This window comes from Methylosinus sp. shoA, from assembly GCF_059718125.1.
In genome coordinates, this window is the sequence record NZ_AP046091.1 from 281,068 (window position 1) to 337,979 (window position 56,912).

Sequence of the window (56,912 nt, forward strand, 5' to 3'; positions counted from 1 at the left end):
CGCTCGATCTTGGAGCAGTCGATCGCATAGCGCAGATCATGGCCCGGCCGATCCGCCACATAGCTGATGAGCTCGCGATAGGGGCCCGCGGCGCGAGGGCGTATCTCGTCGAGGATCTCGCAGATCGTCGTGACCACGTCGATGTTGCGCATCTCCGAGCGTCCGCCGATATTGTAGGTCTCGCCGACGGCGCCCCGCGTCGCGACGAGCAGCAGGGCCGCCGCATGATCGTCGACGAACAACCAGTCGCGGACATTCTCCCCGCGCCCGTAGACCGGCAGGGGCCGGCCCTCGAGCGCATTGAGGATCATCAGGGGGATCAGCTTCTCGGGGAAGTGATAGGGCCCGTAATTGTTCGAGCAATTGGTGACGATGGTCGGCAGGCCGTAGGTCTCGCGCCAGGCGCGCGCGAGATGGTCGGAGCCGGCCTTGGACGCCGAATAAGGCGAGTTGGGCGAATAGGGCGTGTCCTCGCGGAACAGTCCCGTCGCGCCGAGCGCGCCGAACACTTCGTCGGTCGAGATGTGCAGGAAGCGGAACGCCGCTGCGCGCTCTGCGTCGAGCCCGCGCCAATATTCGAGCGCGGCGTCCAGCATGGTGAACGTGCCGACGACATTGGTCTGGATGAAGGCCGCGGGACCGTCGATCGAGCGATCGACATGGCTCTCGGCGGCCAAATGCATCACGATGTCGGGCCGAAACTCCCGCAGTGTCGCGGCGACCGCCTCGCGATCGCAGATGTCGGCCTTGCGGAAGACGTAGCGCGGGTCTTTGGCGACCGGCGCGAGCGAGTCGAGATTACCCGCATAAGTGAGCTTGTCGAAGACGAGAAGATGATGAGGAGTCGCTTCGATGATACGCCGGGAAACGGCCGATCCTATGAACCCCGCGCCGCCGGTGACCAGTACTCGCATCTCAATCCTTCCACATCCCAAGCCTCGAATTAGGACTCCTGCGTCCGGCGCAGTCTAAATGACACGGCGACCCTCAAGAACGGGAGCGCAGATTTCAAGAGGAGGCCTCGGCTGCGAAAGCGCATGTCTGTCGCTTGTCATTCTGCTCAGTCGAAGCTAGGCCAGCCGTTTGGCGGTGTCAACAGCCGGGAGCGCGCGGCGACGATCGTCCCGACTCCCACGGCGTCGATAGACGGTCGCGCCTTCGATGTCCAGTATGCGCCGACAGTCGCGGATCGCGTCGCTCCTGCGAGGAGATCGCAGGAGCGACCATGCGGCCGGACCAAACCCCTCCTCCGCCATCGGCTCGCCGAGTTCGGCGTGCGGCCGCTTCATATCGACGACGATGCAGCCTTCGTCGGCTCCCGACCGAACGCGCCCGTTGCGACACGAACGGGTCCCGGGGCCATCGGGCGCTATGAATGTCGGATTGCCGTGGCGCATCGCCCCCGTTTCGATCGCCGCGGCGGCCGCCGACGCATGCGCGCCCCGAGCGTCGTCCAATGCGTCGGGCGCCGCCGCCGCCTCGTCGAAGGCGCTGATTCGCACCGACAAACCACGCCCGCCGCCACGGGAAAATCCATTCCGCATTCACGACGCCGAAACCGCTCGCTGGGAATTGCCGGCAAAGCGTTGTCTGTGCTATCGAATGCTGCATGGACTCTTCGCGTGCACGAAATCCGGACCGCGGCGCCTCGGACTTGCTGGGATCGAGCGAGGCCCGATCTGGAGCTTCTCACCTTTCACGAACATGTCGATCGCTGCAGTTTCGCAGAGGGTGGAGTCTCTCCCAAAGCGTCGAACTGTTCTGATGTCCCGCTCTGGAGTTCCGAGCGTCACAGGCAAGAAACGAGGGGATCGAGCAGTGTTCCGAATTTTTTCGCGAATTCTCCAGTCGCGCCGTGATGAAAGAACTCATTTCGACCAAAAATACTATCTGAATACATACCCTGATGTCAAGAAGGCCGGCATTGATCCTTATTTCCATTTCGTGAATCATGGATGGCGCGAGGGCCGCAATCCCTCCTCTTCGTTTCATACGCTTTTCTACAAGGACCACAACCTCGGTGGTCGACTGTCGGAAAATCCCCTGCGGCATTATTCGCAGCATAAGAACGACGCGAGCCTGCGCAAATTCCCGGAATCGGAGCAGGACCTGGTCGACGTGCAACGCCGCGTGATCGAGCCCGAGTTCGATCGGAGCTTCTACAGCCAGCGATATTCCGTGCCGATCGACTCCGCGCTGGACCACTATCTCACGATCGGCTGGCGTAGGGGCTTCGAGCCGAATCGCGTCTTCTCGACGGCGGATTATTTGAACGCGCATCCGCACATCGCCGCCGCGAATGTGAGTCCGTTCTATCATTTCGTCACGACCAGAAACGAAGAGAGCGTCGCGGCCGGCCGCTCCGAGGACGCGGCGGTCGTTTCATCGACGCGGCCGGGTCACGCCTATGAGGGCCGTATCGAGGAGCTCGTCATAGGAAGGGAGCTGTCGGTCGTCATCGGCTGGGCGCTCGATCGGAAAAGCGGCGCGTTTCCCTCGAAATTCGACATTTATTACGATCAAAAACGGATCGACTGTCGATTGGTGCGATCTGTCAGGGACGACTTGATCAAAGCGAAGAAGGGCGACGGCAATTGTGCTTTCGCGGCTTATGTCAGGCTCGCCGATATCGACCCGGGCAGGCTCGTCGTTTCCGTGGATGGCGGCGGCGCCGAGTTTCGTCCGGACACGAATATCCGGACGAAGCCGGATTTCGCGCGCGGACGCCTCGAAGGCGTCAATGCGAAGGGGGTGCTGTTCGGCTGGTTGAGCGATCAGAACGTCAAGGACAAGCGTCCGGCCGTATTGAAGCGCGGCGATGTCGAACTGATGCGAATCGAGCCGACGCTGCCCCGCCCGGATCTGAAATTCTTGTTTTATGACAGCAACCGCGCCGGATTCGAGATCGGGCTCGAAGAGCTCGCGAAAACGCTGGCCGAGCACGATCCGCAATTGGAATTCCTCTCTTCGCCGCCGACGATCAGCCTCGTCTATGGCGGCGACGTCGTTTCGAACCTGCGCGTGTCGCTCGGCAACGCGATCGATGGTGAAATCGAGAGCGTCTCCGATGTCGTTCGCGGCTGGGTCGCCTGGCGATGGCTGCCCGACCGGCCCGTCGAGGTGGATATCGAGGCGAATGGGCGTCCGTTGGGCCATTTCGTCGCCGCCGACCGGCGATCCGACGTACGCGGCCGATCCGCTTTCGCATTCGAGGCTCCGCTGCCCTCCGATCTCGTCGGAGCCGCGAGCCTCGTCGTCTCGGTCGTCGCAGGACCGCAAAAGGTCCATTTGCGCAATAGCCCTATGACCGTCGCGGCGACGAGCCCCGACGCCGTGGCGGCGGCGCCGAAGCCGGCGGAAGAGCGTCCGGCCGAAAAACGCAAATTGCCCATGGTCTTTCGGCGGCGGGCCGAGCGTCTCAAGAGCGCGGAGAGGAGCCGAGGGCCGGCCGGTCGTCGAGAACAGGCGCATCCGGGCAGGAAGAACGTCGCCGTGATCGCCTGGGACATGGGTCACAACCCGGCGGGGCGCGCTTATCTTCTCGCCGACATGCTCGCCAGCCGCTACAATGTCGAATTGATCGGTCCGCTGTTTCCGCGCTACGGCGGAAAAGTGTGGGGGCCGATCGCCAATTCGTCGATGTCGATCCGCACCTTCAAGGCCGAGCGTCTTCGCGATCTGGTGGAGCAGGCGAAGCAGTTCGCCAATTCGGCGCGTTACGATTTCGTTTACGTGAGCAAGCCGAGACTGCCCAGTCTCCTGCTCGGCGCCTTGATCAAGCTCGCGTGCGGTTGTCCCATGATCGTCGACGTCGACGATCATGAGCTGTCCTTCTTTCCCAACCACACGCCGATCGATTTCGAATCGTTCTCCGTCCTTGCTCGAGAGGACGACGAATCGGTCGACACGCCGCATTCGGAACTGTGGACGCGGCTGTGCGAGACCCTGATCGGCTCCGCCGACGCGGTGACGGTCTCCAATGTCGCCTTGCAGCGCAAGTTCGGCGGCCCCATGGTCCGCCACGGCCGCGACGAGGCGCTCTTCGATCCGGCGCTCTACGATCGCGCGGCGACGCGTGCGGCTTTCGGTTTCGGGCCGGAAGACCGGGTCATTCTCTTCCTCGGCACGCCGCGCGCGCACAAGGGCGTCTTCGCCATCGCCGATGCGCTGGAGCGCATCGACGCGCCCCATTTGAAACTCTGCGTCATCGGAACGATCACCGACAGGCGCATCTCCGATCGCTTCGCTTCCTATAAGAAGGCGCGAATTTCGCTGCACCCGGATCAGCCCTGGACCGATCTGCCCAAACTGGTCGCCATGGCCGATCTCGTGCCGATTCTCCAGGATCCCGACTCGGCGGTCGCGGAGTTTCAAATCCCTGCGAAGCTCACCGACGCGCTGGCGATGGGCGTGCCCGTCCTCGCGACGCCCGTGCCCCCTGTCGAGGATCTCCTCGCGACAGGCTCGATACGCTCTGTCGCGTCGAGCGACGATCTGGTCGCCGCTCTGCGCGAATTTTCGGAGGCGCCGCCGCCGGCTCGATTGATCGAAGCGTCCCGCGACCTCTACCTCTCCGAATTCACCTATGCGATCAACTCCGCCCGGATCCAGTCGGCGATCGACATCGCCGCCGAGGCGAAGCCGGACACGCGCCCGTTCGACGAGGTTCTCGAATTCATCGAGCGCCGGACGGGCGTAAGTCTGAGACGCTTCGACGAAGCGGCGCGCAGAACGGCGCGCATCGCTCGCTTCACACAGGAAAAGCGGCCGCGGGATCTCGTGTTCCTATGGAAGCAGAACGACTCCGGCATCTACGGGCGCCGCTCCGACATGATGCTCAAATATCTGCGGGAGTCGGGCCATATCAGAAATGTTCTTCACCTCGACGCGCCCATGAGCGGCTCGGACCTGCACAGGCAGATTCAAAAGAACGGCCATGCGGTCGCCGACCAGGGCAATCTGGTGGCGTTGAACACGATCCAGCGCTTTCTCACGCTCGACAAATCGCAACGGACATTCATCTATCGGTCGGACCAAGTGAGCGAGGTGCTCGGCGTCAAATTGCCCGAGAAAGACGACTATCCGGCTTTCATTGCCGCCGCCATGGAGGAGGCTGAGATCGGCTTCGATCCGATCCTTTGGGTTTGTCCCGTCGTTTTCGACCTGTCTACGGTCATCGACGTCGTAAACCCGGGGTTGATCGTCGCGGATATCATCGACGACCAGAGAGTGTCTTCCAGACACGAAAAATACGTCACTCGGCTTCAATCCGCATATGAAGAGGCGCTGTCGCGGGCGGATCTCGTCTACTGCAATTGCGCGCCGGTTCAAGCGGGATTCTCGGCCCTGCGCAGCGATATCCGCATCGTGCCCAATGGCGCCGAGACTTTCGAAAACGCCGAGAGCTGGCCGATGCCGGCGGCGTTGCGCGCTCTCCCGCGTCCGATCATCGGATATGTCGGCAATCTGCGTGACCGCGTCGACATCGACCTGATCAAGAAGGTGGCCGACGCCAATCCGGACAAGAGCGTCGTTCTCATCGGTTCAGCGCACAACTTCCCCAAGGCGAGGTTGCTCGACGAGTGTCGAAACGTCCATTTCCTCGGCGTCCGCCCGTATGACGAAGCCGTGCGGTTCATACGCCATTTCGACATGGCCATGATGCCGCATGTGGCCAACGAGGTCAGCAATAATATGAACCCGCTCAAATTGTACCTGTATTTCTGCCTCGGCGTTCCGATCATCACGACAGCCGTGGCGAATATCGACGAAATCGCGCCCTACAGCATCGTCGCCGATGGACATGAGGATTTCCTGGAAAAGCTCGCCGTCGCTCTCGGCGGCGGCGGGCCGAAGATCGACGCGGCCCCGCGGAACGAAATCATCGAGAGCGTCTCTTGGCGAAGCCGACTGGAACCGATACTAAGGGATATGGGGTTCGGCAGCTGACCTATACGGGCATTGGTCGAACACGGAGACTCTCGCGGAATGACGTCCAAGCGCTACTATTACGAGGGCATTTGCAACCTCTGCGGTCACAAGGGCCGTTTCGAGGGAGACAATCTTCGCCAGGCGAGGGATCATTTCGCCTGTCCCTCGTGCAACGCATCATTGCGATTTCGCAATCAGGCCGCCGCAATTCTTTCGCATTTCGCCGACGGAACGGATTTCTTCATCGACCGTTTCCTGCGCAGCGATCTGTTCAAGAATCTCACGATCGTCGAGCAGGGAAACCACGGACCTTTCGCACGGCGGTTCAAAAACTTGCCGAATTATCAACAGGCGTATCTCTTCGGGGACCTTCCGGTCAACGAAGCGCAGGACGGCGTGGCGCGCCAGGATCTCGAGCGCAGGACGTTCGAGGAGGAGAGCCTCGATCTCGTCTTGACCAGCGATCTGATGAAACATGTGCCGGACCCGCGAAAGGCGATTACGGAGATCGCCAGGGTTCTGCGCCCCGGCGGGGCGCATATTTTCACCATCCCGATCCACTGGCCGATCCCGCCGGCCTCCTCGGCTCGCGCAAAAATCGTAGAGGGGCGCGTCGAACATTTGCTGGAGCCGAAATATCACCGCACCGCGCAGGGCGAGCCTCTGCTCACATTCACCGATTTCGGGGCCGACATTCTGGAGTGGCACGAGAGCGCGGGAATGCAGGCATATTTCTACGACAGCCACCGCATGATCAGTTCGCTCGGCCGTTTCCCGGCGGTCGTCGCGATGAAGCTCGCTCCAGAGGGATGAACAGGATGTTGGACGCCGCAAACCTCGAGGCGCTCGGGTTTTCATGTCAGCTGTGCGGAGCCCAGTGCGACGCGAACGCCGAGGACCTCGGTTGCCCTCGATGCAAGGCCTCGTTTCGCAGCAATGAACTCGCTGCCGTGATGTCGAGGCTGATCGATGGCGGGGTCAGCGAAACACTGACCCGGTGCGTCAGGAGCGGGCGCGGCGCCGGTCATGCGATTTTGGATTTCACCGGCGATCGGACTCTCAAGAATGTGTTGAGCGGTATTGCAGGCTATAGAAGCACGCCGTTATTTCCCGAACGCGAGACGAAATCCGAATTGGACTTTTGGATTCGATTCGCCGATCGATTGGAGACGACGGACTCCGCTTCCGCGGACATCGTGCTCGTTCGCGACGTATTGCGCTTCGTGCCGGACTTCGATTGGTTCCTGGACGAGATGGCGCGAATTTCTCGAAAGCGATCCACACTGATTTTCCAGGATCGTTTCCTCTGGCCGTTCCCCTCGACAACCAAGACGTTGATCGAGTTTCGAGACGGCGAGCTCATAGAACGCGCTCCTCCGGCTTTCGCACCCCTCGGCAAAGGGCGGAAACTCGCCGTCTATCGAGAGCCCGGCGGCGACTTTCTACAACAACTTCGGTCACGCGGATTGTCGGTCAACGTGGACCGGGTTGCTTTGGCCATCGATATCTATTATCGCTCGATGGTGGTCATCGCTGTCCGGCGCTGATCCGAGGTCGAAGGCGTCATGGAAAAACGAAAAGATGCGCCTGGACGGAAGAGCCCGGGCGAAGGTCCGTAGCTCATGTTTCGCACGGCATTGGCTTCGGCGTGCGGGAGCCGGGTCCGAACACGACTCGTCGATGAACGCGGCGAGGAGCTCGTGTTTATAGACGCGACGAGCAGCTCGGCGAAACTGGCGCGGCGCTTCGGTCACGCGGCGGCAAAGATTCGCGCCGAAAAAATCCTGAACGATGTCGCAGCGCGCGCCTTCGATGCGGATCCTCTAGTCGTGGCGAGAGCCTCATGATTCCCTACATCGTCCACCAATTATGGATCGAGCCGCCCGGCGAGGAGAGCGGCGACGCCGCGCCCAAGGATGTGCAACGCAACATCTCGACCTGGATCAAGCACCATCCGGATCTCGACGTTCGCCTCTGGCGCATCCGAGATCTGGAGAGCATTCTCGCCGATTTCGAAGGATATGACGTGCTCGAGGCGATCCGCGTTTGTCGTTTTCCGACCATGCAGTCGAATCTCATTCGCCTCGTCCTGCTCTATCGCTTCGGCGGCTTTTGGAGCGACCTGAAGAATTTTGTGAACCGGCCATTTCTGAAGGAGCTCGTCGACGAGGAACTCGTGCTCGTCGAGCATCAACCATTGGCCGATGCGCGCCCGCCGGGCTATCTCACCAATTCCTTCATCGGCGCCCGCGCCGGCCATCCGTTCCTGCTCGAATGTCTGAAGGAGGGGCTCGCAGGCATCGATCGTCGCATGACCGGCAGTCTATCTACCGTGACCGGCCTCGTGCTGATGAACCGTTTGTTCGTCCGCGCAAAGAATTCGGGACGCGTTCCGCCGCACCGATTCCTCACCAAGGATCAAGCATGGTCCGATTACATGGTGCGAGTCTCTGCATCTTATCAGTCGGGGGCGCGCCACTGGTCTCAGATGCAGAAGATGCAATCATTGTATCTGGACGATCCTGCCGATAGCTCCGGCCAGACGTCGTAAATCGAATTCTGGTCGCGTCTCGAGGGTATGACATGAAGAAGCTGCGCAAGCCCGACTACCAGACATCTCGCCCTTTGATTCCGCTCGTGCGGAAGCATCTCGGCGCGACGCCGATCGAGGTCATTTTCGACGTCGGCGCAAACATCGGGCAGTCCGCATATGAGATGCACGAGGAATTTCCAGATGCGACGATTTATTCGTTCGAGCCCGTGCGATCGACGTTCGAAATGATGAGGGAGAATGTCGGCGACGTCCCCTCCATCCGCATGCACAATCTCGCATTGGGCAAGCGTGGGGGACGTGTGCAGATCACAAATGCGCCGGGCGCGCTTCACAATAGCATCGCAGAATCGGGCAAGTCTGCCGATCTCTCCGTGGAGACGGTCGAAATTTTGACCGGCGATCAATTTTGCAGCCAAAACAAAATCGAGCGTATCGACTATCTCAAGATCGATACGGAGGGCCTCGACATGGACGTCCTTCTCGGCTTTGTCAGTATGTTGTCTGTCAGCGCGATAGGTCTGGTCGAGGTAGAGGCGTCGATGAATATTCGTAACAGGCGCCATGTTCCGATAGAAAAAATGAAGTCTTTACTCGAATCGCTCGGCTATAGTGTGTTTCACATTTATGAGATGGCGAGTGAGGCGGTCTTCTCTGGCCGCCCCTATATGCGGCGAGCTAATTTCGTCTTCGTTTCAGAGGCCGTGGTGGAGGCGAATTACAAGCCGAAACAACGAGCGTGATTTTCAATTCGTTTTCGGCGGTTCTGAAGCGGCATCGGATCGATCTGCATCGTTGTGTCGGTCGAAGCATTCGGATGAAACTCGAAGCGTCGCGACGCTTCGCACCACAACCGATTTGAATTTTCGAGCAGATTTCTCGATCCGGCGAAAAGACGCGGCCGGGCGCGCTCCGCGCGTCCGCCCGCGAACAGCGTTCGCACGAGACGTAGGCGTTCTCCCGTCCGAGTCAAAGGACATCGAGCGGTTCGACGCCTCTTTCTTCATCCGAATGTTTCGCGCGATCTGCGGCTTACGATCCGCGGCTCGCTATTGCGAGGCGCTGGCGAGGGAGGTATACTCACGTTCTCTATAACGAGCGGGTCGCCAGATTTCGGATGTCACACCCATACAATCGACTGCCTCGCGATGGAGAGGCGTTCTGGCAGCCCGCCGTCGGAGGTCGGAATCCCCTCGAGATCGAAGGTCTCGGGCCGGCCAACTGGTCGCTGTCCCCTGACGACAGGATTGCGACTGCGGGCTCATGCTTCGCTCAGCATATTGGTAGAGCCCTTCAGGCGAACGGCTTTTTTTGGATGAACGCCGAGCCTGCGCCACAGGGATTGCCCGAGTCCGTGGCGCGAAAATACGGCTATGGAGTATTCTCCTTTCGCACCGGCAATATCTATACGGCGGCGCTGCTTCGCCAATGGACCGAATGGGCGTTCGAAATTCGGCCGCAGTCGCGAGAGGCGTGGGAGAGCAATGGACGCGTCTACGATCCATTCCGTCCCGCGATCGAACCGGAAGGATTCGAGTCCGCCGAAGAGATGTTTGCCGCCCGTGACGTGACGCTGGCGGCCATCCGTCGCACCTTCAAATCCGCGACCATATTCGTGTTCACTTTCGGATTGACCGAAGGATGGGTGAATAGAAAGACCGAAGTGGTCTATCCCATGTGTCCCGGGACGCTCGCGGGCTCGTTCGACGAGACGGCCCACCTCTTCTGCAACTATCGCTATAATTCGATCTACGAAGACATGCTCGGGGTGATGAAGGCGGCGCATTGGTTCAATCCGAACCTGCGCTTTCTCCTGACGGTGTCGCCCGTGCCTCTGACGGCCACTGCGAGCGGAAATCATGTTCTGTCCGCCACGACCTATTCGAAGTCGGTCCTGCGCGCCGTCGCTGGAGACCTCGCCCATGATCTGGAATATGTCGATTATTTTCCTTCTTATGAAATCATCACGGCCCCTGTGTTCAGGGGGATGTTCTACAAGCCGAACAACCGGGAAGTCTCGGTGAAGGGCGTCGAGTTCGTGATGTCGCATTTTTTCGGAAAATCCAATCAGAATAAAGCGGTCCACACACCGAGCAAAAAACGCAACCCCCCTGTCCGCAAACAGCACGAGGAAAAGGAAGTCGAGTGCGAAGAGGCGCTCCTGGACGCATTCGGGTCGAAATGAAGCGTATCTGCGTTATCGGGAACTCCCATTCGGCGGCTTTGCGTCTGGCGGCAGGTCGCGATTCACGCGTTTCTCGCGACCCTGAACTCTGTTTTTCATTTTTCGCATTGCACGGCAGCCTGCATCCGAGCTTGCTCTTGAATGACGGGAGACTGTTCGCCAAGCGGCCCGAGAATGTTCATACCGACATTCAAGACGCCGCACGTCTAGGGATTGACCTTGCAGCCTTCGACGCCATCGTCGTCAGCGCCTGGGGTCTGCCCCACGTCGTGAAAAATATCCGCGACAAGACACATCCGCTTGCCGAAGCGAGATGCGTGGACTGGCGTCCCGAGGATGGAGCCGATGTGCCGCTCGTTTCTCGAGCCGTTATGTCGGAGATTTTTCTGGACCGCTTGTCTTCGTTCCCGCCTCTTTTGACGATCCAGGATATTGCTCGCGTTTTTTCTGGACCCATTATTGTCCAGCCAAAGCCGAAACCCGCTCGAAGTCTATTTCAAACTAATCTCGACTGGCTGATCGTTTCTCGCTACGGCAATGACGCGCCGCATATCTTGGCTGCGTTCATCGCAATGCATGACAAAGCGACCAAGCAGTTGTTCGACAAAATTTCCCCCTGTCCGATACTGCTCGGCTATCCTGCCCTTCCCGGTGAGACGCCCTATTCGATTCCGGACAGGTATAGCCAGCGGGACGGCTTTCATAAGAATAGCCTATATGGAGCGGAGGTGATCAAGCAGATCGAACACGTGATGAAAGGCTATTGCTGAACGCTCGACAGCTTGTCGAAGACGTGGCGAGCCGCTTCGTTTACTGCCGATCCGGTATCCAATAGAGCGGCGAGGCCGGCGGCTGACAGGCGAGCGGCGCGGCGGCGCTGCACGCTCGTGGACGATCGTGATTGGCGCGTTGGGCGAACCACTGGAGACCGCCGACGCTGTCGCCCTCCAAGCCGTTCTTCAGCACCCGTTCATGATAGGCGGAAACACTCTCCAATCCCTCCTTCAAATTCTTCGGCATTGGAATGTCCCGAGAAGGCGAACGACGCGTGGAGTCCGGCTCTATTCCGCCGCTCTCCAGATCCAGCACGAAGCTGCGGCTGTCCTTGCCCGCGAGGTTCACGCGGAATCTGACTTTCGCCCCTTCCTGGTTCAGGATGCGGTAATAAGGAAGCCCGGGCAGCGCGCCCCGGCCGCGTATGGAACTGCGAGCCGTGCCCTGCACGATTTCACGAGAGCGCCAATTCTTGCTGCTGTCGCGCGTCGCGAGGAAGACGGAGTCCGTTCCCGCCGATCCGTAGCGGATATACATTATCGCCGGTTCGCCGTCCGGCCTCAGCAGCAACGTGCTCTGCAGCAGGCCGGCGTCTTCGCCGCTCATGTCGACCATCGCCATCGATTCCGGCCGCAACGGGCTCATGGTCGCCTCGGCGCCGGCCGCGCGCCAACTTCGGAAATCGCGCGTGCTCGCGTAAGTGACGGCGAAATTGCTCGCGACATCGGGATTGCGCCGCCAAATCGCGGCAATGTGCATCTCCCCGTCGGGTCCCCTCACGAAAGAGGTCGGATAGGCGCTCGCATGAGTGTGCGCGTCACGTGAGGCGAATAATTCGCCAATTCGGGTCCAGCGGCCGTTCGCCCATTTATTCAGCAGCCAGGAGCCGTCTCCCGAGCCGCCGTCGCGGTACATGAAGAGCAGTCTCCCCTCTGCGTCCTTCAAGAAACGTGGATAGGTCGCACGCTCTTCGGCATTGCCGACCATCGATGTCGGCCGAATGGAATTCATGTCGCGGAGATTGCCCTGCGCGTAGAAGATCGGACTGGCGTGCATGTTTCCCGCCACGTGGACCACTTGGTCGGAGCTGATCGCAATCGCCAAGCCGTTATGCGCATCCCACCCGCCGAATTGGGATGGAAGCCGGAAGGCGCAGAGTTCGCCCTTGTCGGGATCGAACTCGGAAATCGTGAGCCACCGTTCGGGATCATAATAGGCGAGGAGCAAACGGCCATCGTCCAAAGCGGCCGAACCGATCCGCGTTCCGACGCCCGTCCAGACCTCGCCGAGTTGATAGAAATGCTTGCCGCCGCGGTCGAGGGCGGAAACGTGCTCGCACTCGGCGCCGGACATATCGGATCTGTCCGTCGCGCCCGCAGCCGCGGACAATGCAATCAGGAAAGTCATGGCTCGGAGCGAAGCCAGAGAATAACGATTCATCGTCGACCCTCTTCGAAGTTCACGACTTCGGCGCCGTGGCGACCCGGCGCCGGCCCTCGGAAAATCCGCGTCCAACGCGGTGAGACAGGCCTCGCGCTTTAGAATGAGGCGCTCCTCTCGCGCAAGACCTCGCTCTTCGAATCACGGCGACCCGCGCCGCCGGCCGGCTTGCAATCGCTATTCGCCCAGAGCAAAAGAGCAGCGCAGAGACGACGAGAATTATCGCCGGGGCTCGGCTGACGACGAGCCCCGGAGGATCGACGCGAATGGCGACCATGGACAGAGATCGACGCGAGCTGCATCGGCGCTGGGCGCGCCGCTTTGCGATATCCGTCGCGGCGACGCTGTCGCTCGCCGCGGGCGTCGGCGCCGAGCCCTCGAAGCCGGGCGGGCCGGCGCCGGAACCGCCCCGGCGCCGGCCGGGGCTCTGGCGCATATCCACGATATCGCCCGATATCGGCCTCGAGACCCATGAGGTCTGCATCGAGGCGGGCGACAGCCTCATCGGATCGATCGAGGCGAATTGCGCGAAGCCGATCGTCGAGTCGGCCAAGGACCAATGGATCGTCACGATATCCTGCGACCGCGCCGGCGGGCGCGACGTGACGAGCCTTTTGTTCACCGGAGATTTCACGAGCTGGTACCGGGCTCAGGCCAAGGCGACGTTCACGCGGGCGGACGGGACCGCGGCGCAAGGCTCGGGCTTCACGATCGACGCGAAATTCCTCGCTCCCGATTGCCCGAAGAGCCGCTGAAGCCGCCTCCCGGCCCTCCTCGGAGGGGCGTCCCGCGCCAGCGAGGTCGGCCTCGAAGGTGCTTTCTCGGCGCTGGTCTGCTAAACCGCCCGGCCAAAACCTTCGGCCGGGATCCGAGATGAACATTTTTTCCGACTTCCACGCGATCATCGCCGCCGTTCTCGAACGGATCAAGGCCTCGGGACGCCTGCCCGAGACGCTCGATCCGACGCGCTTCGTCGTGGAGCCGCCCAAGGACCCGGCGCTCGGCGATCTCGCCACCAACGCCGCCATGGTGTTCGCCAAGGAGGCCAAGCCCTTCTTCCCAAATCCGCGCCAGCTCGCGGTGGAGATCGCCGCGGCGCTCGCCGACGAGCCGAATGTCGCGGAGGCCGAGGTCGCCGGCCCCGGCTTCATCAATATCCGCCTGAAGCCCTCCGTCTACGCCGACGTTCTGCGCTCCGCACTCTCCGATTGCGGGGGCTTCGGCCGGCCGAAGGGACGCGGCGCGCTCGCGGGCCGGGTCAATGTCGAATATGTCTCGGCCAATCCGACCGGGCCCATGCATGTCGGCCACGGCCGCGGCGCCGTCTTCGGCGACGCGCTCGCCAATCTGCTCGAATTCGCCGGCGCCGATGTGACGCGCGAATATTACATCAACGACGCCGGCGCGCAGGTCGATGTGCTCGCGCGCTCGGCTTATCTTCGCTACCGCGAAGCTCTCGGCGAGCCGATCGAAATTCCCGAAGGACTCTATCCCGGCGACTATCTGAAGGCCGCGGGCGAGGCGATCGCCGCCGCCCATGGCCGCGCCCTGCTCGACAAGCCGGAAGCCGAATGGCTGGAGCCGGTGAAACGCGCCGCGATCGACGCCATGATGGCGATGATCCGCGACGATCTCGCCGCGCTCGACATTACGCACGAGGTCTTCTTCTCCGAGCGCACGCTGCACGAGAAAGTGAACGGCCTGTCGGAGATCGACAAGGAGATAAACGAGCTGCGCGCGCGCGGCCTCGTCTATGACGGGCGCTTGCCGCCGCCCAAGGGGCAATTGCCCGACGATTGGGAGGATCGCGAGCAGACCCTGTTCCGCTCTGCCGATTTCGGCGACGACATCGACCGCCCGCTGAAGAAGTCGGACGGCTCGAACACCTATTTCGCCGCCGACATCGCCTATCACAAATCGAAGATCGACCGCGGCTATACGACTCTCGTCGACGTCTGGGGCGCCGATCACGGCGGCTATGTCAAGCGCATGACCGCCGCTGTCGCCGCGCTCTCGGAGGGCAAGGTCGAACTGGACGTGAAGCTCTGCCAGCTCGTGAAGCTGATGCGCAACGGCGAGCCGGTCAAAATGTCCAAGCGCGCCGGCGACTTCGTCACTTTGCGCGAGGTCGTCGACGAGGTCGGCGTCGACGCCGTGCGCTTCATGATGCTCTATCGCAAGAACGACGCGCCGCTGGAGTTCGATCTCGCCAAGGTGATCGAGCAGTCGAAGGACAATCCCGTCTTCTATGTCCAATATGCCCATGCCCGGGCGAAATCGGCATTGCGCCAGGCGCTCGCGGCCTTTCCCGATCTCGACGTCGCGCCTGCGGCGCTCGCCGGCACGCCATTGGAGCTGCTGGCCGACGAGGGCGAGATCGCGCTCGCCAAGGCGATCGCGCAATATCCGCGGCTGGTCGAGCAGGCGGCGGCCGCGCATGAGCCGCATCGCGTCGCCTTTTATCTCCACGACCTCGCGAGCATCTTCCACGCCCATTGGAACAAAGGCAAAGATCGGCCACAATTACGCTTTGTTAATGCAGACGATAGAAATTCGACCTGCGCGCGGATCGCATTGGTCGCTTCACTGGCTTGCGTCCTGGCGTCGGGTTCGCGACTGCTCGGCGTGAGCGCCCCCGACGAGATGCGGTAATCCGCGCGGCGAGGCCGCGGCGAGGTCGCGGCGACGCGTTCATCGAGAAGTGAGCGAGAAGGTGCAGCATGCGCGAGGCGACGGCCCGAGGGCCTTCCATCGACATCAGCGAATTCGAGCGGCGCCTGCGCAGCGCGGCGCCGAAGGAGCAGAAGCCGGCCGGCGATCCGCTCGCCGAATTGGCGCGGCTGCTGCACGGCGAGGAGGCCGAGGCGGCGCATGATCCTTACGGACGTATGTTCGCGTCCGAGCCCGCGCGCGCCGAGCCGCCGTCCGCGCCGCAAGCGCCGGTGTTCGCGCCGGGCGATCTGCGCGGCACTCTGCCGTCGGCGGCCGAGGCCGAGCGCTATTATGACGCCGAAGAGCCGCTCGCCGCGCCGACCGATTGGGCGCAGCAGGATGCGCAGGATTATCTCGATTATGGCGTCGATCCCGACGAGATCGTCGAGGAGGAGCCGGGGCGGCCGCAGGGGTTCTTCTCGGCGCTGCGCGCACGGCTGAAGCCCTGGCATGCGGTCGCGGGCGTAGCCACGCTCGGCGCGGTCAGCGTCGGCCTCGTCTTCGGGCATCGCAGCGGCGTCGTCGCTCCGCAGGAGATCGCGACCATTCGTGCGCCGGAAGGTCCGGCCAAGGTCCAGCCGCCGCGCGCGGTCGCCGACGCGCCCAAGCCGGGCGCCACCATTCTCGACCGCAGCCAGAGCGCGCCGGTCAAGCAGGTCGTCGCCAACCAGGAGCAGCCGGTCGACCCCGCGGCGGCCGTGCGGGTCGTGCGGCTGGGCGACGGCCCGGTCGACGCGCCGCACGAGCCCGCGCCCTTCGGCTCGGAGCCGAAAAAGGTAAAGACCGTATCGGTGCGACCGGACGGCACCGTCATCGAACGGGACGCGCCCGCGCCGGCTCTCGCCCTCCCCGCGCCCGCCGCGCGCCCGGCCGCGCCTGCGCCGAAGGCGGCGCAAACGCCGGAGGCCGAGACAGCGACCCCCAGGAGTCCCGTCAAGCCGGCGACGACGCCGCGCGCCGCACCGGCCAAGCCGAAGCCGGAAAAGCCCGCGGCCAAGCCCGCCGCCGAGCAGACGGCCTCCGCCGAGGCGCCTGCGCAGGATCCGGCCTCGACCGTCGCGACCGGCGCCTTCGCCGTGCAATTCGGCGCCGCCGCCTCGGAGGCGGAGGCCCGCAAGATGATCCAGGACGTCTCGGCCAAATATGGCGCGCAGCTCGGCGGGCGCCGGCCCGGCTACCAATTCGCCAAGGTCGGCGATAAATCCGTCTATCGGGTGCGGGCGGCCGGCATGAGCCGCGAAGCGGCGGTCGGCGTCTGCCAGAAGGTCAAGGCGTCGGGCGGCAATTGCTTCGTCGCCGGCAATTGACCGCGCCGACGACAGCGAGGAGCCGATGACGCGCGCTTTCATCTGCGGCTGCGCCGGGACGAGCCTTTCGGCGGAGGAAAAAGCCTTCCTGCGCGAGGCGCGTCCCTGGGGCGCGATTCTGTTCCGGCGCAATGTCGCCTCGCGCGAGCAATTACGGGCGCTGACCGCCGGGATCCGCGAGCAATTGGGCTCGGAGGCGCCGATCCTCGTCGATCAGGAGGGCGGGCGCGTGCAGCGGCTCGCTCCGCCGCACTGGCGCGCCTATCCGGCCGCCGCGGCCTTCGCCCGGCTCGGCCTCGACCCTGTCGCGACCGCCCGCCTCGTCCGCCTCGGGGCGCGGCTCATCGCGCATGATCTTCACGAAGCCGGCGTCACGGTGGATTGCCTGCCGGTGCTCGACACGCCCTGCGACGGCGCCCATGACGTCATCGGCGACCGCGCCTATGGCCGCGACCCGGGCGAGATCGCGCGGCTCGGCCGGGCGGCGGCCGAGGGTCTCTCGGCCGGCGGCGTGCTGCCGGTCATCAAGCATATCCCGGGTCACGGCCGCGCCCGCGCCGACAGCCATCTCGAGCTGCCGGTGGTCGAGGCGTCGCGCGCCGAGCTCGAAGCGAAGGATTTCCTTCCGTTCCGCGCCGACGCCGATCTGCCGCTCGCCATGACCGCCCATGTCGTCTACACGGCGATCGATCCGGAGCGGCCGGGCACCCTGTCGCCGATGGTGATCGGCGACATCGTCCGCGGGCTGATCGGCTTCGACGGCCTGCTGATGACGGACGACATCTCGATGAAGGCGCTCTCGGGCAGTTTCCGCGATCGCGCCGAAGCGGCGATCCGCGCCGGCTGCGATATGGTTCTCCATTGCAACGGCGTTCTGGACGAGGCGCGCGCCGTGGCGGAAGGCGCCGGCGAGCTCGAAGGGCGCGCGCTGGCGAGAGCGCAGGCGGCGCTGGCTCGCCGTCGAGATCCAGAGGATTTCGATCCTGTGGACGGGGCTCGCGAATTGGACGCGGCGCTTGCGGCGACGGCCTGATCGGACCAATCTCGCCTTTCGCTCGGAGGCGTGAGGCGGATGGCGCAGGAATTGGCATTCGAGACGGCGGGCGCGGAGGATCGCGCCGAGACCGATCCGGCCTTCCTCGTCGACGTCGACGGCTTCGAGGGCCCGCTCGACCTGCTGCTGGAGCTCGCCCGGCGGCAGAAGGTCGATCTCGCGCGCATCTCCATTCTGGCGCTCGCCGAGCAATATCTCTCCTTCATCGAGGCGGCGCGCCGCCTGCGCCTCGAGCTCGCGGCCGACTATCTGGTGATGGCGGCCTGGCTCGCCTATCTCAAATCCCGCCTGCTGCTGCCCGAGCCGCCGAAAACCTCCGACGAGCCGTCCGCCGCCGATCTCGCGGCCGCGCTCGCCAGACGGCTGCGCCGCCTCGAGGCCATTCGCGCGGCCTCGGACCAATTGCAGGAGCGGGCGCGGCTCGGCCGCGACATGTTTCTGCGTGGCGAGCCCGAGGGGATCGAGACGACGACGGCGTCGCATTATCATGCGAGCCTCTACGATCTCCTCACCGCCTATGCGCGCCAGCGCCAGAAGCAGGCGAAATCCAAGGTGACGCTGCGCCAGCGCGCCGTCTGGTCGCTCGCCGAGGCGCGCGAGGCGCTGGAGCGCTTCGCCGGTCTCGCCACACAATGGACCGCGCTCGACGATTATCTTCTGCGCTATTGCGTCGACGCTCAGACCGCGCGCACGGTGCGCGCCTCGTCCTTCTCGGCCTCGCTCGAAATGGTGCGCGAAGGGCGGTTCGAGGTCCGCCAGGACCACGCTTTCGCGCCGATCTGGCTGAGGCGCCGGGATGAGGAATCGAACCGCGGGCCTTCAGGCCCGCATGAGGACGCCTGACGCGAAGCGAGCCCGAAGGCTCGCGTCCGATGGGCAGGGAGAAAAGATGGCGCAAGCCGTACGACCAATCGATCTGTTCGATGCGCGCGACGAGGCGGCGCTGGTCCGCGAGGAGGCCGCGCTGCGCGAGGCCGCGCGAGTAGCCGAGGCGCTGCTGTTCGCCGCGAGCGAGCCGCTGGACGAATCCGAGATCGCACGCCGCCTGCCGGCCGGGACCGATGTGCAGGCCATTCTGCTGCGCCTGCGCGAGGACTACGCCCAGCGCGGCGTCCATTTGACGCGGGCGGGACGCAAATGGTTCTTCCGCACCGCGGCCGACCTCGGCTGGGTGCTGGCGCGCGAGCAGGTGGAGCAGAAGAAGCTCTCGCGCGCCGCGTTGGAGACGCTGGCCATCATCGCCTACCACCAGCCGGTGACCCGCGCCGAGATCGAGGAGGTGAGAGGCGTCGCGGTCGCCAAAGGCACGCTCGACGTGCTGCTCGACACCGGCTGGATTCGGCTGCGCGGCCGGCGCCGCGCCCCGGGGCGGCCGCTGACTTATGGAACGACGGACGCGTTTCTCATGCATTTCGGGCTCGAGCAGATCGGCGATCTGCCGGGATTGGACGAGTTGAAAGGCGCCGGGCTCTTCGACGGCGCTCTGCCCAAGGGCTTCGGCGTGCCGCAGCCCTCCGACGACGCGACGCTGAAAGAAGACGAGGAGCCTCTGGAGGCCGAGGCGCTGGAGATGGAGTTTCTCGACGAGCCGGAGGCGCCCGATATGCCGGAGGAGCTTCCGGAGGAGGAGTGAGTCCGCGTGGATTTGCGCAGACCGTCGCAGCGGCCGCGCGATTGCGGCTCCCCGAGCGGTCTGTTATCAAAAACGTGAACACAAGCGATTCCGCGCCGTGACGGCGACATGCGCGCCGGCGCTCCATTCCTTTTTCGACGGTCAGAGGCGTCAGATGGAAAGTCGCAGGATCCTGGTGACGGGCGGGGCGGGCTTCCTCGGATCATATCTTTGCGAGCATCTCCTCGAAAGCGGCCACGAGGTGCTCTGCGTCGATAATTTCTTCACCGGCCGGCGCAGGAACATCGAGCGGCTGTTCGACGACCGCAAATTCGAGCTGCTGCGGCACGACATCACCTTTCCGCTGTTCGTGGAGGTGGACGAGATCTACAATCTCGCCTGCCCCGCTTCGCCGATCCATTATCAGTTCGATCCCGTCCAGACGACGAAGACCAGCGTGATCGGCGCGATCAATATGCTCGGCCTCGCGAAACGCCTGAAGGTGAAAATCTTCCAGGCGTCGACCTCGGAGGTCTACGGCGATCCGACCGTGCATCCCCAGCCCGAATCCTATTGGGGCCATGTCAATCCCTTGGGCCCGCGCGCCTGCTATGACGAGGGCAAGCGCTGCGCGGAGACCCTGTTCTTCGATTACCATCGCCAGCATCGGCTCAAGATCAAAATAGCGCGGATCTTCAACACCTATGGTCCGCGCATGCATCCGAAGGACGGGCGCGTCGTCTCCAATTTCATCGTTCAGGCGCTGCAGAACCAACCGATCACCGTCTATGGCGAAGGACAGCAGACGCGCTCCTTCTGCTATGTGGACGATCTCATCGATGGCTTCGTCGCGCTGATGGACGCGCCCGACGCGATCACCGGCCCGATCAATCTCGGCAATCCGACCGAATTCACCATTCGCCAGCTCGCCGAGACCGTGATCGACCTCACCGGCTCGCGCTCGCCTCTCGTGTTCGAGCCGCTTCCAGCCGACGATCCCAAGCAGCGGCGGCCGGATATTTCCGCCGCCGGGCGGCTGCTCGGCTGGGAGCCGACGATCGCGCTACGCGACGGCCTCGTCCGCACCATCGCCTATTTCGACGAACTGCTCGGCCGGTCCGATGCGCAAGGCGGCTGACCGCGGCCGGCCTTCACTCATCTCGCTGCGACGATCGACGATTCCGTCACGACGCGCTCGACGCCGTCGCGCTCGCCGCGAATGCGATATTGAAATCCCGCGCCGCCGTCCGGCAGCAGGCGGAGAATTTCCGACGGCGCTTTCTCCGAGAGCACGCCGATCTCGCAGATCACATGATCGCCTGCGGCGAATTTATGCGTCGGCTGCCGCTGGTTTCGCGCGCGGCTGCGGCGCTTGTCCTCGTCGAGGAGGCTTTGCATGGGAGGCTCCGTGAGGCGCGCGGCGCCCGGGCGAACCTCAGGTCCGCATCGATCATATAGCGCACGCCGCGTCGCCGGCGAGCGGAGGCGTGACGTGGCCGCGCCGTGGCGGCGTCACCCCTCCCCGGCCACGCTCTTCTGATAATCCTTCACGTCGGAGAACACGACCGCCGGGTGCCGCTCCGCATCATAGCGCAGCGAAAATTCGCTCGGGGCCATGAACACCGGCGCGCCGTCTATGTCCTCGGCCATGGACGAGCCATGCGTCTCGACGAAAGTCTTCAGAGCCGCCGGATCGGCGGATGAAATCCAACGGCAGAGCGAGAAGCGCGAGGTCTCGTATTTCGCGTCGAGCCCATATTCGGCCTCGAGCCGCGTCGCCAGCACGTCGAGCTGCAGCGCGCCGACGACGCCGACGAGGGCGCCCGAGCCGTCATTGGGCAGAAACAGCTGCACCACGCCCTCCTCCGCGAGCTGGCGCAGCGCCTCGCGCAGCTTCTTGGCCTTCATCGCATCGGAGATCACGATGCGGCGCAATATTTCCGGCGCGAAGCTCGGCACGCCGCGGAAGGAGATGTCCTCGCCCTCGGTGAGCGTGTCGCCGATGCGCAATATGCCGTGATTGGGAATGCCGACCACATCGCCGGCGAAGGCCTCGTCGGCGATGGAGCGGTCGCGTGCGAAGAAGAATTGCGGGGCGTTGAGGCTGATGGTCTTGCCCGTGCGCACGATCTTCGCCTTCATGCCGCGCGTGAGCCTGCCCGAGCAGACGCGCATGAAGGCGATGCGGTCGCGATGATTGGGGTCCATATTCGCCTGAATCTTGAACACGAAACCGGTCATCTTCGGCTCGGTCGGGGCGACGGCGCGCTTGTCGGCCTCCTGCCCACGAGGAGAGGGGGCGTATTCGGCCATGGCGTCGATGAGGTCGCGCACGCCGAAATTGCGCAGCGCGCTGCCGAAGAACACCGGCGTCAGATGCCCTTCACGAAAGGCCACGAGTTCGAAGGGCTTGCAGCCTGCCTCGGCGAGCATGGCCTCTTCTTGCCAAGCTTCCGCTTCGTGAGCGGCCAGCAGGGCGGCGAGGGCCGGGTCGTCGAGGCCCGAAACACGCGCCGGCTCGGCGTCGGAATCGATTCTGCGCACCGTCTTTGTGCTGAAGCGATACGTGCCGGCGAAGCTGCGGCCGGCGCCGATCGGCCAGGTGATCGGCGTCGTGTCGAGCGCCAGAGTCTTCTCGATCTCGTCGAGCAGCGAGAAGGGATCGCGGCCCTCGCGGTCCAGCTTGTTGACGAAGGTGACGATCGGAATGTCGCGCAGCCGGCACACCTCGAACAATTTGCGCGTGCGCGCCTCGATGCCCTTGGCGGCGTCGATCACCATCACCGCCGCGTCGACGGCCGAGAGCGTGCGATACGTGTCCTCGGAAAAGTCCTCGTGACCCGGCGTGTCGAGCAGGTTGAAGACGCAGCCGCCATATTCGAAGGTCATCACCGAGGTGACGACCGAGATGCCGCGCTCGCGCTCTATGCTCATCCAGTCGGAGCGGGTCTGCTGCGCATTGCGCTTGGCCTTGACCGCGCCGGCGAGCTGGATCGCGCCGCCGAACAGCAGGAGCTTTTCGGTGAGCGTCGTCTTGCCGGCGTCCGGGTGGGAGATGATGGCGAAGGTGCGCCGCCGCGAAATGGGATCGCTCGGCTGTGACGTGGTCAAGGTTAGGGCTCGCTCGGATGGATGGATCGTCGGGACCGCCCTTTAAGGGCATTTCCGGCGCAGGGCCAGCGGCATGTGGCCGCCCATCCGCCGGAAGGCTGCTCTGTCGCCGTAATCCGGGACTTCCATGCCGCACGCGAAGAACGCTAAGGCGCTCGCGCCCCGCTTGCCTTCGGTCCATTTTTCCCCTTATAAGCTCCGCTTCCGAACCGCCCGGCCAGTGATGGGCTGCCGTGGCGGTTCTTTTCGCTCGCGCGGAACATGCGCCGATCCTCTCGGCGCGACACAACCGGGCGTCACGCCCGAGGAGAGCAAAATGCCCAAGCTGAAGACCAAGTCCGGAGCCAAGAAGCGCTTCAAGATCACCGGCACAGGCAAGGTGGTCTACGCCCAGAAGGGCAAGCGCCACGGCATGATCAAGCGAACCAGCAAGCAGATCCGGAATCTGCGCGGGACCTCCGTCCTGTTCAAGACGGATGGCGACAACATCAAGAAATACTTCCTGCCGAACGGCTGACCCGTTCACGCCCCCGCATCCAGAAATTTCTGAAAGGATCATGCCATGGCTCGCGTCAAGCGCGGCGTCACCTCCCACGCCAAGCACAAGAAGACCCTCGACGCCGCGAAGGGCTTCTACGGCCGCCGCAAGAACACCATTCGCGCCGCCAAGGCGGCCGTCGACCGCTCGATGCAATATGCGACGCGCGACCGCAAGGCGAAGAAGCGCGTGTTCCGCGCGCTCTGGATCCAGCGCCTCAACGGCGCCGTGCGCGAGTTCGGCCTCACCTACAGCCGTTTCATCGACGGCTTGACCAAGGCGGGCGTCGCCATCGACCGCAAGGTCCTCTCCGAGCTCGCCATCAGCCAGCCGAAGGCGTTCGAGGCGCTGGTTGAGAAGGCGAAGTCCGCGCTGCCGCAGGGCGCCTGACCGCGGCCGGCCTCGCCGTCGGAAGAGAGAAAAACCCGCCGCGCGCCGGCGGGTTTTTTGTCGCCTGCATCCTATGTTGAAGAGGCTGCGCAGCTTTCGATTCGAGGTTCGAAATGGCGGATTACGACGTTCTCGTCATCGGCGGCGGTCCCGGCGGCTATGTCGCCGCCATCCGCGCCGCCCAGCTCGGGCTGAAGACCGCGGTCGTCGAGCGCGAGCATCTCGGCGGCGTCTGCCTCAATTGGGGCTGCATACCGACCAAGGCGCTGCTGCGCGCCGCCGATATTTTCCGCTATGCGAAGCATGCGAAGGATTTCGGCCTGACCATTTCCGGCGAAATCTCCTACGACCCGCAGACGCTGGTGAAGCGCTCGCGGGATGTCGCCGGCAGGCTCAACGCCGGCGTCGACTTTCTGATGCGCAAGAACAAGATCGACGTGATCTGGGGCGAGGCGCGGCTCGCGGGCCCGAGCGAGGCGGTCGTCGCCGCGCCGTCCTCTTTCGGAGACCGCGCGCAATTTCCGAAGCCCAAGACCGCGCTCGGCGCAGGAACCTATCACGCGAAGCACATCATCGTCGCGACCGGGGCGCGGCCGCGCGTGCTGCCCGGCCTCGAGCCGGACGGGCGGCTGATCTGGACCTATTTCGAGGCGCTGGCCCCGAAAACCCTGCCGAGATCGCTGCTGATCGTCGGCGGCGGCGCGATCGGCGTCGAATTCGCCTCATTTTATCGAACCTTCGGCGCCGAGGTGACGCTCGTCGAGGCTCTGCCGCAGATCCTGCCGGCGGAGGACGCCGAGATCGCAGCCTTTGCGCGCAAGTCCTTCGAGAAGCAGGGAATCGAGATTGTCACGGGCGCCAAGGTCGCCAAGCTCGAAAAGAAGGACGATGGGGTCGTCGCGACGATCGCAGTCGAGGGCGAGGGCGAGAGCGTCGTCGAGGCCGAGCGCGCGATTTCCGCGGTCGGCGTCGTTCCCAACAGCGAGACTCTCGGGCTCGAGGCGCTCGGCGTCGCGATCGAGCGGGGCGTCGTCCGGGTCGACGGCCTGATGCGCACCAATGTGGAGGGGCTCTACGCCATCGGCGATGTGGCCGGCGCGCCCATGCTGGCGCATAAGGCCGAGCATGAGGGCGTCGTCTGCGTGGACGCGATCGCCGGCCTCGCGCCGCATCCGATCGAGCGTGCGCGCATTCCCGCCTGCACCTATTGCCATCCGCAGATCGCATCGGTCGGCCTGACGGAAGCGGCCGCGCGGGCGGCCGGATACGAGGCGAAGATCGGGCGCTTTCCTTTTCTCGGCAATGGCAAGGCCATTGCGCTCGGCGAGCCGGAGGGGCTCGTCAAGACGATCTTCGACGCGAAGAGCGGGCGCCTGCTCGGCGCACATCTCGTCGGCGCCGAAGTGACGGAGCTGATCCAGGGCTTTGTGATCGCGATGACGCTGGAGACGACCGAGGCGGAGCTGATCGAGACGATCTTCCCGCATCCGACCCTCTCGGAGACGATGCACGAGAGCGCGCTCGACGCCTTCGGCCGCGCGCTGCATATTTGAGGCGCGTTTCGTTCAGGGCGGCGCGGGCGCGTCGAGAGACGCATTGCGACTCTCGACGCGCATGCTCGCGGGCGTCGCGCGACGGTCGTTGGCCTGCAGAATCTCCGCGATCTCTCGGACGAGGCCTGGATTTTCGGCCTCCCATCGGCGCAGCGCGGCGCGGTCGGCGGAAAGACGCTCGGGACGCGACGTCTGCTCGAGCGGATCGCCGAATCCGGCCGCCGAGAGGCGCGGCGATGGACGGTCCAGCAGGCGGGCGACGATCATCTCGCCGATGATCGGCTTGGGGTGCAGCAGCTCGAAGAACCATGGTGAGCGGTCGAGCGGGCCGGCCGGCCGGAAGGGAGTTCGCGCGATCTCGCCCGCCTCACTGAAATCGAAGGCGCGCACGGGCGCGCCGCCGCCGTCGGCCGCCGCGGCGACGGTCTCGGCGAGACGGCGCTTCCACAGCTCGAAGCGCGGCTGCAAGCCGGCGAGGTCGTACAAGGCGCGGCGGGCGACATGCACGGGCATGGCGACGACATCGACCGCGACGCCGCGCGCCCGGGCCGAGCGGATCGCCTCCCCGATGCGCGTGAAGCGCTGCAGTCCGATGGTTGCGAAGCGATCCTCGGATGTGACGAGATAGTGCGGGAACCAGTCCTTCAGCGTCGGAAGCGCGGAGACGTCGCGATCGCTCTCGAGATTTGCACCCGGCCGCCGGGCGTAATCATAGAAACCGTTCACATCCGCGTTGAAGGATTGGCCGCCGAAGAACGCCGCCAGCGATTTGCGCAGCGCCTCATAGGTCAGCGTGTGACGGAGCAGGCCGGGGATCGGCGACGCGCCGGCGAAGGCCGACTCGGCGAAGTCGGCGGCGCCTTCCTGCTCGCGAAAGAACTCCTCGAAATCGATGTTCCAGACGAGGCGCGCGACGGGTGGGCCGTGGTCGAGCGCATAACGGATGACCGGAGCGGCTTCGTCGGAATGCGAGCCGTTGAGTCCGGCGTTGTATGCGCGCAGCCCGGCGAGGGTCGGCGAAGACGGATCGAAACCGAAGACGACGCGCGAGGAGCCGAGGAAGAGAATGTCGAGCGGCTCCGTCATACGCGCGATGTGCAGCGCCTTGATCACGCGGTCGCCGCTCGTCGCCAGGCGAAGATTCTGCGGAACCGGAGTCGCGGAAAGGCGCGTGCCGAACAGGGCGAACACATCGGCGGCGAGCACGAGCGCGAGGAGCGCAACGAAAAAGCCGAGGCCGCAGCCGGCCGTCGTCATCAGCCAGCGACGCATGGCGGCGGCCTCCGCCGACGGCGAAGCGCCGGCCGCAGCGCGCCGCGCGCTTCGATGGAGATCAGCGGACGCTCTCATATCAGAACTGGAAATAGAGAAATTCGGACGTCTGCCATGAGAAGAGCTCCACGGCTGCTGCGCCGAGGCCGAGAAAGGCGGCCCAGCCGAAAGTCGGGGAAAAAGCGATCGGGATTTGCCGCCGGGACGGCGTCGGCGCCGCGCCGAGCGTCGGTCCGTAGCGGCGCATGATCTGCTGCGTATTGGGCAGAATGGCGCAAGCGACGAGGATCGCCGCGGCGGCGGCGACGGCTCCCGGCGCCTCGATGGCGGCGCCGGCGCCGTGCAGCCCGTGCAGGCCCGCCATGCCGCCGAGAATATTCGCGGCCTCGCCGAGGCTCGCAGCACGAAAGGGAACCCAGGCGACGACGACGGCGAGGAGAGTGAGCAGCCAGCCGAGCCGCGGCGGAATCGCGAAGCGGCCCCAGCCCGACCAGGCGTGGGCGATCAGCAGATAGAGGCCGTGCAGTCCGCCCCAGAGAATGAATGTGTAGCCCGCGCCGTGCCACAAGCCGCCGAGCAGCATGGTCGCCATGAGATTGACGCCGCGCCGGACCGCGCCGCGGCGATTGCCGCCGAGCGGAATATAGACGTAGTCGCGCAGAAAGCGGGACAGGGTCATATGCCAGCGTCGCCAGAACTCGCCGATCGATGTCGCGGCGTAGGGGCTCGCGAAATTGATGGGCAGGCGCAGGCCGAAGAGGCGCGCGAGGCCGATCGCCATGTCGCTGTAGCCGGAAAAATCGAAATAGAGCTGCGCCGAATAGCAGAGCGCCGCCTGCCATCCGAGAACCAGGCCGACGGGACCGTCATGGGCGGCGGCGAAGGCGGGCGAGGCGTAGGGCGCGATCTGGTCGGCGACGACGACCTTCTTGACGAGGCCGATGAGTAAGACGGCGGCGCCGATCGCGAGCCTTTCCCAATCCGTCTCGCGCGCGCCGCGGCGCGCCGGCGCGAGGCGCGAGAATTGCGGCGTCATCTCGGCGTGATGGACGATCGGCCCGGCGATCAGTTGCGGGAAGAAGAAGACGAAGAGAACGAAGTCTCGGAATCGTCCGGTCGCCGCTTTTCCGGCGTGGATATCGGCCAGATAGGCGATCTTCTGAAACGTGAAGAAAGAGATCCCGAGCGGCAGGACGACGCGGAGAAGGGCCAAATCCGTTCCGGCGATGTCGTTGACGGAGGAGATCAGGAAATCGGCATATTTGAAATAGCCGAGCAGAGCGAGATTGGCGACGAGACCGGCGACGAAGACGGCTCGGCGCGACCGGCCGCTCATGCGCTCGACGCATCGCGCCACGGCGAAATTGGCCGCGGTGGACGCGAGGAGGACGAACAGGAAGCTCGGGCTCCACCAGCCATAGAAGACGAAGGAGGCGGCCGTGAGCCACAGCGCGCAGGCGTCATTGCCGGCCCGGCGCTCGAGCAACAGGAAGCCGCAGAGGACCATGGGAAGAAAGCCGAACAGAAAAACCGGCGAAGTGAAGAGCATTCGAAAAGGACTCGGCGGCAGAATAAGGAGCTGCGTAGCATGGCCTCCGCCGACGGTCGACCTGTGGCCGGCCCCGACGCCGGCGCGCGATCCGCTGTCGATTTCGGCTCCTCGCCTCGATATTCGCTATGATCATGAACGCATGACCAAGACCCTGTTTCTCCCCGGCGCCGGCGGCAGCGCCTCGTTCTGGCGGCCGGCGGCCGATCGCGCCGGCCTCGACGGCGTGTTCTTCGCTTGGCCGGGACTGGGAAACGAGCCGGCCGACGCCGGCGTGAACGGGATCGACGATCTCGTCGCGATGGTGCTGGATCGCATGAGCGAGCCGGTGGACATCGTCGCCCAATCCATGGGCGGCTTCGTCGCCCTCGTAGCGGCGCTCGCGGCTCCCGAAAAGGTCGAGCGCCTCGTGCTGACCGCCGCGGCGGCCGGCGTGCCTGTCGCGGACCTCGGGGGCGCGGATTGGCGACGAAGCTATTTCCGCCTCTATCCGCGCGCCGCGCGATGGATCGCCGAGCCGGTCGAGGACCTATCCCCGCGGATTCCTTCGATCGAAGCGCCGACGCTCCTTCTCTGGGGCGAATACGATGCGATCAGCCCGCCCGCCGTCGGAAGACGGCTGGAGGCGCTGCTCCCGAACGCGCGCCTTCACGTCGTCCCCGGCGCCGGTCACGATCTCGCCCAGACCCACGCCGACGCCGCCGGAAGCCTGATCGAACGGCATTCGACGAGAGTTCTCTAAGCCCGCGCTTCACTGCGCGGCGCTCTCCCAATAAGGAGCGGCGCCGTAATGCGCGTGAACGCGCCTCTCCCAGTCGCGATCGGTCCAGCTCTCCGCGTCGAACTCCGGCGCGGCCTCGAGCTGCTCGGACGTGACGTCGCTCGTGTAGCGCTGTCTGTCCTTGTCGTAGCAGAGCGTGCTCCACGGCACGGCGTGATGGCCGGGCCGCAGACACATGAAGCCGCAGAAATTCACGACGGCGTAGCGCGCGCGTCCCGTTTCCGGATCGATCATCAGATGATCGATCTCGCCGATTTCCTTGCCGCTCGGATCATAGACCCGCGCGCCGACGATATGTTCGCTCGAGATCAGCCCGAGCCCATGATGTGCGCTCGCCATCTCGACCTCCTTCGCGTCACATTTCCATCTGGAGAAAAACGTTTTCTTGTTCAGAAAGTTGCCGGCGATCGAGGGGCGGCGCGAATTTTCCCGCCGCGCTCACAGGCGCGCCACGCCGATTGCGATGGTGAGAAGAGCGAGGGGCGCGCCGACCCTGAAATAGGTCCAGAAGCCGATGGCGACGCCTGCGGCTCGGGCGCGCTCGACGACGATGAGATTGGCGACCGAGCCGACGAGAGTGAAATTGCCGGCGAGGGTCGTGGCCATGGCGACGACGAGCCAGGCGCGCTGCGGGTCGGCGAGGCCGGCGACGAAGGGATTCAGCACCAGCACGGCCGGCACATTGCTGACGAGATTGGAGAGCGCCGCAGCAACCGCCGCGAGGACCGGACTCGAGTCGAGATCGAGCCGGCCCATGGCGGCGACGCGCTCGGGCGTCAGCGCCGTCCGCTCGAGGCCAGTGACGACGATGAACAGGCCGACGAACATCAGCAACAGCGGCCAGTCGATCTCACGGTAGATTTTCTCGGCCTTCACATGGCGGGTGAGGAGGAGCAGCGAGCCGCCGACGATCGCAACCTCGGCGACCGGCTGGCCGGCGAAGAACAGGATCATCATCGCGATCGTGACGATCACGGATTTCGCGACCAGCAAGGGGCGCGCCCGCGCCGGCGCAGGCCGAACGAGCGGTAGCGGCGCGCGCGTCAGGAATTCGCGCGGATGGAGGAGCGCGACGAGCGCGATCGTCGCGACGAGTCCCGCCGCGGCCACGGGCCAGAGCGCGGCGGCGAAGACGCCATAGGGAATGTGCGACAGTCCGCCGATGATCATGTTCTGCGGATTGCCGGTGAGCGTGGCGACGCTGCCGATATTGGCGGAAAGCGGAATGGCGAGAAGATAGGGAACGGGATCGCGCTTCAGTCTGCGGACGAGATCGAGCACGAGCGGCGTCATGACGAGGCAGATCGCGTCATTGACGAGAAAGGCGGAGAAGGCGCCGCAGACGAGGACGATCGAAGCGAGCAGCGCGAGAGGACTGCGCGCGCGGGAGACGACGACATTGCCGGCGAGGCGGAAGAAGCCGGAGAGGCGCAGATTGGCGACGACGATCATCATGCCGAGCAGCAGCGTGATCGTATCGAAATCGATGGCGCGATAGGCGCCCTCGAGCGGCAGCGCGCCGAAGCCGACCATCAGGCTCGCGCCGAGCAGCGCCGCCCCGGCGCGATCGAGCCGCAGGCCCGGCGCCGCGCCGGTCGCGACGACGAAATAGGTCGCAGCGAAGATGGCGACGGCGGCGAGCTGCGTGCGATCCGCCCATAAGGTCGCGACTCCCGCGGCGTGGAGCCGATGGGCGATCGCGATGGCGAGCGCGCCGATCGGCGTCAGGGCGAGCGCGGCGAGCAGCGCTCCGCAGAAGACCAGCGCGACGCCGGCGAGGGCCGAGCGAAAGCCTCGGCTGCACGGCGCGGCGGGGCGTTCCGAGGTCATGGCGTTCGGCCGATCGAGGCGGGACCTCGAGGAGGTCCGGAAGACGAGTGGCGGATCGCGAAGGTGAGTTCGACCGTCGCGACCTCGGCCCCGCGCGGTCGCGACGCCCGCATTCTCGAGCGTCTCGACGAATTTCATCACATCGAATGCGATGGATCCGACCGTGCGTCGAAGATAGGATGAAGCTCGGCGACGATCAACGGACGCTTCCCTCCCTGTCGAGCGCTTGCCCCGTGGAGCCGGATGAGAACCCGGACAGCGGCTTGACCGGCTCCGGCTTCTCTCGTAACATTCCATTCGGAATTTCTCGAAGGAGCGGAGCCGTGGGCGACATTCTTCTCGTAAGTCGGGCGCTGGAGACGGATCGGGGCTGACCCGAGCTTCCGCCGCCGGCGCTTATCCCGAGGCCCTTCGAGGGCCTTTTTTATTGCCCGCGCGTCAGCGCGACGTCGATGAGCCGATCGGAGTGACGAGGATGGCCAAGCATATGACCGGAGCGGAAATGGTCGTCGAAGCCCTGAAGGATCAGGGCGTCGAGATTATCTTCGGCTATCCCGGCGGGGCCGTGCTTCCGATCTACGACGCGCTCTTCCACCAGGAGAAGGTCAGGCACATCCTCGTGCGCCACGAGCAGGGCGCGGCCCATGCCGCCGAGGGCTACGCCCGCTCCTCGGGCAAGGTGGGCGTGCTGCTCGTCACCTCCGGCCCCGGCGCCACCAACACCGTCACCGGCCTGACCGACGCGCTGATGGACTCCATTCCCCTCGTCTGCATCACCGGCCAGGTGCCGACCCATCTCATCGGCTCGGACGCCTTCCAGGAGTGCGACACGGTCGGCATCACGCGTCATTGCACCAAGCATAATTATCTCGTGAAATGCATAGAAGACCTGCCGCGCGTGCTGCACGAGGCCTTCTATGTCGCCGCGAGCGGGCGGCCCGGCCCGGTGGTCATCGACATTCCGAAGGATGTGCAATTCGCCGGCGGAGCCTACACCGGCCCGCGCAACGTCCATCACAAGACCTATCAGCCCAAGCTCGAGGGCGATACGGATGCGATCCGCCGCGCCGTGAAGCTGATGGCCGCGGCCAGGCGGCCCATCTTCTACACCGGCGGCGGCGTCATCAATTCCGGTCCCGCGGCGTCGACCCTGCTGCGCGAGCTGGTTTCGCTCACCGGCTTTCCCGTCACCTCGACGCTGATGGGCCTCGGCGCCTATCCCGGCTCCGGCCCCAATTGGCTCGGCATGCTCGGCATGCACGGAACATTCGAGGCCAACAACGCCATGCACGATTGCGATCTGATGATCGCGGTCGGCGCGCGCTTCGACGACCGCATCACCGGACGGCTCGACGCCTTCTCGCCGGGGTCGAAGAAGATTCACATCGACGTCGACCGCTCTTCGATCAACAAGAATGTGAAGATCGATCTGCCGATCGTCGGCGATTGCGCCCATGTGCTGGAGAGCCTCGTGCGCGTCTGGCGCGCCGAGGCGATGCACGCCGAGAAGCAGCCGCTCGACGCCTGGTGGAAGAAGATCGGCGAATGGCGCGAGCGCAAGTCGCTGGCCTTCCGCAATTCGGACAAGGTCATCAAGCCGCAATACGCCGTGCAGCGGCTCTATGCGCTCACCAAGGATCGCGATCCCTACATCACCACCGAGGTCGGCCAGCATCAGATGTGGGCCGCGCAGCATTATCATTTCGACGAGCCCAATCGCTGGATGACGTCCGGCGGGCTCGGCACCATGGGCTATGGCCTGCCGGCCGCGATCGGCGCGCAGCTCGCCCATCCGAAATCGCTCGTCGTCGACATCGCGGGCGAAGCCTCGATCCTGATGAACATTCAGGAAATGTCGACGGCGATCCAATATCGCCTGCCCGTGAAGGTCTTCATCCTCAACAACGAATATATGGGCATGGTGCGCCAGTGGCAGGAGCTCTTGCACGGCGGGCGCTATTCGCACTCCTACTCCGAGGCGCTGCCCGATTTCGTGAAGCTCGCCGAAGCCTTCGGCGGCAAGGGAATCCGCTGCTCGGACCCCGCGGAACTCGACGGCGCCATCATGGAGATGATCGACTATGACGGGCCGGTGCTCTTCGACTGCGTCGTCGACAAGGTCGAGAATTGCTTCCCGATGATCCCCTCGGGCAAGGCGCACAACGACATGCTGCTCGCCGATCTCTCCGACGACGCCGGAGTCGAGCTCGGCTCGATCATCGACGAGAAGGGCAAGATGCTGGTGTGAGAAGGGTGAGTAGTGAGTAGTCGCTCTGCGCTCTCTGCTCCGCACTCACTCCTCGCCACTCACTCCTCACTCGCGGGAAACGACATGAACGCTCCCCTCTCCCCTCCCTCGCCCTATTCTTCGCCGACGGCGCGGTCCAATGTCGAGACGCATACGCTTTCGGTATTGGTCGACAACGAGCCGGGGGTGCTGGCGCGTGTCGTCGGCCTGTTTTCGGGGCGCGGCTACAACATCGAGAGCCTGACCGTCGCCGAGGTCGCCCATGCCGAACATCTCTCGCGCATCACCGTCGTGACCTCCGGCACGCCGGAGACGATCGAGCAGATTCAGCATCAGCTCGAGCGCCTCGTGCCGGTGCACAAGGTGACCGATCTCACCGTCTCGGCTCGCTCGCTGGAGCGCGAGCTCGCCATGGTCAAGGTGCGCGGCAAGGGCGAGGACCGCACCGCCGCTCTGCAGCTCGCCGACGCCTTCCGCGCCCGCGTCGTCGACGCGACCACCGAGAGCTTCATCTTCGAGCTCACAGGCAAGCCCGACAAGATCGACGAATTCGTTGATCTCATGCGCCCGATCGGGCTCGTGGAGGTCTCCCGCACCGGCGTCGCGGCCATTTCGCGCGGGCCGGAGCCGATTTGAGTCGCGGCGCGTTTAGCGATAGTCTGGCGAGAACCGAGGGAGCGACCCATGCGCGCTATCATCGCCCGTTGGGGAGACAGCGCCGCCGTGCGTCTGCCAGAGAGCCTCGTCGAAAAGCTGCGGCTGACGGAGGGGCAAGAGGTGGAGATCGAGGTGCGGCCGGTTTCGGCGCGCGCGCCGCTCACGCTCGCGAATATGATCGCGGAGATGGATCGATTGGGGCCTGAAAACGCGCCGCCTCTCGAGCCGTGGGGCGAGGACGTCGGCGCGGAGATCATCGATGACGATTTCAGCCGGGGAAAAGGAGAGACTGCGGGCGGGTGACGTCGTCTGGATCGATTTCGGGCCGGTCGCGGGAAGGGAGCAGGACGGCCGGCGCCCAGCGCTCGTCCTGACCGACGCGGAATTCCATGTCCGCGACGCGAAGGCGATTGTCTGCCCGATCACATCCAATGTGGCGCCGTGGCCGACAAAGGTCCTGATTCCAAACGGCGCCGGCGTGACGGGCGCGATTCTCGTCGACCAGATCCGCGCGGTGGATCGCGCGGCGCGCGGATGCCGGCCTCTCGGCCGGGTCCCGGAGGAAACGCTCGCCGAAGTGCGCGCCCGCCTGTCATTGCTTTTGGGGCTGACCGCGACGGCCTGAACCCGCCGTCCCGCCCTTTGACCTTCCGCCCCGCGCCGCGTAGAAGGACGGGAACTCGGATATTGACCGTCGCCCATGCTGAAAGCGAAAGGGGGAGGTCGTCGCCAACCGCAGGACGAAAGGCACATGCGCGTCTATTACGATCGGGATGCCGATATCAATCTGATCAAGGGCAAGAAGGTCGCGGTCGTCGGCTATGGCAGCCAGGGGCACGCCCATGTCCTGAACCTCAAGGATTCCGGCGTCGCCGACGTGGCCGTCGCCCTGCGCAAGGGCTCGGCCTCCGCCAAGAAGGCCGAGGGCGCCGGCGTCGGGGTCCTCGAGGTGGCCGAGGCGGCCAAATGGGCCGACGTCGTCATGTTGCTGACGCCGGACGAGCTGCAGGGCGAGATCTACGCCGCCGAGCTCGCTCCGAATTTGAAGCCCGGCGCGGCGCTGTTCTTCGCCCATGGCCTCAACATTCATTTCAATCTCATCGAGCCGCGCAAGGATCTCGACGTCATCATGGTCGCGCCCAAGGGCCCGGGCCACACCGTTCGCGGCGAATATCTGAAGGGCGGCGGCGTTCCCTGCCTCATCGCTGTGCATCAGAACGCCTCCGGCAATGCGCTCGAGCTCGGCCTCTCCTACGCCTCGGCGATCGGCGGCGGCCGCGCGGGCGTCATCGAGACGACCTTCCGCGAGGAATGCGAGACCGACCTCTTCGGCGAGCAGGTCGTGCTCTGCGGCGGCCTCGTCGAGCTGATCCGCAACGGCTTCGAGACGCTGGTCGAGGCCGGCTATGCGCCGGAGATGGCCTATTTCGAATGTCTCCACGAGGTGAAGCTCATCGTCGACCTCATCTATGAGGGCGGCATCGCCAATATGAACTATTCGGTCTCCAACACGGCCGAATATGGCGAATATGTCACCGGCCCGCGCATCATCGGCAAGGACGCCAAGGCCGAGATGAAGCGCGTTCTGGAGGACATCCAATCCGGCCGCTTCACCCGCGACTGGATGCTGGAGAACAAGGTCAACCAGACGTCGTTCAAGGCGACCCGCGCCCGCAACAACGCCCATCCGATCGAGGAGGTCGGGGCGAGGCTGCGCGCGATGATGCCGTGGATCGGCAAGAACCGGCTGGTCGACAAGGACCGCAACTGAGCGCCGCCGAAGGCGAAACCGACATCGCGCGCTCGAATTGCGCCGCGCGCGAGGGCCGGCCGGCTCTCGTCGCGGCGGGAGAGGGCGATTGCATCCCAAGGCCGACGAGAGCGACGAAGAGCGGAGCCGCGCGCTCAAGGGCGACATCTGCGCGATCACGCAACTCCGCATGACCGGAGCGATCGACGCGATGATGAAATATTTCGCGCCGGATGTCGTCGTTCGCTATTATGGCGCGAAGGAAGGGTTGTTCCTGCCCGGCGAGCTGCGCGGAGTCGCGGCGTTCAAGGAGAATATCCGACTGACCGACATCGAATACGAGCCGCTCGGATTCGAAGTGCTCGACATTCTGGTCGAAGGGGAGAGAGGGGCAGTGCGCTGGCGCAATTCCTGGCGGCAGCGCGGAACCGGCCGAATCAGCACATTGGATATGGCGCATTTCTTGCGGTGGCGGAACGGATCGATCGTCGAGATGTACGAATATCTCGATTATCATGGCTGGGGGCCGAGAGCGGACGAGGCGCGTCTCGACAAATGAGACGCGCTTTCGACTCGAGGCGAGGGGCGTCCGGCGGCCGATGCGACCGGAGCCCCCGCAATGTCCCTAGAGGCCGGGCATGACCGATCTGGACGATTTTTTTGCTGCTCGCCCGGCCGGTCTCGATCGCGCCGAGATCGTGCGCCGCATCCGGCTGCTCGCGTGCTGGCGCGCCGAGACGCCGCATGATCTCGCGATGCTGCGCGATCTCTATTCGCCGGACGTCGTATGTGAGTTCGTCGGCGACAAGTCGCGCGTTCCCTATGCGGGCCGGCATATCGGCATAGAGGCGCTGATCGCCGTCGTGCGCGCCGTCCATATCGAATTCGAACAGTCGAACCATGAGGTCGAGGACATCATCGTCGACGGCGGCCGCGTGGCGGTCAGGCGCCGCGTGGAATGGCGCCATCGCGGCACCGGCCGCCGCGGCCGCGTCGATCTCGCGGATTTCGCCCGCTTCGAGGACGGCCGCATCGTCGAAATGATCGAATTCCGCGATTCGATGGCCATACTGGCGATTCAAGACGAGCCGACTTGGCCGTGATGAAGCTGCGCTTCCATACGTTGGACGTCTTCGCCGACCACCGCTTCGCCGGCAATCCGCTCGCCGTGGTGCTCGGAGCCGACACGCTCGACGGCGCGACGATGCAGACGATCGCGCGCGAGTTCAATTTGAGCGAGACAGTCTTCGTGCTGGAGCCGCGCGACCCTGTGAACACGGCGCGGCTGCGCATCTTCACGCCCTCGGCGGAGCTTCCCTTCGCGGGCCATCCGACGGTCGGCGCCGCCGCGCTGATCGCGTGGCGGCGCGCGCCGGACATGCTGGCGCGCCATGGGCTCGCCGTGGCGCTCGAGGAGGAAATCGGCGTTCTCCGCTGCGATGTCGCGACGGGCGCGAACGGTCTCGTCTCGGCGCGTTTCGCCGCGCCGCGCCTGCCCGAGCGCGGAGGGCCGCCGCCGCCGGTCGCGGCGATCGCGGCCGCGCTCGGACTCGAGTCGTCCGACATCGGCTTTCGGCGGCACGCGCCGTCGCTCTTTTCCGCCGGCGTCGAATTTCTCTTCGTTCCGGTGAATTCGCGCGCCGCATTGAACCGCGCGCGGCCGGCCCCCTCCTCTTTCGGCGCGGTCCTCGGCTCGGCGCGCGGCGCCTATCTCTACACGACCGAGACGATGGAGGAGAGCAGCGCGGTGCTCGCGCGCTCCTTCCCGCATGGCGTCGGCATCGACGAAGATCCGGCGACGGGCGCGGCGGCAGCCGCCTTCGCCGCGGTCGCCCACGCTTTCGAAGCGCCGGAGGACGGCGAGCATGAATTCGTCATCGAGCAGGGATATCGGATGGGGCGCCCGTCGCGGATCATCGTCGGATCGCGAATCGAATCGGGACGCCTCGCCGGCGTTTCGGTCGCCGGGCGGACGGTCGGAGTAATGAGCGGGGAGCTCGAGCCGTGAGCGCGCGAGACATCTCCCAGGCGATCGAGCTCCTGACCGTCGAGCGCCTGCAATGCGTCGTCTGCGAGCATGATTGGGCCTTCGAGCGGCAGCGCTCGGAAGAGATCGACGCCCATTGGCGCGAGCGCCATGCGGCCAATCCCGCGCTCTTCGACGGGCCGATCCTGCTCGCTCACGAGATCGAGCCGATTCGCGACGCCGGCGGCGTCACGACCTTGCAGGTGAAATTTTTCCTCACCCGCTTTTCCCGCTTTCTCGCCTGGCGCGACTTCGGCTTTCCAGGGGACGGGGTGCGTAATTGCTTCTCCATGCCCGCGCTGCGCTCTGTGGACGGCGCCTTCCTGCTCGGCGAGATGGGGGCCGCTCATTCCGTGCCGGGCGCGATCTATTTTCCCGCCGGCACGCCGGACCCTAGCGACATTCGCGACGGCTTCGTCGATCTCGAGGACAATCTGCTGCGCGAACTCCATGAGGAGACCGGCGTCGCGCCGGGGGAGGTTCGGCTGGAGCCGTGCTGGACCGTGGTTCTGGCCGGGGCGCGGGTCGCCTGTATGCGGATCGTCCATTCGGCCGAGACGGCGGCGGCGCTCGAGCGGCGGGTCGGGGCCTTCATCGCGTCGCAGGCGCAGCCGGAGCTCGCCGGCGTGCGCCTGGCCTCGCGCCGCGCCGATCTCGCCGAGCCGCGGGTCCTCGACTACATCCGCCGCTTCTTGGAGCCGCTTCTGCCCGAATAGCGGGCGGAAACCATGAATCGGTGCTGAATTTCCGGCGGACGCGGTGTAGATTGCCCACCCATGAACAAAGCGCAAGCAATGGGCGAATCGGAGCCGGCGCGGATCGGCTGGCCGTCCGACGGGCGCGGCGGCGCGATTCTGCGCGCCGCGCTCGGCGGCCGCTCGATCGTGCTCGTCGGCATGATGGGTTCCGGCAAGACCTCCATCGGCCAGCGTCTCGCGCAGCGGCTCGCCCTGCCGTTCAAGGACGCCGACGCCGAGATCGTCGCCGCCGCCGCGGGCATGTCCATCCCCGATATTTTCGCCAAATATGGCGAGGCGCATTTCCGCGATTGCGAGCGGAGGGTCATCGCGCGGCTGCTCGCCGGCGAGCCCTGCGTGCTGGCGACCGGCGGCGGCGCCTTCATGGACGAGGGAACGCGCGAGCGGATCAAGGAGCGCGGCGTCTCGATCTGGTTCGACGCCGCGCATGACGTGCTGCTGCGCCGCGTGCGCCGCAAGGGCGATCGTCCGCTGCTGCAGACCAGCGATCCGGCGGCCGTGCTGCGCCGCCTGATGGACGAGCGCTATCCGGTCTATCGGCAGGCGGATATCGCCGTGCTGTCGCGCGACGTCGCGCATGAGGTGATGGTGGAGGAGACTTTGGCGGCGCTCTACGGCTGGGCGAAGGGCGAGCCGGAGAGCGCGGCCGCGACGGGGCTCTCGCGTTTCATGACCTCGCGGCCCCCGCCGCGCGCCATCGAGCCGCAGACCGTGCCGGTCGGCCTCGGCGAGCGCGCCTATGACATCGTCATCGGCGCCGGGCTGCTGGATCAGGCCGGCGACCACATCGCCCGCGTCGCGCCGGGCGCGGCCTGCGCCATCGTCACCGACGCCAATGTCGCGCGCCTGCAGCTGCCGGTGCTGCGCCACAGCCTGGAGACGCGCGGGATTCGCACGAGCGTGATCGTCGTCGAGCCCGGCGAGGGATCGAAGTCCTTCCCCGTGTTCCAGCGCGTCTGCGAAGAAATTCTCGAGGCCAGGATCGAGCGGCGCGACGTCGTCGTCGCGCTCGGCGGCGGCGTCGTGGGCGATCTCGCGGGCTTCGCCGCGGCGAGCGTCAGGCGCGGATCGCGCTTCGTGCAGATTCCGACGACGCTGCTGGCGCAGGTCGATTCCTCTGTCGGCGGCAAGACCGGCATCAACACGGCGCAAGGCAAGAATCTCGTCGGCGCCTTCTATCAGCCCTCTCTGGTGCTGGCCGACGTCGACGCTCTGGCGACCTTGCCGCTGCGCGAGTTCCGCGCCGGCTATGCCGAGATCGTCAAATACGGCCTCATCGACGATTTCTTCTTCTTCGAATGGCTGGAGAGCAACGCCTCGGCGGTGTTCGCGGACCGCGCCGCGCGCGTCGAGGCGATCTCGGTGAGCTGCCGCGCCAAGGCGAAGATCGTCGCGCGCGACGAGACCGAGCAGGGCGACCGCGCGCTGCTCAATCTCGGCCATACGTTCGGCCACGCCTTCGAGCGGCTCGTCCATTACGACAGCGGGCGCCTCGTGCATGGCGAGGGGGTCGCCATCGGCCTCGTCTGCGCGCTGCGCTTCTCGGCGCGCCTCGGCATGTGCAGCCTGCAGGAGGCCGAGCGTATCGAGCGCCATCTGACGCGCGTCGGCCTGCCGACCCGCATCCGCGACATTCCCGGCTGGCGCGACGACGCCGACGCGGTGCTCGACGCCATGTTCCAGGACAAGAAGGTGGAGAAGGGCGCGCTCACCTTCATCCTGCTGCGCGGCATCGGCCGCTCCTTCGTCGCAAAGGGCGTCGATGTGGACGCCGCGCGCAGCTTCCTCAAAGACGAGATCGCGCGCGAGTAGCTCATGCACGGCGGCGCCGACACCGGCCTCGACATCGACATCTGGCTCGCCTCGGCCATCGTGCTGCTGTGTGTTCTGCTGTCGGCCTTCTTCTCCGCCTCCGAAACGGCGCTGACCGCCGCCTCCCACGCGCATATGCACGCGCTGGAGAAAGAAGGCGACCGGCGCGCGAGCCTGGTCAATCGCCTGCTGCGTCACCGCAATCGCATGATCGCGGCGCTGCTGCTCGGCAGCACGCTCGTCAATATCGGCGGCTCCGCATTCACCACCAGCGTGCTGGTCTATCTGACCGGTGAGAGCGGCGCGATCTACGCCACCATCATCATGACGGTGCTGCTGCTGGTGTTCGCCGAGGTGCTGCCCAAGACCGTGGCGATCAATCATCCGGACCGCCTGTCGCTGCGCGTCGCGCGCGTCATCAATGTCTTCGTCGCCGTGTTCGGCCCGCTGCTCGTCGCGGTCGAGGCCTTCGTGCGCGCGGTGCTGAAGCTGTTCGGCGTCGAGATCGGCCATGGGCGCACGCTGCTCTCGCCCTATGACGAATTGAAGAGCGCCGTCGACATTCTGCACGAGGAGGGCACCGTCGAACGCAATTGGCGCGACATGTTCGGCGGCGTGCTCGATCTGCAGGTCCTGCATGTCGGCGATGTGATGATCCACCGCACCAAGATGCGCACGATCGACGCCGATCTGCCGCCCGAGCAGATCGTGCGCGAGGTTCTGGCCTCGCCCTTCACGCGCATGCCGCTCTGGCGCGACCGGACCGATAATTTCATCGGCGTCGTCCATTCGAAGGATCTGTTGCGCGCGCTCGACGCCGCGCATGCGGATTTCTCCAAGCTGAACATCGACGACATCGCGCTCGAACCCTGGTTCGTGCCCGAATCGACGACGCTCGAGGATCAACTGCAGGCCTTTCTGAAGCGCAAGACGCATTTCGCGCTGGTCGTCGACGAATATGGCGAGGTGATGGGTCTCGTGACGCTCGAGGATATTCTCGAGGAGATCGTCGGCGACATTCGCGACGAGCATGATCTCGCCATGCAGGGCGTGCGTCCGCAGCCGGACGGCTCCGTGCTGGTCGACGGCGCCGTGCCGGTGCGCGATCTCAACCGCGTGATGGACTGGAGCCTGCCGGACGAAGAGGCGACGACCATCGCCGGCCTCGTGATCCACGAGGCGGCGGCGATTCCCGAAGCGGGCCAAGTGTTCAATTTCCATGGCTTCCGCTTCGAAGTGATGCGCAAGATGCGCAATCGCATCACCGTGCTGAAGGTGACGCCGGCCGAGGCCGCCAAGCCGGCGTCGTGAGGGTCCAAGGCGCGCCTCGGATTGCGAGACTCACGCGTTTCTCCTTCTCCCGCGAGCGGGAGAAGGGTGCGCCCTTCGTTAACGGAAGAATCTAACGGATCAGCGGCTTTCCGTCCGCGTCCTTCAAATTCTCGCTCCAGCTCTTTCGGATCAGCGCGATCACATTGGAGGGCATCGGCTCGTAATCGAGCTCCTCCGCCGCCGCGCCGCCCTTGACGAAAGCCCAGTCGAAGAATTTCAGCGCGACGCGCGCCGCCTCCGAATCTTTCGGCGTCTTCGGCAGAAGGATGAAGGTCGCGGCGGCGATCGGCCAGGATTGCGCGCCGGGTTGATCCGTCAGCAGGCGGAAAAATCCCGGCGCATGCGCCCAATCGGCATTGGCCGCGGCGGCGCGAAAACTATCCTTGCTCGGGGCGACCACCTTCCCGTCGTGATTGACCATATGAACGACGGTCAAGCCGTTCTGTTTCGCATAGGCGAATTCGACATAGCCGATCGCGCCCTTGGCGTTGGCGACATTATTGGCGACGCCCTCATTGCCCTTGGCCCCCATGCCGAGCGGCCATTCCACCGCGACATTCTCGCCGACCGTCTCCTTCCATTTCGCCGAAGCGCGGGAGAGATAATCCGTGAAGCAGAAGGTCGTGCCCGATCCGTCGGAGCGATGCACGACGACGATCGGCTGCCGCGGCAGCTTCGTTTTCGGGTTGAGCGCAATGATGGCCGCATCGTCCCAGCGGGTGATCTCGCCGAGATAGATGCGCGCGAGAGTCGCGCCGTCGAGGACGATATCGCCGGCAGCGATTCCATCGAGGTTGACGACCGCGACGACGCCGCCCGTCACCTGCGGCCATTGGATCAGGCCGGCCGCGTCGAGCTCGGCGGCGGTGAGCGGCTGGTCGGAGGCGCCGAAGGTGACCGTGCGGGCCTTCACCTGCCGAATGCCTCCGCCGGACCCGATCGACTGGTAGTTGACCCGATTGCCGGTCTCGTTGCTGTAGCTCTGCGCCCACCTGGCGTAGACCGGCAGCGGAAAGGTCGCGCCGGCTCCCGAAATATCGAGGGCGAGCGCCCGTCCGGCGACGACCGCCGTCGCCAGCAGGGCGCCCGCGCCCCGGGCAAAATCGCGAATTCGCATGCGAGCTTCTCATTTTTCGCGAGCGATCGAAATGATACGGCGCCGAGGGACCCGATACGAGAACGGGAGCCCTTCGGCGTCTGTCATCTTTTCGTCACACGGCCGCTTGTCTCACGGCCTCGGGCAAAACGCCATGCCCGAGGCCGCCGAACGCCCGATCGCCGACCGGGGCGAGGAAAAAGTTGTTCTTTTCCGTGAGCTTTCCTATTGTATTCAGGAACGTGCCACAAAACGGAGCGGGATCGCGCGGCGATGAAGGACGACATGCGGATCGCCGAGGTCGATCGGGCGAGGGACGTTGCGCGCAGGCTGCGCGGCCGGCTCATCGCCGCAGGCATGCGGCCGACCCGCCAGCGCGTGGCGCTGGGCGAACTGCTGTTTCGCGCGGGCCATCGCCATGTGACGGCGGAGAAGCTCTATGAAGAGGCGCTCGCCGCCGAGCTGGCGGTCTCGCTCGCCACCGTCTACAACACGCTGCACCAGTTCACCGACGTCGGTCTCCTGCGCGAGATCGCGGTGAACGGCGCGCGCGTCTATTTCGACACCAATGTCAGCGAGCACCATCATTTTCTCATCGAGGACGGCGACGCCCTGGTCGATATTCCGGGCGCCGAGGTCGACGTGGCGAATCTGCCCGCGCCGCCGCCCGGGATGCGAATCACGCGCGTCGACGTCATCGTGAGATTGGCCGAGGACGAGGACGCGGACGCGGACGGCGCGCCCGCGCGGGAGGGCGCTTCGACGTGAGCATCGAGTTCGAGCGGGTCGTGCCGATCGTCCGCATCTTCGACGTGGCCAAAGCCCATGAGTTCTATCTCGGCTTTCTCGGCTTCGTCGTCGACTGGGAGCACCGCTACGGCGAGAACTTTCCTCTCTACACGCAGGTTTCGCGCGGCGCTCTGCGGCTGCATCTGTCCGAGCATGCGGGAGACGCGACTCCGGGCGGCGCCGTCTGCGTCTATATGACCGGAATCGCCGAGCTCCACGCGGAGCTCTCGGCCGGGAACTACCGCTATATGAAGCCCGCCCTCGCGGACGAAGGCGGGCGTCTCGAGCTCCAGGTCGTCGACCCTTTCGGCAATCGAATCCGTTTCATGGAGCTCACGGAGCGATAGCCTCGCCCGCATGGGCGTGAGCTTCGGCTTCAATCGATCTTCTCGCCCGGATAGACGCCCCAGAGATTTTCCTGCTTCACATAACCGTCGAAGCCGTCGCCGGAGACCCGGCACCAGCTCCCGTCGCACAGGCGCAGATTGGCGATGACGCCGGGCGAGAGCCGGACGAGCGGAGTCCGCCGGTCGCGGGCGTAGGCGAGCGCGGGTTCCTTTTTCCAAGGGGCGACGAGCGCCGTGCGGCGGCCGGACAAAAGCGAGTGCAGCACCCATCCTTCCGTGCCTTCGGAGTCGCGGATCTTGCGCCAAGTCTCGAATTCGGCGGTGATCTCCACCGGCAGGCCGGCGCGCTCATAGACCCAGAGGGTCGGATGCTCCTTGCTCGGGCCCTCGTGCAGATTGACCCGGTCCGACTTCAGGCTCACGAAGCGCGGGACAGCGAGGCCGGAGACCGGGCCGATCTGCTGCTGCGCCGCGGTCCCGCCGGCCCACGCCAGCACGGCGGCGAGCGCGAGAGCGGCGGCGCGGCGCGCGCCCGGTCCGGCGTTTCGCGGGCGGAGGATCGGCGATTCGGGCATTGTCTGCGTTGTCCTCGCGAAGGCTTCCTATCGGCCGGAGCGACGCCTCGTCTTGTCTTTGTCCCGCCATCTGATAGGAAGCTTTGAGGGAAGGCGGCGCGGGCGGCGAAACGGTCTTTTCATCCATCGTCGTTAAGGCCAGGTTGAAGAGACGGTTTTTCGTTCCGAAAGCACGGCTGTGGCCCGCCGCGTGGCGAGCATAGTCGGGCGAGGCGGGAGGACGAAGGGGAAGATGGCGAAAAAGAAGCCGCTCGTCGTGGTGACTCGTCGGCTCCCCGAGGTGATCGAGACGCGCATGTGCGAGCTGTTCGACACGCGTCTCAACGTGTCGGACCGTCCGGCGACGCGCGAGGAGCTCGTCGAGGCCGTGCGCACGGCGGACGTGCTGGTGCCCACCATCACCGACCGAATCGATTCCGGCCTGATCGGTCAGGCCGGCGATCAGCTCAAACTCATCGCCAATTTCGGCAATGGCGTCGACCATATCGACGTCGCCTCGGCATTGCGGCGGTCGATCACCGTCACCAACACGCCGGGCGTCCTCACCGAGGATACGGCCGATCTCACCATGGCGCTGATCCTCGCCGTCGCGCGCCGGCTGGTCGAGGGCGCGCGCACCATTCCGGACGGCGCCTGGGCCGGCTGGTCGCCGACCTGGATGCTCGGCCACCGCATCACGGGCAAGCGGCTCGGCATCGTCGGCATGGGCCGCATCGGCCAGGCGCTGGCGCGCCGTGCGAGCGCCTTCGGACTGTCGATCCACTATCACAACCGCCGCCGCCTGCCGGCCGAGATCGAAGACCAGCTCGAGGCGACCTATTGGGAGTCGCTCGACCAGATGCTGGCGCGCATCGACATCGTGTCGATTCATTGCCCGCATACGCCGGCGACCTACCACCTGCTCTCCGCGCGCCGGCTCAAGCAATTGCGTCCGCACGCCATTCTGGTGAACACGGCGCGCGGCGAGATCGTCGACGAGAATGCGCTGATCCGCATGCTCGAGGCCGACGAGATCTCCGGAGCCGGGCTCGACGTGTTCGAGCACGAGCCGGCCGTATCGCCCAAGCTCTTGAAGCTCGCCAAATCCGGCAAGGTGACCCTGCTCCCGCATATGGGCTCAGCCACCAACGAAGGCCGCGTCGACATGGGCGAGAAGGTCATCATCAACATCAAGACCTTCATGGACGGGCATCGCCCGCCCGACCGCGTTCTGCCCAGCATGTTGTGAGCTCCCGCGACGCGGCGCGCGGCGCATCGCAAAAAAAGCCATACCCGGCATGCAGCTTGCGCAACAGCGATTTGGGAAGAAGGATCGAGGAATGAAGAAAGTTCTGACCGCCCTGCTCATCGGCTTTTCGACATTCGGGCTTCTCACGGCCGCCGAAGCGAAGGGCAAGCGCGAGCCGGCGGCCAAGGAACAGAAAGAGGAGGAGGGCGAGCAGCAGGAGCAGCAGATCCTGACCTACAAGCCGTTCCCGCACAATTTCATTTTCAATCTCAAGGATATAAACGGCAAGTCATCGCCCGCCGACATTTGGCTCCGCATCGATTCGACCATGCGCGGCTCGGGCTTTTCGGGCTGCAAATCCTGGTCGGGGGTGTTCGTGGTCGGCGCCAATCGGCTGGGGCCCAAGGCGATGCCGGCGGTCGCCGACTCGAAATGCGATCCGGCGCTGCAGGCGGTCGAACGCGATTTTTGGGCCGTGATGCTCTCCGGCCCCTTTTGGGACACGCAGGGGTCGGACCTCATCCTCAAGGGCGCCAAAGGCGGCGTGCTGCGCTTCTCCCGCTCGCTCTGACGCGCCGCGGCGCCGGCGGAGGCGCCCTTCCCTGCTCTGCTCCTCGCCGCCTCGGGCTATCGCTCGCTTCGGGACCTCGTTGTCCCCCGCTCGACCGGCTCGATATCGTCACGGGACCGAACCGAACGGCAGCGGCAAATCCAGCCTTTATCGCGCCCCGCGCGGCTGCTCGCGGACACGGCGAGCAGCGCGCTCGTATCTTCGCGATCACGCGCTCTCGTAATAATCCTTCACCAGGCGGTCGAGCAGGCGCACGCCCCAGCCCGAGGCCCAGCTCTGATTGATGTCGGAGGCGGGCGAGCCCATGCCGGCGCCGGCGATGTCGAGATGCGCCCAGGGCGTCTTGTCGACGAAGCGCTCCAGGAATTGCGCCGCGGTGATCGAGCCGGCGTGGCGCCCGCCCGTGTTCTTCATGTCGGCGAATTTCGACTCGATCAGTTTGTCATAGGCCGGGCCCATCGGCAGGCGCCAGAGCTTCTCGCCGGTGGCCTTGCCGGCCTCGAGAATGCGGTGCGCCAATTCGTCGTTGTTGGAGAACAGGCCGGCGTGCTCCTGGCCGAGCGCCACCAGAATGGCGCCGGTCAGCGTCGCGAGATCGATGATGAAGGCGGGCTTGTATTTGTCCTTCACGTACCAGAGCGCGTCGGCCAGCACGAGCCGGCCTTCCGCGTCGGTGTTGATGATCTCGATCGTCTGGCCGGAGAGCGAGGTCACGATATCGCCCGGACGCTGGGCCTCGCCCGACGGCATGTTCTCGACGAGGCCGAGCACGCCGATCACATTGGCCTTGGCCTTGCGCACGGCGAGCGCGTGCATCAGGCCGGTGACCGCGGCGGCGCCCGCCATGTCGCCCTTCATATCCTCCATGCCGGCGGCCGGCTTGATCGAAATGCCGCCGGTGTCGAAGCAGACCCCCTTGCCGACGAAGGCGATGGGCTGCGCGTCCGTCGCGCCGCCGTTCCAGCGCAGCACGACGACGCGGCTTTGATGCGCGGAGCCCTGGCCGACGCCGAGCAGGGCGCGGAAGCCGAGCGATTGCAGCGCGGGAACGTCGAGGATCTCCACCTCGACGCCGAGATCGGCGAGCTTGGCGGCGCGGCGGGCGAATTCCTCCGGATAGAGCACATTGGCCGGCTCGTTGACGAGGTCGCGCGCGATGAGGACGCCATCGCCGAGGCCGAGCGCCGACGAGACGCTCGTCCGGGCCGCCTCCGGCTCGGCGACGGCGAGCGCGACGTCGCTCGCGCCCTCGCGCTCGGAATCGTCCTTCTTCTTCCTGGTGCGGTAGAGGTCGAACTTATAGGCGCGCAGGGTCGCGCCGAGCGCGAACTGGCCGGCGGCGGCGGCCGCATCGGCCGGCGCCTCGGGGAAGTCGAACAGGACGAGCGCGGTCGCGCCCTGGCCGAGCTTGGCCGCAACCTGCCCGCCGAGGCCGAGATGATCGTCGAAGCGTTCGGCCGCCTTGTCGCCGTTCTCGCCCTCGCCCGCCGGACCGACGCCCAGGATGATCAGCCGCCCGACCGAGGGAAGGCCCGCCGGCGCGTAGAGATCGAGCGAAGTCCCCCGCTTGCCGGTGAATTTGGCGGCCGCCGCGGCGCGCGCGATCTGCGGCTGCGCGTCGCGCAGGATCGTGGTCGTCTCGCCGCCCTGCGCCAGCTTGGCGCCGGCGAAGGCGATCAGCGCGAGCGGCCTCTCCCCTTCGGACGGAGCCGCCGCGAGGCGCCGCTCGGCCTCCCCGAAAGACATGACGTCGAACTTTACATTGGCGGACATTTCTACCTCTCGCGGGGGAACAGGAGTCGGCGCGGCCGAGTTGGAATTGCGCCGAATATCCTCCCGAGACGGGCGAGGGTCAATTCGTTCCGCACGGCGGATATGGAACGCCTTCCGCCCCGGAAAAGCCTCGAGCGCCGGTCAGCTTCGAGGAGGACGTGGACCTCTCGTCGATGCCCGAGGCTTGCGTGAGGCGCAGGGACGGTTTAGCGAGCGCTGGCGAAAGAGAGGGGCCGCGGCTCTCGACCGGGAGGCGGCCGGGGCGTCGCGACGTTTCGAGGGATATCGGCCAGAGCGATGCCGAACTGCGTTGCGAATGCGGAGGGGGCGCCGCGCCCCGGGCGAGCGGGATGATCGGGCTCACGCTGTCCCGCTATCTCGCCGCGCGCTTCGCCAAAACGATTCTGGCGATCTTCGCGACGATGTTCTGCCTGATGTTCGTCATCTATTTCGTCGAGCTGCTGCGCCGGGCCGGCGACATTCCCCAGGCCAGTGCGGATACGGTCGCGCTGATGACGATCCTGCGCGTGCCGGCGACGGCCGAGACGATCCTGCCTTTCGCGGTTCTGTTCGGCGCCATGGCGACCTTCGTCGATCTGACGCGCAAGCTCGAGCTCGTCGTCGCGCGCGCCTCCGGCGTTTCGGTCTGGCAGTTCCTGTTTCCGCCGGCCTTCGTCGCGCTCGTGATCGGCGTCGTGTCGGTGACGCTCTACAATCCGGTCTCGGCGGTGATGAAGCAGCGCTCCGACCAGATGGAGCTCGATCTGTTCGGCGTCCAGGGCAGCGTGCGCGTCGATCGCAGCAAATGGCTCCGCCTCACCGGCGTCGACGGCACGGCGATCCTCCATGCAACGAGCTATGAGGCCGGCGGGGCGCGGCTCGCCGGCGTCAGCGTCAATGTCTACGCCAAGGACGGCGTGTTCCTCGAGCGGGTCGAGGCGGCGCGCGCCAGGCTGCTCGCCGGCGTTTTCGTGCTCGAAGAGGCGCGGGTCAATGCGCCGGGGGAGGAATCGCGCGCGGTCGGCTCTTATCTGCTGGCGACCGACCTGACGCCGGAGCAGCTCGCGTCGGCGACGACGCCGCCCCAGGGCGCGCCGTTCTGGGACCTGCTCGAGCTCGGCGAGAAGACGCGCGACGCCGGCCTCGATCCGACCGGTTACATCCTACAGTTTCAAACGCTCCTGGCGCGGCCCCTCTTGCTCGTCGCCATGGTGCTGGTGGCCGCTTCCTTTTCGTTAAGGTTCTTTCGAATGGGGGGAATCGCGCGAACCGTTTCGGGTGGCGTCGTGGCCGGCTTCGTGCTTTATATCGTTACGAAACTCTTTTCCGACCTGGGCGGAGCCGGGGTGATCAGCCCGCTCGTCGCTGCGTGGTCGCCTGCTCTCGTCGGAAGCATGCTGGGCGCAGTCAGTCTGTTGTATTCGGAGGACGGCTGATGGGGCGCCGCCGTCATCGCCGTCATCGCGAGCAGAAAGCGGAGCGGCCCGGACGGCCGGCCGCGGCGTTCGGCCGTCCGCCGCCACGGAACCTGCCCTTCGACGTGCGGTTGGCGTTGGCCGTCCTTCTCGGCTCGGCCTTTGTTCTCGCCGGCTCCTGTCTCGTCGACGCCAAGCCGCGCGTCGCGCCCGCCGCGCCGGCTCCGCCTCCGGCGGAGAGCCCCGCCAAAATGTTGGTCGAGGCCAAGGAGCTCGCCTATGACGAGAGGCGCAACAGCGTCGCCGCGACGGGCGACGTGAAGATTTTCTACAAGGGCCGCACGCTCGAGGCCGACCGCGTCGTCTACGACCGCGGCTCGCAGCGCGTCTACGCCGAGGGCCATGCGCGGCTGACCGAGACCAACGGCTCGGTGGTCCATGCGGACCGCTTCGATCTGACCGACGACTTCAAGGCGGGCTTCATCGACAGCCTTCGCGTCGAGACGCCGGACAACGCCCATTTCAGCGCGCCGCGGGCCGAACGCGCGGGCGAGACGACGGTCTTCGATCTCGGCAGCTATACGGCCTGCGACGCCTGCAGCGACGATCCGTCCAAGCCGCGGCTGTGGGTGGTGCGCGCCAAGCGCATCATCCACGACAATGAAGAGAAAGTCGTCTATTACGAGGACGCGTCGCTCGAGCTGCTCGGCGCGCCGATCGCCTATCTGCCCTATTTCTGGTCGCCCGATCCGAGCGTGAAGCGAAAATCCGGCTTTCTCAATCCGGAGCTCACCTATCGCTCGCAGATCGGCTACGGCGTCTCCATTCCCTATTATTGGGCGCTCGCGCCCAATTACGACCTCACCATCACGCCGACCGGCTTCTCGCGGCAGGGGCCGTTCCTCTCGGCGCAATTCCGCCACAAGCTGGAGAACGGCGGCTTCACGATCAACGTCGAGGGCACGCATGTCGGCGATCCGAGCGCCTTCGCCTATGCGCCCTACGGCGCGCGCGACAAGCGCTGGCGCGGCGCGGTGCAGAGCAACGGCGAAATCTACCTCAACGACCAATGGCGGTTCGGCTGGGACGTGACGGCGCTCAGCGACCGTTATTTCCTGCAGGATTACAAGCAGTACAACAGCCTGCTGCAGAACTATTTCTTCCGTGAATCGTCATCCACCGTCTATCTGACCGGCCAGGGGCCGCGCAGCTTCTTCGATCTTCGCGGCTTCTATTTCCAGGGCCTGTCGCCCAACGACGTGCAGGCGCAGCAGCCGATCGTGCATCCGCTGCTCGACTATAACCGCGCCTTCGACGTCGATCCGGAGCGGACCTTCGGGATCGGCGGACAGATCGACGTCGACGGCAATGTGACGAGCACCTCGGCGAGCATCGCCAACTACGAATCGATCCAGCCGCGCACGCTGGACAGCATCTATGGCCTCTACAACGTCTGCCAGCTCTACGCGCCGTCGGCGGACCCTTATCAAAGCCGCTGCCTGTTGCGCGGCGTCGGCGGCAATTACGAGCATGCGACGCTCATGGGATCGTGGAAGCGCAAGGTGATCGATCCGCTCGGCGGCCTGTGGACTCCTTTCGCCTTCACGCGCCTCTCGGGATCCTATCTCGACTACGACACCGACAATGTCTATCCCGCCTATAATGGCGCCTGGCAGCCCATCCCCAATGCGGCGCAGCCGCTGTTCCTGTACGGCGCCGACAATGGATTCCGCGGGCAAGCGACGCCGGGCGGCGGCGTCGAATGGCGCTATCCCATCCTCGCCAGCGGCGCGCTCGGCGATCTCGTGGTGGAGCCGATCGCGCAGATCGTTGCCCGGCCCAACCAGTCCTCCATTCCCTCGCTCGTCAATATGGATGCGCAGAGCCTCGTCTTCGACGATTCGAACCTCTTCGAATGGAGCAGATATTCGGGCTATGACCGGTTCGAGACGGGCACGCGCGCCAATTACGGCGGCCAGGCGACTGTGACCTTCGCCAATGGCGGTTTCGTCAACGCGCTCGCCGGCCAGTCGCGCCAGATCGCCGGCAAGAACGGCTATTCGACCGCGGACGCCGCCAATGTCGGCCTGTCGTCGGGACTCGACACGCGCACCTCCGACTGGGTCGGGCGCTTCGCTTTCGCGCCCTCGTCGATGCTGAGCTTCGTGGCCAAGGGCCGCTTCGATCCGGATGGGCTGAGGGGCCGCAGGATCGACCTCATCGGCTCGCTCAATCTCGATCCGCTCAATCTGACCTTCCAATACGCCAATTACGCCTCGCAGCCCGTCATCGGATTCGACCAGCGCCGGCAGGGCTTCTCGGCCAGCGGTCGCTATGATCTCACGAAGAATTATTTCTTGAACGGCTCGGTCACCTTCGACATGAGCCGCTATCTGTACAACTCCTTGACCATTGCGCCGGCAGTGACTACGACCCTGACGGGCGCCAATGTCACCGGCGCGGCGCCGCTGTTCTCGATCGCCGCGCTCGGCCTCGGGGCCGGCTACAAGGACGAATGCACGACGGTGGCGGTCAATTATTCGTCCGTCTACCAGGCTCAAGCGTCGACAGGGCTGCCGGCGCGCAATCAGACGATCATGGTGTCGCTGCAATTGCGCACGTTGGGCGACGCAAAGTTCAATTACGGATTGGGCTCGATACTGCTCAAGGACGGCGTCCGCTCTCAGCCTTGATCCGGCGGCGACCGCCCGATCTGCGAAACCTGCAAGGAGACTCCCATGGCCTTCCGGCTCGCCCCCGATTTTCGACGACTGCTCTCGGCCGCCGCCGCGCTCGGCGGCGCCCTGCTCGTCGTCGCCCCTCTGCGCGCAGAGGCGCCGAGCCCGCAGAAGGCGGAGATCGAGAAGATCGTCCATGACTATCTCATCGCCAATCCGGAAGTGATCCGCGACGCGATCGACGAGCTCGAGCGGCGCCAGAAGGTCGCCGAGGCGGATTCGCGCAGCCGGGCCGTCGATCAGAGCGCCGACAAGCTGTTCAATTCCGCCGCCCAGGCGGTCGTCGGCAATCCGTCGGGCGATGTGACGCTGGTCGAATTCTTCGACTACAACTGCGGCTATTGCAAACGCGCGCTCGAGGATCTCGCCAGGCTCGTCGACGGCGATCCCAAGCTCCGCGTCGTGCTGAAGGATTTCCCCGTGCTCGGCCAGGGCTCGACCGAGGCGGCCGAGGTCGCCACCGCCCTGCGCCTCCAGCTCAAGCCCGACAAATTCTATGCTTTCCACCGCAAGCTGCTGGCGACGCGCGGCCAGATCGGCAAGGCGCAGGCGCTCGCCGTCGCCAAGGAGCTCGGCGCCGACACGAGCCGGCTCGAGAAGGATATGAAGAGCGACCAGACGCGCCAGGCGCTCAAGGAGTCGATGGAGCTCGCCGACAGCCTCAATCTCACCGGCACGCCCAGCTGGGTGCTCGGCAAGGAGGTGATCGTCGGCGCGGTCGGCTATCAGCAGCTCAAGAACAAGATCGACAACACACGCAAATGCGGCAAGAGCGTCTGCTGACGCGCGGTCCGCGGCGCGGGACCGGGCGCGCGGGGCTTCCTTCGCGCCGGCAATGCGGCTAAAAGGAGGCTCGCTCGCGCGGCGCGCGCCCCTCGCTCAGGACATCCATGCCCGCCGTCCACGTCATCAACGGCCCCAATCTCAATCTGCTCGGCGCGCGGGAGCCGTCCATCTACGGAACCGCGACGCTCGACGATATCAAGGCGCGGCTCGCCGAGCTCTGCGCGGCGCGCGGCGTCGATCTCGTCTTCCGCCAGTCCAATCACGAGGGCGATCTCGTCGATTGGATACAGGAAGCAGGCCGCGCCGGCGCGCCGGTCATCCTCAATGCGGGGGCCTACACACATACGTCGATCGCGCTGCGCGACGCCATCAAGGGCGCGGGCGCGACGGTCGTCGAGGTCCACCTCTCCAATGTCCATGCGCGGGAACCTTTTCGGCATCGCTCCTTCGTCTCGCCCGTGGCCCGCGGCGTGATCGCCGGCTTCGGCCCCGCCTCTTATGTTCTCGCCTTCGAAGCCCTGTTCGACGAAGTCACAAGAAAGACCTGAGCAATCATGGCGCGCAAAGCTCCGACGCGACGCACTCCATCCGCCAAACCGAGAACCGCCGCCGCCGAAGCGGGCGTCGACGCGACATTGCTGCGCGAGATCGCCAGGCTGCTCGGCGAGAGCGATCTGACCGAGATCGAGGTCGAGAAAGGCGATCTGCGGATCAGAGCGGCGCGCATGCCGGCGCCGGCGCCGGCGATCGCCCATGGCGCGATCGCGCTGCCGCCCTATGCGCCGCCGCCCCCGCCGCCGGCGGCCAAGCCCGCCGCATCCGCCGCCGCGCCCGCGAGCCATGCCGACGCGCTGAAATCGCCGATGGTCGGCACCGCCTATCTGCGTCCGAGCCCGGACGCACGGCCCTTCGTCGAGGTCGGTTCGCGCGTCACCGCCGGCGACAAGCTGCTGCTCATCGAGGCGATGAAGACCTTCAACGACATCGTCGCGCCCAAGGGCGGCGTCGTCACGGCGATCCTGGTGGAGGACGGGCAGCCGGTCGAATATGGCGAGCCGCTCATCGTGATCGAATAGAGCGGGGCTCCGATGTTCGACAAGATTCTCATCGCCAATCGCGGCGAGATCGCGCTTCGCATCCTGCGCGCCGCCAAGGAGCTCGGCATCGCCACGGTCGCCGTGCATTCGACGGCGGACGCCGACGCCATGCATGTGAAGCTCGCCGACGAATCCGTCTGCATCGGGCCGCCGGCGGCGCGCGACTCCTATCTCAATATTCCGTCGCTCCTCTCCGCCTGCGAGATCACCGGCGCGGACGCAGTGCATCCGGGCTACGGCTTCCTGTCGGAGAACGCCCGCTTCGCCGAGATCGTCGCCGAGCACGGCCTGACCTTCATCGGCCCCAAGGCCGAGCACATCCGCCTGATGGGCGACAAGATCGAGGCCAAGGCGACGGCCAAGCGTCTCGGCATTCCCTGCGTGCCGGGTTCTGACGGGCCCATCACCGACGAGAAGCAGGGCGCGCGCAGCGCCGCGGAGATCGGCTTTCCGGTGCTCGTGAAGGCGGCCTCGGGCGGCGGCGGGCGCGGCATGAAAGTGGCGCGCAACGAGGCCGAGCTGCACGTCGCCATCTCGACGGCGCGCGTGGAGGCGAAAGCCGCCTTCGGCGACGACACGGTCTATCTCGAGAAATATCTCGAGAAGCCGCGCCATATCGAGATCCAGATATTCGGCGACGGCAAGGGCGCCGCCGTGCACTTCGGCGAGCGCGACTGTTCATTGCAGCGCCGCCATCAGAAAGTGTGGGAGGAGAGCCCGTCGCCGGCGCTCAACGACGAGCAGCGCGCCGAGATCGGCGAGATTTGCGCGGGCGCGATGCGCGAATTGAAATACGCCGGCGCCGGCACGATCGAGTTCCTCTACGAGAACGGCGCGTTCTACTTCATCGAGATGAACACGCGCATCCAGGTCGAGCATCCGGTGACCGAGGCGGTGACCGGCGTCGACCTCGTCAGCGAGCAGATTCGCGTGGCGGCCGGCTCGCCTCTGTCGATGCGCCAGGAGGATATCTGGTTCTGGGGCCATGCGATCGAATGCCGCGTCAACGCCGAGCATCCGTCGAGCTTTCGGCCCTCGCCCGGGCGCATCGCCTATTATCATCCGCCGGGCGGAGTCGGCGTGCGGGTCGATTCGTCAGCCTATCAAGGCTACACGATCCCGCCGAATTATGACTCGCTGATCGGCAAGCTCATCGTGCACGGCCGCAACCGCACCGAAGCGCTGATGCGTCTGCGTCGCGCCCTCGACGAATTCATCGTCGACGGCATCGACACCACGCTGCCGCTGTTCCGCACGCTGGTGCGCAACGCCGACGTGCAGAACGGCGTCTACGACATCCATTGGCTCGAGCATTTTCTCGCGACAGGCGGCATAGAGCCGATGTTCTGAGCCGAGGCCGGCCGCCGCGCGCCGAGCTGATGGGCGGATCAAGAGCGCGCCCGGTCTCCTCTCAAAATAAGGCCCGGCGCAGCCGGGTCGGAGGGTCCGACCCGCCGCAAAAGATCTCTGAGAACTTTGAGAGCGCCGCGAACCGCAGGGGCCCTCATCCGACCCTCGTTTCGCGAGGACCGCCTTCTCTCACAGGTGGGAGAAGGAGACGCGCGAACCTCTCAGCGCGCCGCGCCGCGCCGTCCCGGGCGCAGCAGGGCGAGCGCTTCGCGCGCGGCGCCGACGAGCTCCGCGCCGGGGCGCGTCCGCTTGCCGCGCATGCGCGGCTCTCGCGGCTCCTCGCCGCGCATCAGGCGCGGGCGCGCGAGATGCGGCATCACCCCTTCGCGCATCACCGCGCGGCGCAAAGGCCCGAGCGCCGTCATCGCCACGAAGCCGGCGCCGCGGATGAGGTCGATCGGCAGATAGGGAATGATCAGCGAGCGGTTGAGCAAATCGACGCCATGGGTGCGGAAGCCGATGTCGGCGCGCCGCTGAAGTTCGTAGCGCGCCAGCGCACGCGCGAGCTCGCGCTCGTTGCGCAGATCGACGCTGGCGAGGCAATCCTCGAGATCGGCGACATCGCGCAAGCTCAGATTGAGCCCCTGCGCGCCGATCGGCGGAAACACATGGCAGGTCTCGCCGACGAGCGCGAGGCGTCCGGCGGTGAGGCGCGACGCCTGCATTCCACCCATGCGGAACTCGCCGACGTCGCTCTCGATCGTCATCTCGCCGAGCTTGCCGTGAGCATAATCCTCGATCTCGTATTCCAGCTCCGCGCGCGGCTTGGCGAGACGGCGGCGGGCGTCGCGCGGGCTCATCAGCCAGACGAGACTGGAGCGGTTCTGCGCCTCGCCGCGCGCGGGCAGCGGCACCAGCGTGAAGGGGCCGGAGCGCGTGTGATATTCGGTCGAGACATTGTCGTGCGGCAGCTCATGGCGCAGCAGAGCGGTGAGCGCGACCTGCGGATAGGTCCATTCCTTGGTGTCGATTCCCGCGGCGTTGCGCGCGCGGCTCGAGCGCCCGTCGGCGGCGACGACGAATTGCGCCTCGATGCGGCGCCCGTCGGCGAGCGCGGCGACGACGACGTCGCCCTCGAAATCATAATCGACGATCTCCGCCTCGACGATCTCGAAGCTTTTTTCCGCGCGGGCGCGATCGAGCAGAATCGCGGTGAGTTCGTCATTGGAGACATTGAGGCCGAAGGCGGGAAGATCGATCTCCACGGCGCGCATCACGAGATCGGGCACCGGCAGCAGCTGATCGGTGTCGTCGACCATGTGAATGGTCTCGATCGGGCAGGCGACGGCCGCGACCGCCTCGAGCGCCCCGATCGAATCGAGGAAGCGGACAGAGGCTTCGAATAGAGCGACGGTGCGGCCGGGCAGAGGCGTCGGCAGGCGTCCGGCGAGCGTCACCCGCCACCCCGCGCGGGCGAAGGCGAGCGCGGCGGCGAGGCCCGTCGAGCCGGCGCCGGCGACGAGGATCTGCGTTTCGATGCCGGGCGCTGCGCCCCCGTCGATCTCGGCCATGGTCATGTCTCTCCCCGCGCGGCAGTTTACACCATGGCCGCAGGATCGGGAAATGGGCGGCCGACGCCGCTCGCCCGCCGCCGCCGAGAGCCGGCAGGCGCGCCGCACGAGCACGGCGTGCGTTCGCTCACATCGCGGCGATGACGCCGCGGCTAACGTGAGGGCTGTCGAAACGTTTGATTTCGGAGACTCACATGACACGAATTTTGTTGCTCTCGACGATCGCCGCGACGGCGCTCGGAGCCATCCAGGCGCAGGCGGCGGATCGCATCTTCGTCTCCACGCGCAACGGCGTGGACGCAGCCGGATGCGGCGCGCTGGCCTCGCCCTGCCGCAGCTTCCAATTCGCCCATGACCAGATCGCCGCCGGCGGCCAGGTGCAGGTGCTCGATCCGGGCGATTA

52 protein-coding genes (2 of these 52 only partly in view) are annotated in these 56,912 nt (G+C 65.5%); 40 read left to right on the forward strand and 12 right to left on the reverse strand.

What is annotated here, in order from left to right:
* Positions 1–914, reverse strand: partial view of a dTDP-glucose 4,6-dehydratase gene (rfbB, locus tag AC6IW9_RS01325; protein WP_497768175.1) — the 5' portion only. The gene continues 202 nt to the left of window position 1, outside the view; 914 of the gene's 1,116 nt are visible here — the first part of the coding sequence; the start codon lies at positions 912–914; its stop codon lies beyond the left edge, outside the window.
* A gap of 904 nt (positions 915–1,818) precedes the next feature.
* On the opposite strand from rfbB, the gene AC6IW9_RS01330 reads away from it, so the two are divergent.
* The 7 genes from AC6IW9_RS01330 to AC6IW9_RS01360 all read left to right on the forward strand — a co-directional run bounded on the left by AC6IW9_RS01330 (position 1,819) and on the right by AC6IW9_RS01360 (position 11,437).
* Positions 1,819–5,949: a glycosyltransferase family 4 protein gene (locus AC6IW9_RS01330; protein ID WP_497768176.1), complete on the forward strand. Its 4,131-nt coding sequence runs from the start codon at positions 1,819–1,821 to the stop codon at positions 5,947–5,949.
* Between the two features lie 39 nt (positions 5,950–5,988).
* On the forward strand, positions 5,989–6,744 hold the full coding sequence (locus AC6IW9_RS01335; protein ID WP_497768177.1) for a methyltransferase domain-containing protein: 756 nt from the start codon (positions 5,989–5,991) through the stop codon (positions 6,742–6,744).
* Between the two features lie 5 nt (positions 6,745–6,749).
* Complete coding sequence (locus AC6IW9_RS01340) at positions 6,750–7,478, forward strand: class I SAM-dependent methyltransferase (RefSeq protein WP_497768179.1); 729 nt, start codon at positions 6,750–6,752, stop codon at positions 7,476–7,478.
* Between the two features lie 296 nt (positions 7,479–7,774).
* Positions 7,775–8,482, forward strand: coding sequence for a glycosyltransferase family 32 protein (locus tag AC6IW9_RS01345; protein ID WP_497768182.1), 708 nt, complete (start codon positions 7,775–7,777; stop codon positions 8,480–8,482).
* A gap of 32 nt (positions 8,483–8,514) precedes the next feature.
* On the forward strand, positions 8,515–9,225 hold the full coding sequence (locus AC6IW9_RS01350) for an FkbM family methyltransferase (protein ID WP_497768185.1): 711 nt from the start codon (positions 8,515–8,517) through the stop codon (positions 9,223–9,225).
* Between the two features lie 374 nt (positions 9,226–9,599).
* The gene (locus AC6IW9_RS01355; RefSeq protein ID WP_497768188.1) at positions 9,600–10,667 is read left to right on the forward strand and encodes a GSCFA domain-containing protein; all 1,068 of its coding nucleotides are present in this window, start codon (positions 9,600–9,602) and stop codon (positions 10,665–10,667) included.
* Positions 10,664–11,437 (forward strand): hypothetical protein, encoded by a 774-nt coding sequence (locus AC6IW9_RS01360; protein WP_497768192.1) that lies wholly within the window; start codon positions 10,664–10,666, stop codon positions 11,435–11,437. The genes AC6IW9_RS01355 and AC6IW9_RS01360 overlap by 4 nt, the downstream gene beginning before the upstream one ends.
* Positions 11,438–11,477: 40 nt before the next feature.
* Here AC6IW9_RS01360 and AC6IW9_RS01365 read toward each other — a convergent pair whose 3' ends face one another.
* Positions 11,478–12,794, reverse strand: a complete 1,317-nt coding sequence (locus AC6IW9_RS01365) for a BNR-4 repeat-containing protein (protein ID WP_497768195.1) — start codon at positions 12,792–12,794, stop codon at positions 11,478–11,480.
* Positions 12,795–13,156: 362 nt separating this feature from the next.
* Here AC6IW9_RS01365 and AC6IW9_RS01370 point away from each other — a divergent pair, with 362 nt between their 5' ends.
* From AC6IW9_RS01370 to AC6IW9_RS01400, 7 genes are all read left to right on the forward strand, one after another.
* Positions 13,157–13,636, forward strand: coding sequence for a DUF3617 domain-containing protein (locus AC6IW9_RS01370; protein ID WP_497768198.1), 480 nt, complete (start codon positions 13,157–13,159; stop codon positions 13,634–13,636).
* Positions 13,637–13,754: 118 nt separating this feature from the next.
* A complete protein-coding gene (argS, locus tag AC6IW9_RS01375; RefSeq protein WP_497768202.1) occupies positions 13,755–15,533 on the forward strand; it encodes an arginine--tRNA ligase in 1,779 nt (592 codons plus the stop codon).
* A 68-nt stretch (positions 15,534–15,601) separates the two neighbouring features.
* Positions 15,602–16,900 (forward strand): SPOR domain-containing protein, encoded by a 1,299-nt coding sequence (locus AC6IW9_RS01380; RefSeq protein ID WP_497768204.1) that lies wholly within the window; start codon positions 15,602–15,604, stop codon positions 16,898–16,900.
* 25 nt (positions 16,901–16,925) lie between these two features.
* Positions 16,926–17,933: a beta-N-acetylhexosaminidase gene (gene nagZ, locus AC6IW9_RS01385; protein WP_497768206.1), complete on the forward strand. Its 1,008-nt coding sequence runs from the start codon at positions 16,926–16,928 to the stop codon at positions 17,931–17,933.
* A gap of 39 nt (positions 17,934–17,972) precedes the next feature.
* Positions 17,973–18,797, forward strand: a complete 825-nt coding sequence (locus tag AC6IW9_RS01390) for a segregation and condensation protein A (RefSeq protein ID WP_497768209.1) — start codon at positions 17,973–17,975, stop codon at positions 18,795–18,797.
* Between the two features lie 46 nt (positions 18,798–18,843).
* Positions 18,844–19,587, forward strand: coding sequence for an SMC-Scp complex subunit ScpB (gene scpB, locus AC6IW9_RS01395; protein ID WP_497768213.1), 744 nt, complete (start codon positions 18,844–18,846; stop codon positions 19,585–19,587).
* 154 nt (positions 19,588–19,741) lie between these two features.
* Positions 19,742–20,704, forward strand: a complete 963-nt coding sequence (locus tag AC6IW9_RS01400) for a UDP-glucuronic acid decarboxylase family protein (RefSeq protein ID WP_497768216.1) — start codon at positions 19,742–19,744, stop codon at positions 20,702–20,704.
* Between the two features lie 17 nt (positions 20,705–20,721).
* Here AC6IW9_RS01400 and AC6IW9_RS01405 read toward each other — a convergent pair whose 3' ends face one another.
* On the reverse strand, positions 20,722–20,964 hold the full coding sequence (locus tag AC6IW9_RS01405) for a hypothetical protein (RefSeq protein WP_497768220.1): 243 nt from the start codon (positions 20,962–20,964) through the stop codon (positions 20,722–20,724).
* A gap of 114 nt (positions 20,965–21,078) precedes the next feature.
* On the reverse strand, positions 21,079–22,677 hold the full coding sequence (locus AC6IW9_RS01410) for a peptide chain release factor 3 (RefSeq protein ID WP_497768223.1): 1,599 nt from the start codon (positions 22,675–22,677) through the stop codon (positions 21,079–21,081).
* Positions 22,678–22,993: 316 nt separating this feature from the next.
* Here AC6IW9_RS01410 and rpmI point away from each other — a divergent pair, with 316 nt between their 5' ends.
* From rpmI to lpdA, 3 genes are all read left to right on the forward strand, one after another.
* The gene (gene rpmI, locus AC6IW9_RS01415) at positions 22,994–23,194 is read left to right on the forward strand and encodes a 50S ribosomal protein L35 (RefSeq protein WP_497768227.1); all 201 of its coding nucleotides are present in this window, start codon (positions 22,994–22,996) and stop codon (positions 23,192–23,194) included.
* 45 nt (positions 23,195–23,239) lie between these two features.
* Positions 23,240–23,605 (forward strand): 50S ribosomal protein L20, encoded by a 366-nt coding sequence (gene rplT / locus AC6IW9_RS01420; RefSeq protein ID WP_497768230.1) that lies wholly within the window; start codon positions 23,240–23,242, stop codon positions 23,603–23,605.
* Positions 23,606–23,718: 113 nt separating this feature from the next.
* Positions 23,719–25,158 (forward strand): dihydrolipoyl dehydrogenase, encoded by a 1,440-nt coding sequence (lpdA, locus tag AC6IW9_RS01425; RefSeq protein ID WP_497768232.1) that lies wholly within the window; start codon positions 23,719–23,721, stop codon positions 25,156–25,158.
* Positions 25,159–25,170: 12 nt separating this feature from the next.
* Here lpdA and AC6IW9_RS01430 read toward each other — a convergent pair whose 3' ends face one another.
* Together AC6IW9_RS01430 and AC6IW9_RS01435 are read right to left on the reverse strand one after the other, a co-directional pair.
* Positions 25,171–26,430 (reverse strand): hypothetical protein, encoded by a 1,260-nt coding sequence (locus AC6IW9_RS01430; protein ID WP_497768234.1) that lies wholly within the window; start codon positions 26,428–26,430, stop codon positions 25,171–25,173.
* Between the two features lie 79 nt (positions 26,431–26,509).
* Complete coding sequence (locus AC6IW9_RS01435) at positions 26,510–27,979, reverse strand: MBOAT family O-acyltransferase (protein WP_497768237.1); 1,470 nt, start codon at positions 27,977–27,979, stop codon at positions 26,510–26,512.
* Positions 27,980–28,121: 142 nt separating this feature from the next.
* On the opposite strand from AC6IW9_RS01435, the gene AC6IW9_RS01440 reads away from it, so the two are divergent.
* The gene (locus AC6IW9_RS01440; protein WP_497768240.1) at positions 28,122–28,721 is read left to right on the forward strand and encodes an alpha/beta fold hydrolase; all 600 of its coding nucleotides are present in this window, start codon (positions 28,122–28,124) and stop codon (positions 28,719–28,721) included.
* Between the two features lie 9 nt (positions 28,722–28,730).
* Here AC6IW9_RS01440 and AC6IW9_RS01445 read toward each other — a convergent pair whose 3' ends face one another.
* Together AC6IW9_RS01445 and AC6IW9_RS01450 are read right to left on the reverse strand one after the other, a co-directional pair.
* Positions 28,731–29,099 carry a PRC-barrel domain-containing protein gene (locus tag AC6IW9_RS01445; RefSeq protein WP_497768243.1) on the reverse strand — a complete coding sequence of 123 codons (369 nt, stop codon included), beginning with the start codon at positions 29,097–29,099 and terminating at the stop codon, positions 28,731–28,733.
* Between the two features lie 99 nt (positions 29,100–29,198).
* A complete protein-coding gene (locus AC6IW9_RS01450; RefSeq protein ID WP_497768246.1) occupies positions 29,199–30,590 on the reverse strand; it encodes an anion transporter in 1,392 nt (463 codons plus the stop codon).
* Positions 30,591–31,065: 475 nt separating this feature from the next.
* Here AC6IW9_RS01450 and AC6IW9_RS01455 point away from each other — a divergent pair, with 475 nt between their 5' ends.
* From AC6IW9_RS01455 to AC6IW9_RS01505, 11 genes are all read left to right on the forward strand, one after another.
* Positions 31,066–32,838 (forward strand): acetolactate synthase 3 large subunit, encoded by a 1,773-nt coding sequence (locus AC6IW9_RS01455; RefSeq protein WP_497768249.1) that lies wholly within the window; start codon positions 31,066–31,068, stop codon positions 32,836–32,838.
* An 84-nt stretch (positions 32,839–32,922) separates the two neighbouring features.
* Positions 32,923–33,474, forward strand: coding sequence for an acetolactate synthase small subunit (gene ilvN / locus AC6IW9_RS01460; RefSeq protein ID WP_497768252.1), 552 nt, complete (start codon positions 32,923–32,925; stop codon positions 33,472–33,474).
* A gap of 48 nt (positions 33,475–33,522) precedes the next feature.
* Positions 33,523–33,798, forward strand: coding sequence for an AbrB/MazE/SpoVT family DNA-binding domain-containing protein (locus AC6IW9_RS01465; protein WP_497768254.1), 276 nt, complete (start codon positions 33,523–33,525; stop codon positions 33,796–33,798).
* On the forward strand, positions 33,755–34,120 hold the full coding sequence (locus tag AC6IW9_RS01470; RefSeq protein ID WP_497768257.1) for a type II toxin-antitoxin system PemK/MazF family toxin: 366 nt from the start codon (positions 33,755–33,757) through the stop codon (positions 34,118–34,120). Before AC6IW9_RS01465 ends, AC6IW9_RS01470 begins: the two co-directional genes overlap by 44 nt.
* 126 nt (positions 34,121–34,246) lie before the next feature.
* Entirely contained in the window at positions 34,247–35,266 is a 1,020-nt protein-coding gene (gene ilvC / locus AC6IW9_RS01475) for a ketol-acid reductoisomerase (RefSeq protein ID WP_497768259.1), read from the forward strand.
* A gap of 88 nt (positions 35,267–35,354) precedes the next feature.
* Complete coding sequence (locus AC6IW9_RS01480) at positions 35,355–35,804, forward strand: nuclear transport factor 2 family protein (protein WP_497768262.1); 450 nt, start codon at positions 35,355–35,357, stop codon at positions 35,802–35,804.
* Between the two features lie 79 nt (positions 35,805–35,883).
* Entirely contained in the window at positions 35,884–36,348 is a 465-nt protein-coding gene (locus tag AC6IW9_RS01485; RefSeq protein ID WP_497768265.1) for a nuclear transport factor 2 family protein, read from the forward strand.
* A complete protein-coding gene (locus tag AC6IW9_RS01490; RefSeq protein ID WP_497772373.1) occupies positions 36,348–37,253 on the forward strand; it encodes a PhzF family phenazine biosynthesis protein in 906 nt (301 codons plus the stop codon). The genes AC6IW9_RS01485 and AC6IW9_RS01490 overlap by 1 nt, the downstream gene beginning before the upstream one ends.
* On the forward strand, positions 37,250–37,987 hold the full coding sequence (locus AC6IW9_RS01495) for an NUDIX hydrolase (RefSeq protein WP_497768268.1): 738 nt from the start codon (positions 37,250–37,252) through the stop codon (positions 37,985–37,987). Before AC6IW9_RS01490 ends, AC6IW9_RS01495 begins: the two co-directional genes overlap by 4 nt.
* A gap of 60 nt (positions 37,988–38,047) precedes the next feature.
* Positions 38,048–39,841: a 3-dehydroquinate synthase gene (gene aroB, locus AC6IW9_RS01500; RefSeq protein ID WP_497768271.1), complete on the forward strand. Its 1,794-nt coding sequence runs from the start codon at positions 38,048–38,050 to the stop codon at positions 39,839–39,841.
* 3 nt (positions 39,842–39,844) lie between these two features.
* Positions 39,845–41,152 carry an HlyC/CorC family transporter gene (locus tag AC6IW9_RS01505; RefSeq protein ID WP_497768274.1) on the forward strand — a complete coding sequence of 436 codons (1,308 nt, stop codon included), beginning with the start codon at positions 39,845–39,847 and terminating at the stop codon, positions 41,150–41,152.
* A gap of 91 nt (positions 41,153–41,243) precedes the next feature.
* Here the strand turns inward: AC6IW9_RS01505 and pstS are convergent, their stop codons facing one another.
* Positions 41,244–42,290 carry a phosphate ABC transporter substrate-binding protein PstS gene (pstS, locus tag AC6IW9_RS01510; protein WP_497768277.1) on the reverse strand — a complete coding sequence of 349 codons (1,047 nt, stop codon included), beginning with the start codon at positions 42,288–42,290 and terminating at the stop codon, positions 41,244–41,246.
* 252 nt (positions 42,291–42,542) lie between these two features.
* Between pstS and irrA the strand changes: the two genes are divergently transcribed.
* Both irrA and AC6IW9_RS01520 read left to right on the forward strand, forming a co-directional pair.
* Positions 42,543–43,037 carry an iron response transcriptional regulator IrrA gene (gene irrA / locus AC6IW9_RS01515; RefSeq protein ID WP_497768280.1) on the forward strand — a complete coding sequence of 165 codons (495 nt, stop codon included), beginning with the start codon at positions 42,543–42,545 and terminating at the stop codon, positions 43,035–43,037.
* Complete coding sequence (locus AC6IW9_RS01520; RefSeq protein ID WP_497768282.1) at positions 43,034–43,405, forward strand: glyoxalase superfamily protein; 372 nt, start codon at positions 43,034–43,036, stop codon at positions 43,403–43,405. Before irrA ends, AC6IW9_RS01520 begins: the two co-directional genes overlap by 4 nt.
* A 29-nt stretch (positions 43,406–43,434) precedes the next feature.
* On the opposite strand, the gene AC6IW9_RS01525 is transcribed toward AC6IW9_RS01520, so the two are convergent.
* Positions 43,435–43,980: an SH3 domain-containing protein gene (locus AC6IW9_RS01525; RefSeq protein ID WP_497768285.1), complete on the reverse strand. Its 546-nt coding sequence runs from the start codon at positions 43,978–43,980 to the stop codon at positions 43,435–43,437.
* 232 nt (positions 43,981–44,212) lie between these two features.
* Between AC6IW9_RS01525 and AC6IW9_RS01530 the strand changes: the two genes are divergently transcribed.
* Together AC6IW9_RS01530 and AC6IW9_RS01535 are read left to right on the forward strand one after the other, a co-directional pair.
* Entirely contained in the window at positions 44,213–45,208 is a 996-nt protein-coding gene (locus AC6IW9_RS01530) for a 2-hydroxyacid dehydrogenase (RefSeq protein WP_497768287.1), read from the forward strand.
* A 91-nt stretch (positions 45,209–45,299) separates the two neighbouring features.
* Positions 45,300–45,779 carry an META domain-containing protein gene (locus AC6IW9_RS01535; protein ID WP_497768289.1) on the forward strand — a complete coding sequence of 160 codons (480 nt, stop codon included), beginning with the start codon at positions 45,300–45,302 and terminating at the stop codon, positions 45,777–45,779.
* Positions 45,780–45,986: 207 nt separating this feature from the next.
* Here the strand turns inward: AC6IW9_RS01535 and AC6IW9_RS01540 are convergent, their stop codons facing one another.
* Positions 45,987–47,552 (reverse strand): leucyl aminopeptidase, encoded by a 1,566-nt coding sequence (locus AC6IW9_RS01540; protein ID WP_497768292.1) that lies wholly within the window; start codon positions 47,550–47,552, stop codon positions 45,987–45,989.
* Between the two features lie 350 nt (positions 47,553–47,902).
* On the opposite strand from AC6IW9_RS01540, the gene lptG reads away from it, so the two are divergent.
* The 6 genes from lptG (at position 47,903) to accC (ending at position 54,938) form a co-directional block, all read left to right on the forward strand.
* Positions 47,903–48,988 carry an LPS export ABC transporter permease LptG gene (gene lptG / locus AC6IW9_RS01545; protein ID WP_497768295.1) on the forward strand — a complete coding sequence of 362 codons (1,086 nt, stop codon included), beginning with the start codon at positions 47,903–47,905 and terminating at the stop codon, positions 48,986–48,988.
* Positions 48,988–51,660: an LPS-assembly protein LptD gene (locus tag AC6IW9_RS01550; RefSeq protein WP_497768298.1), complete on the forward strand. Its 2,673-nt coding sequence runs from the start codon at positions 48,988–48,990 to the stop codon at positions 51,658–51,660. Before lptG ends, AC6IW9_RS01550 begins: the two co-directional genes overlap by 1 nt.
* A gap of 45 nt (positions 51,661–51,705) precedes the next feature.
* A complete protein-coding gene (locus tag AC6IW9_RS01555; RefSeq protein ID WP_497768301.1) occupies positions 51,706–52,488 on the forward strand; it encodes a DsbA family protein in 783 nt (260 codons plus the stop codon).
* 107 nt (positions 52,489–52,595) lie between these two features.
* Positions 52,596–53,039, forward strand: a complete 444-nt coding sequence (gene aroQ, locus AC6IW9_RS01560; protein WP_497768303.1) for a type II 3-dehydroquinate dehydratase — start codon at positions 52,596–52,598, stop codon at positions 53,037–53,039.
* Positions 53,040–53,045: 6 nt separating this feature from the next.
* Positions 53,046–53,567 (forward strand): acetyl-CoA carboxylase biotin carboxyl carrier protein, encoded by a 522-nt coding sequence (gene accB, locus AC6IW9_RS01565; protein WP_497768306.1) that lies wholly within the window; start codon positions 53,046–53,048, stop codon positions 53,565–53,567.
* A 12-nt stretch (positions 53,568–53,579) separates the two neighbouring features.
* Positions 53,580–54,938 carry an acetyl-CoA carboxylase biotin carboxylase subunit gene (gene accC / locus AC6IW9_RS01570; RefSeq protein WP_497768309.1) on the forward strand — a complete coding sequence of 453 codons (1,359 nt, stop codon included), beginning with the start codon at positions 53,580–53,582 and terminating at the stop codon, positions 54,936–54,938.
* A 221-nt stretch (positions 54,939–55,159) separates the two neighbouring features.
* On the opposite strand, the gene AC6IW9_RS01575 is transcribed toward accC, so the two are convergent.
* The gene (locus AC6IW9_RS01575; protein WP_497768314.1) at positions 55,160–56,509 is read right to left on the reverse strand and encodes an FAD-dependent monooxygenase; all 1,350 of its coding nucleotides are present in this window, start codon (positions 56,507–56,509) and stop codon (positions 55,160–55,162) included.
* 194 nt (positions 56,510–56,703) lie between these two features.
* Between AC6IW9_RS01575 and AC6IW9_RS01580 the strand changes: the two genes are divergently transcribed.
* On the forward strand, positions 56,704–56,912 hold the 5' end (the start) of the coding sequence (locus tag AC6IW9_RS01580; protein WP_497768317.1) for a right-handed parallel beta-helix repeat-containing protein. Its footprint extends 742 nt past the window's final position; the window shows 209 of its 951 coding nt (coding positions 1–209); the start codon lies at positions 56,704–56,706; its stop codon lies off the right edge, out of view.

Coding starts and splice junctions, on each gene's coding strand:
- AC6IW9_RS01335 (WP_497768177.1), top strand. CDS start 5,989: ATGACGTCCAAGCGCTACTATTACGAGGGCATTTGCAACCTCTGCGGT.
- AC6IW9_RS01340 (WP_497768179.1), top strand. CDS start 6,750: ATGTTGGACGCCGCAAACCTCGAGGCGCTCGGGTTTTCATGTCAGCTG.
- AC6IW9_RS01345 (WP_497768182.1), top strand. CDS start 7,775: ATGATTCCCTACATCGTCCACCAATTATGGATCGAGCCGCCCGGCGAG.
- AC6IW9_RS01350 (WP_497768185.1), top strand. CDS start 8,515: ATGAAGAAGCTGCGCAAGCCCGACTACCAGACATCTCGCCCTTTGATT.
- AC6IW9_RS01355 (WP_497768188.1), top strand. CDS start 9,600: ATGTCACACCCATACAATCGACTGCCTCGCGATGGAGAGGCGTTCTGG.
- AC6IW9_RS01360 (WP_497768192.1), top strand. CDS start 10,664: ATGAAGCGTATCTGCGTTATCGGGAACTCCCATTCGGCGGCTTTGCGT.
- AC6IW9_RS01365 (WP_497768195.1), bottom strand. CDS start 12,794: ATGTCCGGCGCCGAGTGCGAGCACGTTTCCGCCCTCGACCGCGGCGGC.
- AC6IW9_RS01370 (WP_497768198.1), top strand. CDS start 13,157: ATGGACAGAGATCGACGCGAGCTGCATCGGCGCTGGGCGCGCCGCTTT.
- argS (WP_497768202.1), top strand. CDS start 13,755: ATGAACATTTTTTCCGACTTCCACGCGATCATCGCCGCCGTTCTCGAA.
- AC6IW9_RS01380 (WP_497768204.1), top strand. CDS start 15,602: ATGCGCGAGGCGACGGCCCGAGGGCCTTCCATCGACATCAGCGAATTC.
- nagZ (WP_497768206.1), top strand. CDS start 16,926: ATGACGCGCGCTTTCATCTGCGGCTGCGCCGGGACGAGCCTTTCGGCG.
- AC6IW9_RS01390 (WP_497768209.1), top strand. CDS start 17,973: ATGGCGCAGGAATTGGCATTCGAGACGGCGGGCGCGGAGGATCGCGCC.
- scpB (WP_497768213.1), top strand. CDS start 18,844: ATGGCGCAAGCCGTACGACCAATCGATCTGTTCGATGCGCGCGACGAG.
- AC6IW9_RS01400 (WP_497768216.1), top strand. CDS start 19,742: ATGGAAAGTCGCAGGATCCTGGTGACGGGCGGGGCGGGCTTCCTCGGA.
- AC6IW9_RS01405 (WP_497768220.1), bottom strand. CDS start 20,964: ATGCAAAGCCTCCTCGACGAGGACAAGCGCCGCAGCCGCGCGCGAAAC.
- rpmI (WP_497768227.1), top strand. CDS start 22,994: ATGCCCAAGCTGAAGACCAAGTCCGGAGCCAAGAAGCGCTTCAAGATC.
- rplT (WP_497768230.1), top strand. CDS start 23,240: ATGGCTCGCGTCAAGCGCGGCGTCACCTCCCACGCCAAGCACAAGAAG.
- lpdA (WP_497768232.1), top strand. CDS start 23,719: ATGGCGGATTACGACGTTCTCGTCATCGGCGGCGGTCCCGGCGGCTAT.
- AC6IW9_RS01430 (WP_497768234.1), bottom strand. CDS start 26,430: ATGCGTCGCTGGCTGATGACGACGGCCGGCTGCGGCCTCGGCTTTTTC.
- AC6IW9_RS01435 (WP_497768237.1), bottom strand. CDS start 27,979: ATGCTCTTCACTTCGCCGGTTTTTCTGTTCGGCTTTCTTCCCATGGTC.
- AC6IW9_RS01440 (WP_497768240.1), top strand. CDS start 28,122: ATGACCAAGACCCTGTTTCTCCCCGGCGCCGGCGGCAGCGCCTCGTTC.
- AC6IW9_RS01445 (WP_497768243.1), bottom strand. CDS start 29,099: ATGGCGAGCGCACATCATGGGCTCGGGCTGATCTCGAGCGAACATATC.
- AC6IW9_RS01450 (WP_497768246.1), bottom strand. CDS start 30,590: ATGACCTCGGAACGCCCCGCCGCGCCGTGCAGCCGAGGCTTTCGCTCG.
- AC6IW9_RS01455 (WP_497768249.1), top strand. CDS start 31,066: ATGGCCAAGCATATGACCGGAGCGGAAATGGTCGTCGAAGCCCTGAAG.
- ilvN (WP_497768252.1), top strand. CDS start 32,923: ATGAACGCTCCCCTCTCCCCTCCCTCGCCCTATTCTTCGCCGACGGCG.
- AC6IW9_RS01465 (WP_497768254.1), top strand. CDS start 33,523: ATGCGCGCTATCATCGCCCGTTGGGGAGACAGCGCCGCCGTGCGTCTG.
- AC6IW9_RS01470 (WP_497768257.1), top strand. CDS start 33,755: ATGACGATTTCAGCCGGGGAAAAGGAGAGACTGCGGGCGGGTGACGTC.
- ilvC (WP_497768259.1), top strand. CDS start 34,247: ATGCGCGTCTATTACGATCGGGATGCCGATATCAATCTGATCAAGGGC.
- AC6IW9_RS01485 (WP_497768265.1), top strand. CDS start 35,884: ATGACCGATCTGGACGATTTTTTTGCTGCTCGCCCGGCCGGTCTCGAT.
- AC6IW9_RS01490 (WP_497772373.1), top strand. CDS start 36,348: ATGAAGCTGCGCTTCCATACGTTGGACGTCTTCGCCGACCACCGCTTC.
- aroB (WP_497768271.1), top strand. CDS start 38,048: ATGAACAAAGCGCAAGCAATGGGCGAATCGGAGCCGGCGCGGATCGGC.
- AC6IW9_RS01505 (WP_497768274.1), top strand. CDS start 39,845: ATGCACGGCGGCGCCGACACCGGCCTCGACATCGACATCTGGCTCGCC.
- pstS (WP_497768277.1), bottom strand. CDS start 42,290: ATGCGAATTCGCGATTTTGCCCGGGGCGCGGGCGCCCTGCTGGCGACG.
- irrA (WP_497768280.1), top strand. CDS start 42,543: ATGAAGGACGACATGCGGATCGCCGAGGTCGATCGGGCGAGGGACGTT.
- AC6IW9_RS01525 (WP_497768285.1), bottom strand. CDS start 43,980: ATGCCCGAATCGCCGATCCTCCGCCCGCGAAACGCCGGACCGGGCGCG.
- AC6IW9_RS01530 (WP_497768287.1), top strand. CDS start 44,213: ATGGCGAAAAAGAAGCCGCTCGTCGTGGTGACTCGTCGGCTCCCCGAG.
- AC6IW9_RS01535 (WP_497768289.1), top strand. CDS start 45,300: ATGAAGAAAGTTCTGACCGCCCTGCTCATCGGCTTTTCGACATTCGGG.
- AC6IW9_RS01540 (WP_497768292.1), bottom strand. CDS start 47,552: ATGTCCGCCAATGTAAAGTTCGACGTCATGTCTTTCGGGGAGGCCGAG.
- lptG (WP_497768295.1), top strand. CDS start 47,903: ATGATCGGGCTCACGCTGTCCCGCTATCTCGCCGCGCGCTTCGCCAAA.
- AC6IW9_RS01550 (WP_497768298.1), top strand. CDS start 48,988: ATGGGGCGCCGCCGTCATCGCCGTCATCGCGAGCAGAAAGCGGAGCGG.
- AC6IW9_RS01555 (WP_497768301.1), top strand. CDS start 51,706: ATGGCCTTCCGGCTCGCCCCCGATTTTCGACGACTGCTCTCGGCCGCC.
- aroQ (WP_497768303.1), top strand. CDS start 52,596: ATGCCCGCCGTCCACGTCATCAACGGCCCCAATCTCAATCTGCTCGGC.
- accB (WP_497768306.1), top strand. CDS start 53,046: ATGGCGCGCAAAGCTCCGACGCGACGCACTCCATCCGCCAAACCGAGA.
- accC (WP_497768309.1), top strand. CDS start 53,580: ATGTTCGACAAGATTCTCATCGCCAATCGCGGCGAGATCGCGCTTCGC.
- AC6IW9_RS01575 (WP_497768314.1), bottom strand. CDS start 56,509: ATGGCCGAGATCGACGGGGGCGCAGCGCCCGGCATCGAAACGCAGATC.